The sequence below is a fragment of the Rahnella sp. PD12R genome, from assembly GCF_019200965.1.
Taxonomy (GTDB): Bacteria; Pseudomonadota; Gammaproteobacteria; order Enterobacterales; family Enterobacteriaceae; genus Rahnella; species Rahnella laticis.
In genome coordinates, this window is sequence record NZ_JAHTMS010000002.1 from 570,182 (window position 1) to 627,852 (window position 57,671).

At 51.8% G+C, this 57,671-nt stretch carries 47 protein-coding genes (2 of these 47 running past the window's edge); 14 read left to right on the forward strand and 33 right to left on the reverse strand.

What is annotated here, in order from left to right; genetic code table 11:
* The 4 genes in view from mukB to cmoM are tightly spaced (each overlapping or abutting the next) and all read right to left on the reverse strand, a layout consistent with a single transcriptional unit that may run on beyond the window.
* On the reverse strand, positions 1-2,812 hold the 5' portion of the coding sequence (mukB, locus tag KWG64_RS06710) for a chromosome partition protein MukB (protein ID WP_218521336.1). The gene continues 1,637 nt to the left of window position 1, outside the view; 2,812 of the gene's 4,449 nt are visible here — the first part of the coding sequence; the start codon lies at positions 2,810-2,812; its stop codon lies beyond the left edge, outside the window.
* Positions 2,809-3,540 carry a chromosome partition protein MukE gene (gene mukE, locus KWG64_RS06715; protein WP_195812788.1) on the reverse strand — a complete coding sequence of 244 codons (732 nt, stop codon included), beginning with the start codon at positions 3,538-3,540 and terminating at the stop codon, positions 2,809-2,811. The genes mukB and mukE overlap by 4 nt, the downstream gene beginning before the upstream one ends.
* Entirely contained in the window at positions 3,521-4,843 is a 1,323-nt protein-coding gene (mukF, locus tag KWG64_RS06720) for a chromosome partition protein MukF (RefSeq protein ID WP_218521337.1), read from the reverse strand. The genes mukE and mukF overlap by 20 nt, the downstream gene beginning before the upstream one ends.
* Positions 4,840-5,625, reverse strand: a complete 786-nt coding sequence (gene cmoM, locus KWG64_RS06725) for a tRNA uridine 5-oxyacetic acid(34) methyltransferase CmoM (RefSeq protein WP_152324156.1) — start codon at positions 5,623-5,625, stop codon at positions 4,840-4,842. The genes mukF and cmoM overlap by 4 nt, the downstream gene beginning before the upstream one ends.
* A 156-nt stretch (positions 5,626-5,781) precedes the next feature.
* On the opposite strand from cmoM, the gene elyC reads away from it, so the two are divergent.
* Positions 5,782-6,570, forward strand: a complete 789-nt coding sequence (gene elyC / locus KWG64_RS06730; protein WP_218521338.1) for an envelope biogenesis factor ElyC — start codon at positions 5,782-5,784, stop codon at positions 6,568-6,570.
* On the opposite strand, the gene KWG64_RS06735 is transcribed toward elyC, so the two are convergent.
* The 14 genes from KWG64_RS06735 to serC all read right to left on the reverse strand — a co-directional run bounded on the left by KWG64_RS06735 (position 6,563) and on the right by serC (position 22,143).
* Positions 6,563-7,456: a YcbJ family phosphotransferase gene (locus KWG64_RS06735; protein WP_195824986.1), complete on the reverse strand. Its 894-nt coding sequence runs from the start codon at positions 7,454-7,456 to the stop codon at positions 6,563-6,565. The two genes, elyC and KWG64_RS06735, sit on opposite strands and share 8 nt — an antisense overlap.
* A gap of 182 nt (positions 7,457-7,638) precedes the next feature.
* Complete coding sequence (gene kdsB, locus KWG64_RS06740) at positions 7,639-8,397, reverse strand: 3-deoxy-manno-octulosonate cytidylyltransferase (RefSeq protein ID WP_152324159.1); 759 nt, start codon at positions 8,395-8,397, stop codon at positions 7,639-7,641.
* On the reverse strand, positions 8,394-8,576 hold the full coding sequence (locus KWG64_RS06745; RefSeq protein ID WP_104921460.1) for a Trm112 family protein: 183 nt from the start codon (positions 8,574-8,576) through the stop codon (positions 8,394-8,396). Before KWG64_RS06745 ends, kdsB begins: the two co-directional genes overlap by 4 nt.
* A 378-nt stretch (positions 8,577-8,954) precedes the next feature.
* A complete protein-coding gene (locus tag KWG64_RS06750; RefSeq protein WP_218521339.1) occupies positions 8,955-10,178 on the reverse strand; it encodes a winged helix-turn-helix domain-containing protein in 1,224 nt (407 codons plus the stop codon).
* A 95-nt stretch (positions 10,179-10,273) separates the two neighbouring features.
* Complete coding sequence (locus KWG64_RS06755; protein WP_104921458.1) at positions 10,274-10,486, reverse strand: cold-shock protein; 213 nt, start codon at positions 10,484-10,486, stop codon at positions 10,274-10,276.
* A gap of 250 nt (positions 10,487-10,736) precedes the next feature.
* Positions 10,737-10,946 (reverse strand): cold shock domain-containing protein, encoded by a 210-nt coding sequence (locus KWG64_RS06760; protein WP_218521340.1) that lies wholly within the window; start codon positions 10,944-10,946, stop codon positions 10,737-10,739.
* Between the two features lie 354 nt (positions 10,947-11,300).
* Entirely contained in the window at positions 11,301-12,290 is a 990-nt protein-coding gene (gene lpxK, locus KWG64_RS06765; RefSeq protein ID WP_218521341.1) for a tetraacyldisaccharide 4'-kinase, read from the reverse strand.
* A complete protein-coding gene (msbA, locus tag KWG64_RS06770; RefSeq protein WP_218521342.1) occupies positions 12,287-14,035 on the reverse strand; it encodes a lipid A ABC transporter ATP-binding protein/permease MsbA in 1,749 nt (582 codons plus the stop codon). The genes lpxK and msbA overlap by 4 nt, the downstream gene beginning before the upstream one ends.
* Before the next feature lie 38 nt (positions 14,036-14,073).
* Entirely contained in the window at positions 14,074-16,347 is a 2,274-nt protein-coding gene (locus KWG64_RS06775; protein ID WP_255562105.1) for a DNA internalization-related competence protein ComEC/Rec2, read from the reverse strand.
* Between the two features lie 250 nt (positions 16,348-16,597).
* Positions 16,598-16,882 carry an integration host factor subunit beta gene (gene ihfB, locus KWG64_RS06780; protein ID WP_013574835.1) on the reverse strand — a complete coding sequence of 95 codons (285 nt, stop codon included), beginning with the start codon at positions 16,880-16,882 and terminating at the stop codon, positions 16,598-16,600.
* A gap of 60 nt (positions 16,883-16,942) precedes the next feature.
* Positions 16,943-18,619, reverse strand: coding sequence for a 30S ribosomal protein S1 (gene rpsA / locus KWG64_RS06785; RefSeq protein WP_101076455.1), 1,677 nt, complete (start codon positions 18,617-18,619; stop codon positions 16,943-16,945).
* 156 nt (positions 18,620-18,775) lie between these two features.
* On the reverse strand, positions 18,776-19,474 hold the full coding sequence (cmk, locus tag KWG64_RS06790) for a (d)CMP kinase (RefSeq protein WP_195812796.1): 699 nt from the start codon (positions 19,472-19,474) through the stop codon (positions 18,776-18,778).
* 195 nt (positions 19,475-19,669) lie between these two features.
* Complete coding sequence (gene aroA, locus KWG64_RS06795) at positions 19,670-20,953, reverse strand: 3-phosphoshikimate 1-carboxyvinyltransferase (RefSeq protein ID WP_218521343.1); 1,284 nt, start codon at positions 20,951-20,953, stop codon at positions 19,670-19,672.
* A gap of 104 nt (positions 20,954-21,057) precedes the next feature.
* Positions 21,058-22,143 carry a 3-phosphoserine/phosphohydroxythreonine transaminase gene (gene serC / locus KWG64_RS06800; RefSeq protein WP_218521344.1) on the reverse strand — a complete coding sequence of 362 codons (1,086 nt, stop codon included), beginning with the start codon at positions 22,141-22,143 and terminating at the stop codon, positions 21,058-21,060.
* Positions 22,144-22,495: 352 nt separating this feature from the next.
* On the opposite strand from serC, the gene ycaO reads away from it, so the two are divergent.
* The 4 genes from ycaO (at position 22,496) to pflA (ending at position 28,960) form a co-directional block, all read left to right on the forward strand.
* Positions 22,496-24,259, forward strand: a complete 1,764-nt coding sequence (ycaO, locus tag KWG64_RS06805; protein ID WP_218521345.1) for a 30S ribosomal protein S12 methylthiotransferase accessory factor YcaO — start codon at positions 22,496-22,498, stop codon at positions 24,257-24,259.
* 476 nt (positions 24,260-24,735) lie between these two features.
* A complete protein-coding gene (gene focA, locus KWG64_RS06810; protein WP_095922616.1) occupies positions 24,736-25,593 on the forward strand; it encodes a formate transporter FocA in 858 nt (285 codons plus the stop codon).
* Positions 25,594-25,667: 74 nt separating this feature from the next.
* Positions 25,668-27,950 (forward strand): formate C-acetyltransferase, encoded by a 2,283-nt coding sequence (gene pflB / locus KWG64_RS06815; protein ID WP_195812800.1) that lies wholly within the window; start codon positions 25,668-25,670, stop codon positions 27,948-27,950.
* Positions 27,951-28,219: 269 nt separating this feature from the next.
* A complete protein-coding gene (gene pflA, locus KWG64_RS06820; RefSeq protein ID WP_015689580.1) occupies positions 28,220-28,960 on the forward strand; it encodes a pyruvate formate lyase 1-activating protein in 741 nt (246 codons plus the stop codon).
* A 94-nt stretch (positions 28,961-29,054) separates the two neighbouring features.
* Here the strand turns inward: pflA and KWG64_RS06825 are convergent, their stop codons facing one another.
* From KWG64_RS06825 to lrp, 12 genes are all read right to left on the reverse strand, one after another.
* Positions 29,055-30,200: an MFS transporter gene (locus KWG64_RS06825; protein WP_218521346.1), complete on the reverse strand. Its 1,146-nt coding sequence runs from the start codon at positions 30,198-30,200 to the stop codon at positions 29,055-29,057.
* A 133-nt stretch (positions 30,201-30,333) separates the two neighbouring features.
* Complete coding sequence (gene napF / locus KWG64_RS06830; protein WP_218521347.1) at positions 30,334-30,903, reverse strand: ferredoxin-type protein NapF; 570 nt, start codon at positions 30,901-30,903, stop codon at positions 30,334-30,336.
* Positions 30,903-31,514, reverse strand: coding sequence for a Tat proofreading chaperone DmsD (gene dmsD, locus KWG64_RS06835; protein ID WP_218521348.1), 612 nt, complete (start codon positions 31,512-31,514; stop codon positions 30,903-30,905). Before dmsD ends, napF begins: the two co-directional genes overlap by 1 nt.
* A gap of 61 nt (positions 31,515-31,575) precedes the next feature.
* Complete coding sequence (locus tag KWG64_RS06840) at positions 31,576-32,433, reverse strand: dimethyl sulfoxide reductase anchor subunit family protein (protein WP_218521349.1); 858 nt, start codon at positions 32,431-32,433, stop codon at positions 31,576-31,578.
* A gap of 1 nt (position 32,434) precedes the next feature.
* Entirely contained in the window at positions 32,435-33,052 is a 618-nt protein-coding gene (locus KWG64_RS06845; protein ID WP_104921445.1) for a DMSO/selenate family reductase complex B subunit, read from the reverse strand.
* A gap of 11 nt (positions 33,053-33,063) precedes the next feature.
* Positions 33,064-35,511 carry a dimethylsulfoxide reductase subunit A gene (gene dmsA / locus KWG64_RS06850; RefSeq protein ID WP_218521350.1) on the reverse strand — a complete coding sequence of 816 codons (2,448 nt, stop codon included), beginning with the start codon at positions 35,509-35,511 and terminating at the stop codon, positions 33,064-33,066.
* Positions 35,512-35,594: 83 nt separating this feature from the next.
* Entirely contained in the window at positions 35,595-38,051 is a 2,457-nt protein-coding gene (gene ynfE / locus KWG64_RS06855) for a selenate/tellurate reductase subunit YnfE (protein WP_218521351.1), read from the reverse strand.
* A 290-nt stretch (positions 38,052-38,341) separates the two neighbouring features.
* A complete protein-coding gene (gene serS, locus KWG64_RS06860; RefSeq protein WP_218521352.1) occupies positions 38,342-39,634 on the reverse strand; it encodes a serine--tRNA ligase in 1,293 nt (430 codons plus the stop codon).
* Positions 39,635-39,741: 107 nt separating this feature from the next.
* The gene (locus tag KWG64_RS06865; RefSeq protein WP_195812808.1) at positions 39,742-41,085 is read right to left on the reverse strand and encodes a replication-associated recombination protein A; all 1,344 of its coding nucleotides are present in this window, start codon (positions 41,083-41,085) and stop codon (positions 39,742-39,744) included.
* Between the two features lie 7 nt (positions 41,086-41,092).
* Positions 41,093-41,704, reverse strand: a complete 612-nt coding sequence (gene lolA, locus KWG64_RS06870; RefSeq protein ID WP_195812809.1) for an outer membrane lipoprotein chaperone LolA — start codon at positions 41,702-41,704, stop codon at positions 41,093-41,095.
* A gap of 194 nt (positions 41,705-41,898) precedes the next feature.
* Positions 41,899-45,393, reverse strand: a complete 3,495-nt coding sequence (locus KWG64_RS06875) for a DNA translocase FtsK 4TM domain-containing protein (protein ID WP_218521353.1) — start codon at positions 45,391-45,393, stop codon at positions 41,899-41,901.
* Between the two features lie 122 nt (positions 45,394-45,515).
* A complete protein-coding gene (gene lrp, locus KWG64_RS06880; protein ID WP_013574775.1) occupies positions 45,516-46,010 on the reverse strand; it encodes a leucine-responsive transcriptional regulator Lrp in 495 nt (164 codons plus the stop codon).
* A 721-nt stretch (positions 46,011-46,731) separates the two neighbouring features.
* On the opposite strand from lrp, the gene trxB reads away from it, so the two are divergent.
* The 5 genes from trxB to infA all read left to right on the forward strand — a co-directional run bounded on the left by trxB (position 46,732) and on the right by infA (position 52,437).
* Complete coding sequence (trxB, locus tag KWG64_RS06885; RefSeq protein WP_120161190.1) at positions 46,732-47,700, forward strand: thioredoxin-disulfide reductase; 969 nt, start codon at positions 46,732-46,734, stop codon at positions 47,698-47,700.
* Between the two features lie 148 nt (positions 47,701-47,848).
* Entirely contained in the window at positions 47,849-49,615 is a 1,767-nt protein-coding gene (gene cydD / locus KWG64_RS06890) for a cysteine/glutathione ABC transporter permease/ATP-binding protein CydD (RefSeq protein ID WP_218521354.1), read from the forward strand.
* Between the two features lie 2 nt (positions 49,616-49,617).
* Complete coding sequence (gene cydC / locus KWG64_RS06895) at positions 49,618-51,339, forward strand: cysteine/glutathione ABC transporter ATP-binding protein/permease CydC (RefSeq protein WP_218521355.1); 1,722 nt, start codon at positions 49,618-49,620, stop codon at positions 51,337-51,339.
* 51 nt (positions 51,340-51,390) lie between these two features.
* Entirely contained in the window at positions 51,391-52,125 is a 735-nt protein-coding gene (gene aat, locus KWG64_RS06900; protein WP_218521356.1) for a leucyl/phenylalanyl-tRNA--protein transferase, read from the forward strand.
* A 93-nt stretch (positions 52,126-52,218) separates the two neighbouring features.
* On the forward strand, positions 52,219-52,437 hold the full coding sequence (gene infA / locus KWG64_RS06905) for a translation initiation factor IF-1 (protein ID WP_002211347.1): 219 nt from the start codon (positions 52,219-52,221) through the stop codon (positions 52,435-52,437).
* 275 nt (positions 52,438-52,712) lie between these two features.
* On the opposite strand, the gene tnpA is transcribed toward infA, so the two are convergent.
* Both tnpA and KWG64_RS06915 read right to left on the reverse strand, forming a co-directional pair.
* Complete coding sequence (gene tnpA / locus KWG64_RS06910) at positions 52,713-53,171, reverse strand: IS200/IS605-like element IS1541C family transposase (protein WP_024531425.1); 459 nt, start codon at positions 53,169-53,171, stop codon at positions 52,713-52,715.
* Between the two features lie 314 nt (positions 53,172-53,485).
* Positions 53,486-53,977 carry a YajQ family cyclic di-GMP-binding protein gene (locus KWG64_RS06915; RefSeq protein WP_101075481.1) on the reverse strand — a complete coding sequence of 164 codons (492 nt, stop codon included), beginning with the start codon at positions 53,975-53,977 and terminating at the stop codon, positions 53,486-53,488.
* A 48-nt stretch (positions 53,978-54,025) separates the two neighbouring features.
* On the opposite strand from KWG64_RS06915, the gene KWG64_RS06920 reads away from it, so the two are divergent.
* Genes KWG64_RS06920 through yajL form a run of 3 tightly spaced genes read left to right on the forward strand, consistent with a single transcriptional unit; the run spans position 54,026 to position 55,720 of the window.
* Entirely contained in the window at positions 54,026-54,241 is a 216-nt protein-coding gene (locus KWG64_RS06920; protein ID WP_157825346.1) for a hypothetical protein, read from the forward strand.
* Positions 54,238-55,149 (forward strand): 2-dehydropantoate 2-reductase, encoded by a 912-nt coding sequence (panE, locus tag KWG64_RS06925; protein WP_218521357.1) that lies wholly within the window; start codon positions 54,238-54,240, stop codon positions 55,147-55,149. Before KWG64_RS06920 ends, panE begins: the two co-directional genes overlap by 4 nt.
* Entirely contained in the window at positions 55,112-55,720 is a 609-nt protein-coding gene (gene yajL / locus KWG64_RS06930) for a protein deglycase YajL (RefSeq protein ID WP_101075479.1), read from the forward strand. The genes panE and yajL overlap by 38 nt, the downstream gene beginning before the upstream one ends.
* Positions 55,721-55,787: 67 nt before the next feature.
* On the opposite strand, the gene thiI is transcribed toward yajL, so the two are convergent.
* Positions 55,788-57,236, reverse strand: a complete 1,449-nt coding sequence (gene thiI / locus KWG64_RS06935) for a tRNA uracil 4-sulfurtransferase ThiI (RefSeq protein ID WP_195814319.1) — start codon at positions 57,234-57,236, stop codon at positions 55,788-55,790.
* 275 nt (positions 57,237-57,511) lie between these two features.
* Between thiI and xseB the strand changes: the two genes are divergently transcribed.
* On the forward strand, positions 57,512-57,671 hold the 5' portion of the coding sequence (xseB, locus tag KWG64_RS06940; RefSeq protein ID WP_013576657.1) for an exodeoxyribonuclease VII small subunit. 83 nt of this gene lie beyond the right edge of the window; only the first 160 of its 243 coding nucleotides appear in the window; its start codon is at positions 57,512-57,514; its stop codon lies off the right edge, out of view.

Consider the following 57,671-nt stretch of genomic DNA (forward strand, 5'->3'; position numbering starts at 1 on the left):
GCTCGTGCTGTTCCGGGTCGCTTTGTAACACCGAGACCAGCGGTTCGAGTTTGCCCAGAGAAATTCCATGCTGCTGGATGAAACGGGCAGAATCCTGCGCTTCATCCATTTCTTCACGGATTTCTTCCACACGGTCGATCAGCGTTTCATCGCATAACAAACCAACACGCGGCTGCAATTTGTTCAGCATCGCGACGGCTTCTTTAGCCTGTTCGTATTGCTGACGTTGCTGCTGATTCTGGCTTTCGTGCGCATTCAGGGCACGCTCGAGCTCACCACGACGCCCGCTCAGTGTGCGGATTTCTGCTTCAGGATCGGCATCAAAAGCAACGGCCAGATGGCTGCCGATGAAACGGCTGAACGCCTGATGCGCGCGCTGGATTTTCTGGACGTCAAACGACAGTGTCGCGTAACGCTCGGATAATGTTTCACGTTCTTTATGCAGGGTTTCCAGGCGATTTTCACGCGCGGCACGACCAAACAGCGGCACCTGCGGGAAGTGGGAATAACGCCACTGGCGGTCGCCGGTTTTGACCAGCACCGCGCCCTGCATTTCTTCCACTTCAAAGACGTTATCGTCAAATGACTGCGGATCCCCTTCGATCAGATAGAGGTCTTCCGGACAATCGTCCAGCCCGTCGAGCTGATCGCGGATCAACGACAGATCAGGCACGACGATCGCGTGACGTGACGGGCCATACAGCGCGGAGAAATACGGCGCGTCGTCGATGGTGACGTCGTCATAAATCTCGGAGAGCAGTACGCCACCGAAACGTTCGGCCAGCGCAATCATGCGGGAATCTTCCGCACCGCTTGGCTGGCTCAGACGGGTGATCTGGCCTTCGATGCGGCGCTTACGTGCAGCGACTTCATCGCGTTCAACCGTCGTTTCACGTTCGGTTTCCAGCAACTGCTGCATGTATTCCGTCACCTGCTGGCTGTTTTCCAGCGGTTCCTTACTTTGCTCACTCAGCTGGCTCAGTGCTTCCTGAGCGGCCAGCCAGACCGGCGCACGGGCAGTCAGTTCACGGATACGCGACTGAACCTGCTCGAGTTCCTGACGCATTGCCATGCGGCGTTCACCGGCCTGTGAAACCACACCCTGCAACTCTTCAATCTGCACTTCCAGCTCGCGCTGCATTTCGTCCAGATCTTCCGGTTGCACATCCTGGCCGGTGCGTTTACAGAATTCCTGCAACTGACGCTCAGCGTCCTGCTGCTCACGAAGACGGCCTTCAAGCTCGGACAAACGCATGCGCAGCGGTTCGACGCGCTCCGCCTGATGCTGCTGAGAAGACCAGTCGCGTAATAATTCACGCGCGGTTTGCCAGGCCTGACTGCGGCTGACTTCACCGGCGATTTTCACCACCAGCTGATACGCAGTTTCAAACTGATTGTGCGCCGCTGATGCCACGCTCATTTTTTGTTCCAGCTGGAGCAGGATTTCTGTGGCTTCCTGCTCTTTGCTCTGGAATGTTTCCAGCCATTCTTCGCTGTTTTGGGTGCTCAGGTCAGGGATCTGGCACAGGTCGCGCGCACGTTCAATGGCCTGCAACGCCTGCTGGTATTGAATCGCACGGGTTTGCTGAACGTCCAGCGCCTGCTGGTAATCGGCAAGCTGGCTTTTCAGCTCATCGACTTCAAGCTCGGCGGCCTCGGCTCGCGCTTCATGTTCAGCATGCAGTTCGCTGGCTTCCGCCACGACTTCATTCTGTTCTTCCAGACGGTACGTCAGCTCTTCGAGATCACCTTCATAACGCTCGATTTTTTCCTGCTGACGCATCGCGGTCTGCACAAGACTGAGATGATCGCTGGCGGCCTGATAATCGGTTTCCAGATCACTTTGCGAACCGCTCTGCTCGGCCAGTTCACGCGCCATTTCGACATGACGGTATTGCTCGCCGGACAGCTGTTTCCGGCTGGTAAGCAAATCGTTACGCAAGACCAGCGCGCCATCGAGGTGAATACGACGTTCATTGGCGTGGCGCATATAGTCAGCCGCCACGTAAGATGTCGCTTCAGAAATCAGATGCTTGAACAGGTCACGGTCGGATTGCGTTACGCGAATAGCTTCAAGCGTCATGCGGTTTTCACGCAGCGCGGCTTCCATATCCTGGAAAGCCTTACGCACACCGCTGTTTTCCGGCAACAAGTAGTCGCGCAGGGAACGTGTGATGGCGCTGGAAATCCCCCCGTACAGCGAGGCTTCAATCAGACGATAGAACTTGCTCCGGTCAGATGCCGAACGTAAACGACGCGGGATGACACCCAGGTCGAACATCAGCGCATGGTAATCGGTGATCGAGTTGAACTGCTTAAACTGGACACCTTCCATGGCTTCGACGCGGTCTTTCAGCTCCTGCAAAGACAGCACACGAGCCTGGCGCTCTCCCACCGTTTCCGTCAGCATTTCCGTCGGATTAACCGCAACCGGCAAGCCCTGAATAGTAAACGGTTTAATGTCAACTTTGCGGTCACGGCCTGCAACCTGTTGCAAACGTACGCCAACCACAATGCGCTGGTGGCGCGAGTTAACGACATCCAGCACCGAGTAACACACGCCCGCACGCAATTTGCCGTGCAGACCTTTATCGCGGGAACCTGAGGTTGCGCCGGCTTCCGTAGTATTACGGAAGTGCAGCAGTGTCAGATCGGGGATCAGCGCCGTAACAAACGCGGCCATGGTAGTGGATTTACCCGCACCGTTACCGCCGGAAAGCGTGGTGACCAGTGAATCGAGGTCAAAAGTCCGGGCAAAGAACCCGTTCCAGTTAACCAGCGTCAGTGAGCGAAATTTACCGCGTTCAATCATTCCTGTTCATCCTCTGCGCTATCAGGTCCCTGATGCCCTGCCTGCAATTCGCCCTCTTCGCTTTCGTCATTCAGTGACAACGCACTGTCGACGGGCATCGCTTCGCCGTCACGGATCATCCGTAACTGTGCTTCACGGGCATCATCGCCGCTGCGAACATCCGCGCCAAAACGGAATACCGCTTCGGTGATACGGAATTTGCTGCTGTCGACACCCATGAAATACACCATGCCCAGACGGCGCAGACGGTTCAAAGAGGTACGGACTTTATCCTGTAATTTCTGGCGGTCTAAATCCGATCCGGTTGAGCGCTGATTGACATATTTCAGCAGCTTGTTTTCATCGGCCAGACTCAGCAGTTCATCATAGAGTTCCTGCTGGGTAAAAATCCCTTCGTGCGCAAGGCGTTCCGGGCTGAGATACAGATAGCAGAGAATTTTCCCGACCATCATGTCCAGCTCGGAAAGCACCGAACGGGGGATCAGCGTCGTCGAGCGCGGACGCAAATAGAAGAAACCTTCCGGTGCCCGGATTAGCTCTACGCTGTAGCGGCTGTAAAACAACTCCATTTCTTCCTGATAATCCATCAGGAAAGCGTGGTTATCGAGTTCATCGATGCCGATATGGCGGCCAGAACGCAGCTGGCTGTCGAGAGCAGGAAACACTGAATTTGCCAGTGCCTGCGCCAGCTTAGCTGGCATTATGTGTTCAATATTTGTCGATGACATGGGCCTGCACCTTGGCTCCGTAATCATTGATTGCCTGCCATTCGGCATGCAACCCTGAAAAATCTGCTTCAGCCACACCAAGGCGAACTGCCTGGTCGACCACAATTCGCGCGACATCAAAGTGTCGGGCACGCGGATACTGTTTGAGATATTCGCGCATTACCATGCCCAGATTGAGCGGCGTTTTCTGTTGTTGATAGACCTGTAATGCCTGTTCAATCAATGCCGCAAGCTGTTCGCGGATTTCGTTAAATTCTTCAAATTCCAGATCCGGCGGTAATTCACCAGTGACTTCCTCGCTGCGTAAGGCCAGTTCTTCATCACGCATATCCAGCAAGCGATCCGCATTGGCAAACGTCAGCGTCCAGGGCTGGTCAAAATAGTTCTGAACCGACTGGCGCAGACGCTGCGCAAATACGCGGTTTTTATCCATGTCGATAGCCGTACGGATAAATTTATGCACGTGGCGGTCGTAGCCAATCCACAGGTCAATCGCCTGCTGGCCCCAGCTGGTGATGCGGTCGAGTTTGTTCTGTAAATCGAAGACCAGTTTGTCGACGAAGCTCAGATCCATTTCCACCATCGTGGCATCCTGAATACGCAACAGGTGCGCCTGCAACAGGTCGCCCGCGGCTTCCAGCGTATCCTGCAATTCACGCAGCGTGCCCGAGGTTTCTGACAGGAGGATTTCACAGCTGGAAATGGCCGCACGCCAGTCTTTGTTGAGCAGCCCGGCGATATCATCTTTCACGCCCTGTTGCTGCTCATCCATAATCCGCTGGGTCATGTCGATGCTGTCAAAAATTTCAGCGACGGAATATTTCAGCGGTGCATAAACGTTGCGGTGCCAGTGGAAATCATCGCCACCCTCTTCGGCGGCATCGGCCGCACGTTTAAGCTCCTGCGCAACAATCGACAATTGCATAGACAATCGCAGGGTAGAAAATTCGCGCTGACGGATATAATAATCTGAAATACCGATGGCCAGCGGCGTCAGGCGATAAATGGCATTGCCATCCGCCAGTTCGCTGACAAAACGGTTGAGCAGACGCTGACGCACCATATCATTGATGGCGTTATTGGCACGCGCGGTGACCGTTTCGTTTGTCTGCTCGAAACCTTTACTGACGTGACGAAATGCGTCGACCAGCTCACCTTCACTCATTTCCCCATCAAGGCGCTCGCTGTTTAACGTGGCAATTGCTAGAAGAAAAGCCAGCCGCTCCGTTGGCAGCGAAATTGAGAAATCATTTTTCCGTGCCCAGGCGACCAGTTCGGGTACAGTCTGGGAAAATTCACTCATAATTCGTCCTTCAGAATGGGTTTGTGCGCCATCACATGGATGTAACGTCCCAAACTAACAAAAGGTTCCTGGCGGCAATAACGCTGTTCCAGCGCCAGAAGCTCGTCAAAATCCTGCTTATGTTGTTGTCTGTTTCGCAAATAATCGTGGAATACTCTAACACCGGTTTTGCCGCTTATCTGCATCCCAAGCTCTTCCAGCCACTGATAGACCTGCGCAGGTTCCAGCGGATGATCGGGCAACAGGGAGCTCTTTTTGATTTTTGGCACGCCGGCTTCAACATGACCGAAATTTCCCAGAATCATGTGCCGCATGACCAGACCGTGGATATTGTAAAACATCAGCGAGATTGCGCCACCCGGCACCAGGCAATCGGTCAGTGCAGCCAGCGCCTGCTGGGGTTCCGCAAGCCATTCAATGACCGCGTGAAACAATATCAGATCAACCGGCGCTTCCAAATGTTCAGCGATGTGCTGAGCGGGACAATGTACAAATTGCATGTTGTCGCTCACACCTTTTTCAATCGCCGCAGCCTGCGCGCGACGGATCATCTCACCGGAGAGATCGCACAACAAGACCTGATGTCCTAAAGCGGCCAGTTCGCAGGCCATTTGCCCTTCGCCACCGCCTGCATCAAGAATACGTAACGGCCGCTGCGGCAAAGTCTTCATCAACTCCTGCAGATCCTGACCCAGCACGGCCTGACGGATACGTCCTTTCGTTGTGCCGTAGATATTGCGCGAAAACTTTTCGGCCATATCGTCAAAATTACGATCCTGCATGAATTGAACCTTGTTCCTGAAAACGTTTTGCCGGGTTATCTCTGTGCGGTATCGCCGCGTGAGGTGCTATTTTGGCACAGGCTGGCATAGAATAAATCATCCTGACGCTGATTCACGCCCGGATGTCGTTTTTTCACCCAAAAGGACCGGTTTCTGATGCTATTTATCCTAAAAAAAACTGTCGGCGGCCTGTTATTGCCACTGCCTTTTATCCTGCTGATGATGGCGATCGCGCTGGTGTTGTTGTGGATGACCCGCTGGCAAAAAACCGGAAAAGTGTTTTTTTCACTGAGTTGGCTGCTGTTGCTCCTGCTGAGCCTCCAGCCGGTGGCTGACAATTTACTTCGCCCGGTGGAATCTGGCTATCCGACCTATCAGCCTAAGGCGCATCCGCCGGTACAATACGTTGTCGTTCTCGGTGGCGGCTATACCTATAACCCGGACTGGGCACCCAGCTCCAACTTGATCAGCAACAGCCTGCCCCGCGTCGCTGAAGGGATCCGAATTTATCGTGCAAATCCGGGATCGAAAATCGTGTTTACCGGCGCGCAGGCCATGACGAATCCGGTGAGCAGTGCGGCGGTTGCGGGGAAAGTCGCCGAGAGTTTAGGTGTGCCGGGGAGCGATATCATTTTGCTCGATAAGCCACGGGATACGCATCAGGAAGCACAGCAGGTCAAAATTCTGGCCGGTGATCAGCCTTTCGTGCTGGTAACTTCCGCCAATCATCTGCCCCGCGCACTGGTTTTCTTCAGGCAGGCAGGACTGAACCCAATCCCGGCTCCGGCCAATCAGCTGGCAATTGATTCCCCGCTTAACCCGTGGGAAAGAGCCCTTCCGCAGGCACTTTTTTTATCTCACAGTGAACGGGCGTGGTACGAAACGCTGGGGCGTATCTGGCAATGGATGACGTTGCCGTCATCCGAAACAAAGCCCGTCAGTTAAGCCACGGCAACAGTTGCTGTCGCGCATAGTCAAACTGGCGGCGATCGAGCTTACCGGTATGGATAAGGTGCGCGACGGATTCCCACAGTAAATAGAACCAACGACGCTCAAGGAAGGTGTCTGAGACGGGTGCTTTTTGCAAATAGCTGAACAGCAGTTGCTCGCTCATGCCCCTTTCCCAAAGACGGAATAAATCAAATTCACGCGGCGCCCATAAAACGGTGCCCGGATTAATCATCGCCAGAAGCTGATCGCTGCGCGGGTCTTTCAGCATACTGCGCAGGGAAAGATTGCCGTGAACCAGAACCGGCGTGTCATCGAATTCCCGGAACAAGGTCGGAATGCTGGATCGGGAACGGAAAAGCACCGTGCGATCTTCCGGCGTGAGTTCCGGAGCCTGTAAATTTGATAAGGTTGACCACAGCACTTCAACCCGTTGCGGATACCAGTTTTCCCAGCGGTTTTCCTGGGTGCTGTCGACTGAACCGACGCAACCGTGGCTGTCAATACGGTGCCATGCCAGCATCGCTTCAACAATTTGCTCCTGCAATATTTTCCAGCGTTCCGGCGTGCGGGTGGGTGCTTCTGCTGAGACGCCGCGCAGACGTTCAATCAGTAAAATTTCCTGATAGGGTTTTTGATGCGTCGTGACCATGCCGTAAACCGTCGGCACGCGCACTACGCCTTCTCTGGCCAGCATCGAGAGTTTGTAAGCTTCCTGCCCCGCGATGCCTTCGCAGACAAAACTTTTCGCCATCAGCGGCATTGCATAGCCCTGCTCATCATAAAGAGAGAAAAGATGGGCATAAGGTTGTTCACTGACGCATTCAAGGCGGGATAACCGCTCGCCCAAAACAATACTTAACTCGGCTTTTAGCTGTTCCATAACGTATTCGCAGTGACGAAAAGATTAACGTTTATGATGAAAGCTTCGACAGATGAATACCCCGTTTCAGATCAAACAAAAACCGGATAATTGCTTCAGGAGAGAGAGGATATTTCGGAAACTGGAAGGAACGTCAGATAAGAATGGACGGAATATGGCGCATTCCGTCCGCTAACCGTGGCTCAGGAATGCGAGTGGCCCAGAATCTTACGTACGCGTTCCAGATCTTCCGGAGTATCAACCCCTACTGAAGGAATGGCTTTCGCGACATCAACGTGGATTTTTTCACCATACCACAGCACCCGGAGTTGTTCGAGCAACTCAATGTGCTCCAGTTTGCTCGGTTCCCACTGTACGTACTGACGGATAAAACCGGCACGATAGGCATAGATACCGATATGGCGCAGGAAGACGTCGCCAATTGTGTCTTTAGAAACAGCGAAACGCTCACGTTCCCACGGTATGGCCGCGCGGGAGAAATACATGGCGTAACCATTGGCATCGCGAACCACTTTTACCGCATTCGGGTTGAAGGCTTCTTCGGCAGATTCAATCGGTACCGCCAGCGTTGCCATACCCGCAACGCTGTTGGCCAGATTTTCAGCGACCTGACGGACAATCACCGGCGGGATCAGCGGCTCATCACCCTGCACATTAACGATGATTTCATCATCTGCAAACTGACAAATTTGGATAACTTCCGCCAGACGTTCGGTACCAGACTGATGATCAGGGCTGGTCAGGCAAACTTCACCACCGGCGGCTTTCACTGCGGCCACAACTTCCGGATGGTCGGTCGCTACAATCACGCGTTTCGCACCGGATTCCAGCGCACGTTCCATGACGTGCACAACCATCGGTTTACCGTTAATGTCGGCCAAAGGCTTACCGGGCAGGCGGCTGGACCCAAAACGGGCCGGGATAATTGCAATAAAACTCATGGATGTGTCTCATCAACAGAAAGCGGGCGGGCTTCGTTTTCTAATAATACTGGGATGCCGTCCCGAACCGGATAAGCCAGACTGTCGGCTTTACACACTAATTCCTGCGCTTCTTTATTGAAGTACAGTTTCCCGTTACACACAGGGCACGCAACGATTTCAAGTAAACGATGGTCCATTAATTCCTCCCGGAGGCGAATACACCGCTTTTCAGCAGGGTGTCACGCAAAAATGCATTGGAAAACACAATACAACGGCTCCAGAGAATAGCATAACGCCCCCTCTCCGTTAATCCTCACGTCACCTTCTGTTACGGCCCAGAAAGTTAAATTAATGTGATAGAAAAATATCACTCATGAAGGATTGCGTTGCAGATTCCGTGGGAGTACAATTTTTTTTGTGATGCACATCACATTATAAACTTCAGATATGAGCACAAAATGAAAACCATTAACAAAATCATCGCAATGTTCGCTAACTTCAGCAACTAATGCTGAGTAACACCTGCAATCATCGTGAATAAACGGCTGCCTGATGCAGCCGTTTTACTTTCTAAATCAGACCCGCCAGCCCGAATTCCATAACATCGTTAACGCTTCTGGCCCTTTCGAAAACAATACGTCTTCTGCTCCCTGCCATGAAGCAAAGCGCGTAATTGCTCCGTGAATGTCCTGCGCACGCCGGGATGTCATCTTGACTTCAGGCTCGAGGTGCAGACTTTTCACCTCCAGAACCTTTTCCTTGCGGTGCATTTTGGCATCTATGCGCCCGACTAACTCGCCGCGCTGAAGGATCGGTAACGTGAAATACCCGTACTGACGCTTTGCTTCCGGCGTGTAGCATTCAATCCGGTAATCAAAATTAAAAAGAGTCGAGGCGCGCTTGCGATCCCACACAACCGGATCGAACGGTGAAAGCAGTGTCGTCACCGTTGAGCTGATTCGTGACTCACGCGCTTTTTGCAACAGGGGAAATTGTTGCTGGTGGACATAATAATTTCCCTCCAGCCCGCTGACTTCAACAGGCGTGATTTCTCCATTTTCCAGGAGTGTTTTAATCACTTTCCGGGTATCAACACGTTTAAGGCGATAATAATCTGTCAGCCATTCCGCTTTGAATATGCCCAGATACTGCGCCGAACGACACATCATTTGATATTCCGCCGCTTCCTGGCTAAGTGCCTGCGTCGCATCATCCCAGCCGGGCATGACGCGCTCTGCAAGATCGTACACGCGGTGAAAATTGCGCCGCTCGGACACCATCAGCTTTCCGGAAGTAAACAGCGTTTCCAGATGTTTTTTGTGCGGTTTCCAGTCCCACCAGCCGCTGTTTGGTTTTTTCTCCGCACTGAAATCCGCAGAACGCACCGGACCTTTTTCTGCAATATGACTCAGCAGTTCATGAATATCAGCGCGATGTTCATCAAACCAGTCCTGAGAAAATTTCCATCCCATGCCCTGCGGGTTCAGCATCTTGTGCCGCAATAACCCATAATCCTCGCGAGGGATAAAACAGGCTTCGTGCGCCCAGTATTCAAAAATTTTCCCCTCAGATAACGCATCTTCCAGCCATTGTGGGGAATAATTTCCGAGGCGGCTGAACAATACGAGGTAAGGGCTTCTGGCAACCACGCTGATCGTATCGATTTGCAGCAATCCCATATTCTGAATGGAATCGACAACATCACCGGCAGACGGTTTTCGGGTCAAAGGTTTAAGAAGATTTTGTGCAGATAAATGCAGGATGCGGGCCGAACTGAGAGATATAACCGGGTGAGACATATCGGTATCCGTGGCAGCGATAAACTGTGGATACCGATAACATATTTTTACCGGAGCGTAAAATTCAGCTCAACGGCGCATTACAAAAACCAGACTTAGAACGCGATAACATCAGCCGCTGAAGGACCATGTGCTACGCTGCGGTAAGTGGTGAACTCTACGCGCTGACCGGCACTCAGTGATTTATTACCGGTATTGGCAATTGAGGTACGCTGAACATAAATCTCAGAAGAACCATCCAGAGGGCAAATAAAACCGTAGCCTTTAGCCTGGTTGTACCATTTAACTAAACCCATTTTTAACATCATAATTTCTATCCTTTCTTTTGGGCATCCATGAACACACTTTTTTATTATTGTTCGGATGCGTTTGCCCATATCTAAGTTATTTTTTTATAAAAAACCTCTAATGAGCGAATTTGTTTAACGATTATTTTTACTGCGAACTTCTTTAAAGCTAATTTCATTTCGGGCACTAAAAACCCGCCGTTGGGCGGGTTTTACTCTGCTGATATGAAAGACAATTCGAGTTGTTTCATATCATCACGTTATTCTCTGATTACAGAGCGATAACGTTAGCAGCAGCCGGACCACGCGGGCTGTCCTGAATGGTGTATTCTACACGCTGGCCTTCAGCCAGAGTTTTGAAACCATCCGTTGCGATTGCGGAGAAATGTACAAAGACATCTTTGCCGCCATCAGTTTGCTCAATAAAACCAAAACCTTTGCTTTCATTGAACCACTTAACCTGACCCATTTTCTTAGACATATTTAAAACCTTTTAACTTTTACTCAATAAGATCCTGCCATTCGGCAATGTTGGCCAATAGTTCAGACAATTACTTATGGGAGGGACTTAGAAGGTTCGTCTTGGAAGCGGAATCATCGGGAAAGAGATAACGTCTGGGAGGAACTGCTTTACTCTACACTCATACATAAATAGCGCTGTAACACAGGCTGCACGCATTTACTCATAACCTGCAAACAATAGCAAGTCACCGTACACAATAATTTTAAGGGGAAATAATATTTACGCAAATAAGCCTTTAAAATCAGTCGTATTGAAATTATAAATTTACGTAAATTTCGAATATTTGAAGTGGATTTCGAAGATTCAGCCAGCTTAAAGATGGGTTTTCAAAATAAGATCAGCTATTTTTTGCAATAATTTCTCAGCCTGTAAACCCTGAATTTTTGCTTCGACGGGCAAATACCACCAGTCCGGCTGAGCAAAAGATCGGCACTTTACGGCATCTTTTTCCGTCATCAGAAGCTGCTGACCGGGATGTACCGTAGCGGAAATCTGTTCAGGGGAGTACGCCTGATGATCGGCGAAAGCAATTTCCTTTTGCAAATCGACACCCAGTTGTTTGAGTGTCGCAAAAAAGCGCGGCGGATGACCGATTCCGGCCATCGCCACCACATTCTTCAGCATCGCTGCATCGCGCTGTTCACCCGTCACCAGATTCACAGCTTTGCCCGGCTGTAAAACCATAGCCAGCTCACCGGCAAGCGCGGTGCCACCGTTGGTAATCACCGCATCAACAGAACGCAGACGCGCCTGACGTTCGCGCATCGGTCCGGCAGGCAACCAGTGGCCGTTGCCAAAGCGCCTTACACCATCAACTACCACAATTTCAACATCACGCTGAAGCGCGTAATGTTGAAGGCCATCATCCGTGATAATGACGTCCAGCTCATGCGCGGCCAGCAATGCTTTAACGGCATCAGAACGAACCGGGGACACCGCAACGGGCGCTCCGGTTCTCTGGAAGATCAATACGGGCTCATCACCCGCCTGAGCCGCCTTTGTATCTGCTGTTAATACCAGCGGATAGCTTTCGGCCTTACCGCCGTAACCGCGAGAAACTACGCCCACGCGCAAACCATGCTGCTGTAGCGTTTCGACCAGCCAGATAACCACCGGCGTTTTACCATTGCCCCCGGCAGTGAGGTTCCCCACTACCACGACGGGCACTGGCGCCCGCCAGCTTTTTTTAAGCCCTGATTTATAGCTGTAACGGATTAAATTCGAGATTAACCCGTACAGCCAGGACAAAGGCAACAGCAACAGATAGAGCGGTGATTTACCTGACCAGATACGCTCAATCATTGGCCAAACTGCATCCGGTAGAGCTGCGAATAAACACCACGTTCTTCCAGCAATGCGGTGTGGGAGCCACGTTCCACAATGCAACCATCTTCAATCACCAGAATCTCATCGGCTTTTTCGATGGTCGACAGACGGTGTGCAATCACCAGAGAAGTACGGTTTTTCTGCAGTTCATCCAGAGCGGCCTGAATTGCACGTTCTGATTCGGTATCCAGTGCAGAAGTCGCTTCATCGAGGATCAGGATCGGCGAATCACGTAACAAAGCACGCGCAATCGCGATGCGCTGGCGCTGGCCACCAGAAAGCAGGACACCATTCTCGCCAATCACCGTGTCCAGACCTTTATCCATCTTACCGATGAAATCCATCGCATAAGCCATTGTTGCGGCTTTCTCGATTTCCTTACGGGAATACAGATCGGTGCGGGCATACGCGATGTTGTTGGCAATCGTGTCGTTAAACAAATGAACATTCTGCGATACGAGTGCAACCTGATCGCGCAATGATGACAGGGTATACTCACGCAGGTCATGACCATCCATCAGGATTTTACCTTCCTGGATGTCATAGAAACGTGTCAGCAGGTTGGCAATAGTCGATTTACCGGATCCGGAACGCCCCACCAGCGCAACAGTTTTCCCTTCTGGCAGAGCGAAAGAAATATCGCGCAGCGCAGGGACATCGCGGCCAGGGTATGTGAAGGTGACATTCTTGAATTCAACTTCGCCTTTAACGCGCTTAACTTCCAGTTTACCTTCGTCTTTTTCTTGCTCCATATCCAGAATAGAGAACAGCGTCTGGCAAGCTGCCATACCGCGCTGGAACTGGGAGTTGACGTTCGTCAGGGACTTCAGCGGGCGCATCAGCGCAATCATCGAGGAGAAGACCACGGTGATCGTACCGGCGCTGAGTGTTTCCATCACAGACGGGAAGCTTGCCGCATACAGCACGAAAGCCAGTGCCAGAGAGGCGATCAGCTGAATAATCGGGTCAGAAATCGATGAAGCAGAAACCATACGCATACCTTGCTGACGCATACGGTTACTGACTTTATCAAAACGCTCAGTTTCAACTTTCTGGCCACCAAAGATCAGAACTTCTTTGTGCCCTTTCAGCATCTGCTCTGCGCTGGTCGTCACTTGTCCCATCGTATTTTGCATCGATTTACTGATGTTACGGAAACGTTTAGACACTACGCGGATAACAACTGAAACGATCGGAGCTATGACCAGCAAGATCACCGAAAGCTGCCAGCTGTAGTAAAACATCATGATAAACAGGCCAATGATTGAGGCCCCTTCGCGCACCACGGTGACCAGAGCGCTGGAAGACGATGAAGCCACCTGCTCAGAGTCATAGGTAATACGGGAAAGCAAGGTGCCAGTGGATTGCTGGTCAAAGAATGCGACCGGCATTCTCATCATGTGACCAAACAGGCGGCGGCGCATATGCATAACCACTTTGCCCGATACCCAGGAAATGCAGTAGCTCGAAATGTACCCGCTCACGCCGCGAACAATCATCAGACCGATAACGACCAGTGGCATCCAGAGTAAAATTGAGCGGTCTGCTTTTCCGAATCCGTCATCTAAAAGCGGTTTCAGCAAAGACAGCATGAAGGTATCACTGGCGGCGTTGGCTACCAGCGCAATAGCCGCAGCAATCAGCCCGGCTTTAAAAGGTGTGATCATCGGCCATAGGCGACGGAATGTCTGCCACGTGGAGAGATCTTTATCGTTCATCATGCAATATCAACCAGCATCGAAAGAAATAGCGGCCTATTCTACTCATTATCTACTGATACTCCAAACCGCCGGTGGTACCAACGTGGGTTTAATTGCTCACGTAAGCCTTTAATTGCCCAATAATCACCATAAATGAACAGGCTCAGTTGACCGGAATCCGAAGTGGAGTGCCAGTCATAGCGGGCTTTGTTGTATCTGCTAACAACTTTATGCGCAGGCAGATGCCATTTATTGAAACGTGCGGCCGATGCCAGCGCCGATTCCGGCGAAACAGCGCGCAAAAAAGGCGGTGAAGACGACGTATTACTGCCGTGATGAGGAACCTGAAGTACGGTAGAGTGCAATTCACCCCGCCATTTCCTGATCAAGGCCTTTTCCGTACTGGCTTCAATATCACCGGTCAGCAGAAGGCTGAATGAGCCATCATCAATGCGGATGACGCAACTGTCATCATTTCGGGCATCCGCAACTTTTGCCTCCGGCCATAAGACGTTGAATTTCAGCCCGTGCCATTGCCAGTGTTCACCGGCCACACACGCCAGATGCCCCTCTGACATGGAACTCTCCCGTAAACTTGCCTGAGGATATCGCGATTGCAGTAATGGCAGGCCACCACGATGATCCATGTCGTTGTGGCTGATAATTATCTGTTCTAATTCGATATTGCGCCAATTTAAAAACGGTAAAATATTCTGTTCAGCCGCTGACCCACCTTCCCATTTATTCCCCGTATCATAGAGAATGCCTTTCCCATTCCGGCTGATGAGTACCGATAAACCATGCCCGACATCCAGCATATCAACACGCCAGCGCTCAGCAGGGATCCGCGCGTACCATACTACTGATAGCGTGCAAAACGAGACCAGTATTGAAAGCCATTGTTTCACGTGCCCGATACGGCAAAAAATAATAGCCAGCCAGCCCAACAGACTAATAAAAAGACAGTTTTCCCCGAGCGCAAACCAGCTGCCAGTGAAAGGTCTTACGCCCCACATTGCCAGACTCAATGTGTAATCTGCGCCTTGCCAGAGTAAAGTCTGGACCTCCGTCAGCAAGCCGGCCGGGAATACGTTCAGAAGAAGGACGACCAGAATACAGGGAACCGTGAGTAGTGATACCACCGGTACAGCCCACATATTTGCCAGGAATGAGGCGACATTGATCCCATGGAAAATGCCTGTTTGCAGGGGCAACAAAAGCAGGGTCACTCCGGCCTGTAAATGCCCCCAACGAATGACACACCAGTACCAGTGCTTCTGAAACTTCGCTGGTAATGGCATCCATTGATACCAGAAAACCAGAGAAGCGACGGCAAAACACGATAACCAAAAACTGTCTGACAATAAATTCATCGGATCAGTTATCAGCAAAAGCGCCACGCCCCATAACCAGACCTGCCAGGGATGACAGCGAACCCGAAAGTAACGCAGCAGGATCCATAATGAAAATGCTATCGCTGTCCGCAGAGCAGGCGCATTACAACCCGCAAGCCACGTGTAAATCAGCAGGAAAATCTCACTGACTACCAGCGGAAAACGATAATCGATTAATCTGACAGGCATAAACCACTGACACATCCTCGCCAGCCACCCACCAAACAATGCGGCAATCCCGATGTGCAGGCCGGAAATGGCAACCAGATGCGCAATCCCGGTACGCTGTAACACCAACATTTCTGGTTTTTGAATCAGCCCTTTCTCACCAAATGCCAATGCAATCAGCACCGGCGCATTCGTAAGTTCTGGCATCTTCTGCATGACACGTTGGATAAATTGCTGACGCCAGCCAGCCTCCGTATCCAGAGGCTCTCCGCTGTAGATTGTGCCGGTCAGCGGCGCATGTTGCGACAACGCCCAGCGCTGTGCATCAAAGCCACCTTCATTGAGCAGGCTATGAACCGGACGCAGGCTGACAAGCATTTTCCATCGTTGCCCGGCCAACAGAGTCACGCGCCCCCCTTCCCATTTAGCCCGGAATAAGACGGGAGGAAAAACGCGTTTACCATCCTCTCTTTCTATCTTAAAGAAGACGGAAGCCCCTTCCGTTCCGAGATTCACCGTTTGCACCTCGGTAATCACTTCACGCTTAACGCCCTGAAGGGATGAAATCTGTTGCAGCTGAATTTGCCCCTGATACGCAGCCCAACAGAAACTCAGTAATGTGATGGCAATCAGTCTGAACAGTTTTCGTTCACTCACGAACAGCAGACAAACTATCAGAAATAAGGAAAAAAGCTGGGCAGCCGTGGGAATTATAGCGAGAAAAATCAACGGCACCATGCCGGTGATAATGGCAACTGCGACCTCATCCATTGAGATTTTGATGTTTTTACCCTCAGCGTTAAACGGCCTTAAAGTGAGATCAACGTCCGGGGTGGAGTATGGTTTTTGAGCGGAAAAGGGACAAGTATCAGAAGAAATCGATGCGAGGCATTACGCAAATAATCAGCAGAATTGAGAAAACGAAAACAGTCTTCAGGTCGAAAATTGCAAAAAAAACGGCACCTTAAAGGTACCGTTTTGCATTCGCTATAGGCAGTCATTTATGTTTCAGGAATAAACCTTAGCCATAAATGTTCGCGCGATCACGCAACTCTTTACCTGGCTTAAAGTGAGGAACGTACTTGCCGTCCAGCTCAACTTTATCGCCCGTTTTAGGGTTACGCCCCACACGCGGAGCACGGTAGTGAAGAGAAAAACTGCCAAACCCACGGATTTCGATGCGTTCACCATCAGCCAAGGTTGCAGCCATATGCTCAAGCATCTCTTTCACTGCATCCTCAACAGCTTTCGCCGGGATATGAGAGTGCTGGCCAGCAAGTCTTTCAATAAGTTCAGACTTGGTCATAGTACCTCCAAGCTTTGCAGCTAAACTACCGTTTCGGGGCGACAGAGCCGCCCCCCGTCATTACTCGCCTTTTGCCGCTTTGAATGCTTCAGCCATAGCGTTAGAGAAGTTGCTTTCTTCTGCTGGTTTGTTGTTAACAACAGCGATTGCATCTTTCTCGTCTGCTTCGTCCTTAGCACGGACGGACAGGCTTACTACACGGTTCTTACGGTCAACACCGGTGAATTTAGCTTCAACTTCATCACCAACGCTCAGAACCAGAGTTGCATCTTCAATACGGTCGCGAGAAGCTTCTGAAGCGCGCAGGTAACCTTCTACGCCGCCAGCTAATTCAACTGTAGCACCTTTGGCGTCAACTGCTGTGACTTTACCAGTAACAATAGTACCTTTCTTGTTAACAGACAGGTAGTTATTGAATGGATCTTCAGCCAGTTGTTTCACGCCCAGGGAGATGCGTTCACGTTCTGCGTCAACTTGCAGGACCACAGCTGCGATTTCGTCGCCTTTCTTATATTCACGAACTGCTTCTTCGCCTGCAACGTTCCAGGAGATGTCAGACAGGTGAACCAGGCCGTCGATGCCGCCGTCCAGACCGATGAAGATACCGAAGTCAGTGATTGACTTGATTTTACCTTCAACACGGTCGTTCTTGTTGTGGGTTTCTGCAAATTGCTGCCATGGGTTGTTTTTGCATTGTTTCAGGCCCAGGGAGATACGACGACGTTCTTCGTCGATATCCAGAACCATAACTTCAACAACATCACCCACGTTAACAACTTTAGATGGGTGGATGTTTTTGTTAGTCCAATCCATTTCAGAAACGTGAACCAGACCTTCAACGCCTTCTTCGATTTCTACGAAGCAGCCGTAATCAGTCAGGTTGGTAACGCGACCAGTCAGTTTAGTACCTTCTGGGTAACGTTTAGCGATAGCGACCCAAGGATCTTCGCCCAGTTGTTTCAGACCCAGTGACACACGGGTACGTTCACGGTCAAATTTAAGAACTTTAACAGTGATTTCATCGCCAACATTGACGATTTCGCTTGGGTGTTTAACACGTTTCCAAGCCATGTCAGTGATGTGCAGCAGGCCGTCAACGCCGCCCAGATCAACGAATGCACCGTAGTCAGTGAGGTTCTTAACGATACCTTTAACTTCCATGCCTTCCTGCAGGTTTTCCAGCAGCTGATCGCGCTCTGCGCTGTTCTCAGACTCAATTACTGCACGACGGGAAACAACAACGTTGTTGCGTTTCTGGTCCAGTTTGATGACTTTGAACTCAAGATCTTTGCCTTCGAGATGCAGCGTGTCGCGAACAGGACGAACGTCTACCAGTGAACCTGGCAGGAACGCACGAATACCGTTCAGCTCAACGGTGAAGCCGCCTTTAACTTTACCGTTGATAACACCGGTAACAGTTGCAGATTCTTCGTAAGCTTTTTCCAGCGTGATCCAAGCTTCATGACGTTTAGCTTTTTCACGGGACAGCAGAGTTTCACCGAAGCCGTCTTCAACAGCGTCCAGCGCAACATCAACTTCGTCGCCAACCTGGATTTCCAGTTCGCCCTGTGCGTTTTTGAATTGTTCTGCCGGGATTGCAGACTCAGATTTCAGACCGGCGTCAACCAGTACGATATCTTTGTCGATAGACACAACAACACCACGAACGATGGAACCAGGACGGGTTTCGATTGTTTTTAAGGATTCTTCAAAGAGTTGAGCAAAAGATTCAGTCATGTTGATAATCTTTAGGTTCTTAAGTTTAACGTCCATCTGGCTTCCTGCTGGATGGGGTTGTTTCAAATGCCCCGCTACAGATCCTTGCGGCGAGGTTAAAAAAAACTATAGCCAAAACTGGCACTGAATATTCTTCAGCACCAGATTACGGCTCGATTACCGGGTTTGTTTTTGCGGCAATCCTAGAATTTCTGTGGCATAAGCCAGTGCTTTTTCGATGACTTCCTCGATGGACATGCTGGTTGAATCCAGCAATAACGCATCGGGAGCAGCCACTAAGGGCGCGATAGGCCTGTTACGATCACGGTCATCACGTTCTTTGATCTCGGCTAAAAGCCGTTCAAAGTTAACACTAAAGCCTTTTTCCTGCAACTGTAGCATTCTTCTGTTTGCACGTTCCTCTGAACTCGCGTCCAGAAAGATCTTCACAGGCGCGTCAGGGAAAACCACGGTGCCCATATCACGACCGTCGGCAATCAGGCCCGGCGTTTCACGGAATGCACGCTGACGACGCAACAATGCTTCACGAACACGGGGGAAAGCCGCAGCCTGTGAGGCCGTATTCCCAACCGTCTCGGTGCGGATTTCATTGCTGACATCCTCACCTTCTAAAATCACTTGTAACTGCCCATCCTGAGCGACAAAACGAACGTCGAGATGTGCGGCCAGCGGAACTAACGCCTCTTCTGAGACAATATCAACCTGGTGATGTAAAGCCGCCAGCGCTAAAACGCGGTAAATGGCGCCGGAATCCAGTAAGTGCCAGTTAAAGGCTTCGGCCAAAGCTTTACACAAAGTACCTTTACCTGCACCACTTGGCCCATCAACGGTGATTACCGGGGCTAAAGCCGTCATTTTTGTCTCCTTTCGGTGGGGAATACCCGCTTCATTAGCCTCAGACGACTAATTCAGGAGCGACATTATACGCTGCCTTTGTGGCAACTGTTACCCCGCATTTTTCAGTTGCCTAAAAAGCGGACGTTTCTGACACCTTTAAAGCAAAAAGCGGACATCAAAGATGTCCGCCGTCTTCACACATACCGGAAGAGTTTAAGCCAGAGTGCTGATCGCAGCCAGTTGATCAAAATAGTCCGGGAAGGTTTTCGCCGTACATTTTGGATCAAGGATGGTCACCGGCGTATCCGACAGCGCCACCAGCGAGAAACACATCGCCATACGGTGGTCGTTATACGTACCGATTTCTGCAAATTTAAGTGCTTTTGGCGGCTCAACGCGGATGTAGTCCTCGCCCTCTTCAACTGTCGCGCCGACTTTACGCAACTCGGTGGCCATTGCTGCCAGACGGTCGGTTTCTTTAACGCGCCAGTTATAAATGTTACGCAGCGTGGTCGGGCCTTCTGCAAACAGTGCCGCCGTGGCGATCGTCATAGCCGCATCCGGGATATGGTTCATGTCCATATCGATGCCTTTCAGCTCACCGCGAGTACATTCAATATAATCGTCAGCCCAGTGAATGGTTGCACCCATTTTTTCCAGCACATCAGCAAAACGAATATCGCCCTGCATGCTGTTTTTACCGATGCCGGTCACACGCACAGTGCCGCCTTTGATGGCTGCCGCCGCGAGGAAATAGGATGCGGATGACGCATCACCTTCCACCAGATAAGCGCCCGGTGAAACGTATTGCTGTTTCCCTTTGATATGGAACTGTTGATATTGCTTATTCTCAACTTCAATACCAAAGGTTTTCATCAGGTTAAGGGTGATGTCGATATACGGCTTAGACACCAGATCACCTTTAATCTGAATCGTGGTGTCGTTTTCAGCCAGCGGTGCGGTCATTAACAACGCCGTCAGGAACTGGCTCGAGACGCTGCCATCCACGCTGACATCACCGCCGCGGAAACCACCGCGCAGGCGCAGAGGCGGATAATTTTCCTGCTCAAGATAATCAATCTGTGCGCCGCCCTGACGCAGGGCATCAACCAGATGGCCAATCGGACGCTCTTTCATCCGAGGTTCACCCGTCAGCACAACATTCTGTTCACCCAGACACAGTGCCGCCGCCAGCGGGCGCATGGCCGTTCCGGCATTACCAAGAAACAGTTCAGTCCCTTTAGCATTGGAAAAAGCGTGGCCCAGCCCGTCAATTTCGCACTCTGTGCGGGACGCCGATAAACGATGCGTAACACCGAGTTCAGTCAGCGCATTCAGCATGTGACGCACATCGTCACTGTCTAGCAGGTTAGTCAGGCGGGTAGTGCCCTGTGCAAAAGCAGCCAGTAGAAGTGCACGGTTAGAAACACTCTTTGAGCCGGGTAAGTTGATGCTGCCGTTAACCAATGCAACGGGTTGTAATGTCAGGGATTCCACTCTTTCTCCAATTCTTCATTTCATAAAATGACCCCGGACAGTGAGCCGGGGTCATTTTTAAGGCTTCTTACTAAAGCATTGTACCGGCCCGAAAGCCAGCGCGCTTAGCCATGGCGTTTTTCGAATTCCGCCATAAAGTCGGTCAGCGCTTTGACACCTTCAATCGGCATTGCATTATAAATGGATGCACGCATCCCACCAGCTACGCGGTGGCCTTTCAGCGCATGCAGACCGGCTTCCTGCGCCTGATCCAGGAACAATTTATCCAGTGACGCATCGGCCATCTGGAACGGAACGTTCATCCACGAACGGTTCGCGGCCGCAACCGGGTTACGGTAGAAACCGGTGCGATCGATGGAACCGTACAGCAGTTCAGCTTTGGCCTGATTGCGTTTTTCCATTTCGCGCAGACCGCCCTGTTCTTTCAGCCATTTGAAGACCATACCTGACAAATACCAGGCGAAGGTTGGCGGGGTATTGAACATGGAATCGTTCTCAGCCAGCACGGTGTAATCAAGGATAGATGGCAACTCAGTGCGTGCTTTACCTAATAAATCTTCGCGTACGATGACCAGCGTCAGGCCAGCCGGGCCGATATTTTTCTGCGCACCGGCATAAATTACGCCAAAGCGGCTGACATCAATAGGACGCGAAAGGATGCAGGATGAGTAGTCAGCAACAACGACTTTATCGCCGAAATCAGGCATTTCATCGATAGCAATACCGTCAATGGTTTCGTTCGGGCAGTAATGAACGTAAGCAGAATCCGCATTCAGCTTCCACTCGCTCATTGGCAGAATGCCGCGTTTGCCATCAAAGGTCGTGGTGACGTCAATGACGTTAGGTGTGCAGTATTTTTGCGCTTCTTTAACGGCGCTGTGTGCCCAGTAGCCACCATCGATATAATCAGCAGACGCTTTATCGTCCAGCAGATTCATCGGCACTGCGGCGAATTGCGCACGCGCGCCACCGTGGCAGAACAGCACTTTGTAGTTCGGGGGAATATTCAGCAGGTCACGAATATCCTTTTCGGATTCTTCAGCTACCTGGATAAACTCCTTACTACGGTGACTTATTTCCATCACCGAGGTACCCAGTCCGTGCCAGTTGCACAATTCCTGTTCTGCACGACGCAATACTTCAGCCGGGATCATTGCCGGACCTGCACTAAAATTATAAACCTGAGTCATTTCCCCTCACCACTTCTCTTGAGACAGCCACAAAGTAACAACTAATTTACCGGTTTTATCATCCCAGACAAGCAGTCTGCAACGGTTATTCATCACGACCTGATAAACAGCGATGAGAGGCTGAACGCAAGGTTCTTTCTTCCTTTTAATACTGATTTTGCGGGATTATGTTTGCATGAACAGAGAATGCACAAATCGTGATTTTTCCCTGGCATCGCGGCGGCGCTTACACCCGTTTTACCTACAAGCCTTTGAGTTCACAACACGATTACATTGTTAACACGAATACATGGAGGTAATGCGCAAAACCCCGTATCATTGCGCGTTTTTAGCACGCTCAAAAGTGAACTCAATGACGCAAACTTTTATTCCTGGTAAAGACGCGGCGCTGGAAGATTCCATTTCCCGCTTCCAACAAAAACTCACCGATCTCGGCTTTAATATCGAAGAAGCTTCCTGGCTGAATCCGGTTCCCCACGTCTGGTCAGTGCACATTCGCGACCGCGACTGCCCGCTGTGCTTCACCAACGGTAAAGGCGCCAGCAAAAAAGCCGCTCTGGCTTCTGCTTTAGGTGAGTATTTTGAGCGTCTGTCGACCAACTATTTCTTCGCCGACTTCTATCTGGGCAAAGAAATTGCCAACAGCGACTTCGTGCATTATCCGAACGAGAAATGGTTCCCGCTGCCGGAAGATAACCTTCTGCCTGAAGGTATTCTGGATGAGCGTCTGCACGCATTTTACGATGCAGATAAAGAACTGGTCGCCAGCGATCTGATTGATCTGCAATCCGGCAACCCGGATCGCGGGATTTGCGCATTGCCGTTCACCCGTCAGTCTGACCTGGAAACCGTATATATTCCGATGAACATCATCGGTAACCTATATGTGTCTAACGGCATGTCTGCCGGGAATACCGCGAACGAAGCCCGCGTTCAGGGTCTGTCTGAAGTCTTCGAGCGCTATGTCAAAAACCGTATCATCGCGGAATCTATCAGCCTGCCAGAGATCCCTGCTGACGTGCTGGCACGCTATCCGGGTGTGGTTGAAGCCATCGCCAAACTCGAAGAAGAAGGTTTCCCTATCCTGTCTTACGATGCCTCGCTGGGCGGCAACTATCCGGTCATTTGCGTGGTGTTGTTCAACCCGGCAAACGGGACTTGTTTCGCTTCCTTCGGCGCACACCCAGACTTCGGAGTTGCACTGGAGCGTACGGTCACTGAATTACTGCAGGGCCGCAGCCTGAAAGATCTGGACGTCTTCACCGCCCCGACCTTCGATGACGAAGAAGTGGCTGAACATGCCAATCTGGAAACTCACTTCATCGATTCCAGCGGTCTGATTTCGTGGGATATGTTTAAACAGGATGCCGACTATACGTTCGCAGACTGGAGTTTCAGCGGCACGACGGAAGAAGAGTTCGCCACGTTGAAGGCAATCTTTGATAAAGAAGACGCTGAAGTTTACATTGCGGATTACGAGCATCTTGACGTGTACGCCTGCCGCATCATCGTTCCGGGTATGTCTGACATTTATCCGGCTGAAGATTTGCTGCTGGCCAACAACAGCATGGGCGCTCATTTGCGCGATCAGTTGCTGGCTCTGCCCGACAGCGATCTGCCAAAAGAAGCTTATCTGGAAATGATCACACAACTGGATGATGAAGGTCTGGATGACTTTACCCGCGTTCGTGAACTTCTGGGCATCGCCAGCGGCAAAGACAACGGCTGGTACACCCTGCGCGTTGGCGAGCTGAAATCTATGCTGGCACTGGCGGGCGGCGATTTGGATCAGGCGCTGACCTGGGCTGAATGGGCGCATGAATTCAACGCGTCGGTTTACAGCGATGAGCGCAACAACTATTACCGTTGTCTGCAAACACTTCTTCAGCTGTCCCTGGAAGAAGATCGTGATCCGGCTCAGTACTACACGGCATTCGTGAAAATGTACGGTCAGAAAGCGGTTGATGATGCTTCAGCAGCCATCAGCGGCGAAGAACGTTTCCACGGTCTGTTTGCCGTAGACGCTGACCTCAAAGCATTGCCTGCTCATCAGGCTCTGCTGGGCGCTTACGAAAAACTCCAGGTTGCAAAACGCCGTTACTGGTCAAAAGCCTGATTTTCCGGCGTTTAAAAAATCGACGAACCGGTGGAATTTTCTGCCGGTTTTTTATTTCCCTTCGTAATGGCTTTGGGAGTTTATTTGCCGCCAAATGTTTGACTCAGCCGAAAAAATGACGTGTAATTCGCCGCGAAATAAAGGACGGATGTCATTTTTCTGACATAAGTCCCACGAACTTTTTAATAAGTTACTCATCTGTAAAAAGCACAAAGTAAAATTGACAACAGCCATTAACAATGGCTTATTTTCATTTACGCATAAATAAAAATAAATTGAGCATCCATCAACTTTATTTGTAAAAATTAAAATGTTTTTATTCTTTTATTATCATTGAGTTAATCAAAAAACCACCCCTTCAGTAGTACATCAGAAAGCACCAAAAACCGCCTCGTATGATCCACGTCAATTTTTACGTTATACTGCTTTGCTAGTATCTCGTTGCGCAGTGCATAGCCCTGAATAAGAGAGTTAATGTGAAAGCTGACAACCCCTTCGATCTAATATTACCCGCCGCTACAGCGAAAGTTGCTGAAGATGCCGGCGTTTATAAAGCCACCAAACAGCCGTTAAAAACATTCTTTTTAGCCATTACTGCTGGCGTCTTTATTTCTATCGCCTTTGCTTTTTATATCACTGCCACCACAGGCACCGGCACCGTTCCTTACGGCCTCGCAAAACTCGTTGGGGGCATCTGCTTCTCACTGGGTTTGATGCTGGTCGTTGTTTGCGGCGCTGACCTGTTTACTTCCACTGTGCTTATCGTGATTGCGAAAGCCAGCGGGCGTATCACCTGGGGGCAATTGGCACGTAACTGGGTCAATGTCTATATTGGTAACCTTATCGGCTGTCTGTTCTTTGTCGCACTGATTTGGTTCTCAGGTGAGTATATGGTCGATAATGGTTTGTGGGGACTGAACGTTCTGCAAACTGCTGACCATAAAATGCATCACACGTTTATTGAAGCCGTTTGTCTGGGGATTCTGGCTAACCTGATGGTTTGCCTGGCGGTATGGATGAGTTACTCCGGCCGCAGTCTGATGGACAAAATGTTCGCAATGATCCTCCCCGTCGGCATGTTCGTCGCCAGCGGTTTCGAGCACAGCATTGCCAACATGTTCATGATCCCTTTAGGCATCGTAGTGAAGAACTTTGCGACACCAGAATTCTGGCAGGCTGTCGGCGCAACTCCGGCACAATTCGCAGAACTGAACATCACTAACTTTATCATCGACAACCTCATTCCTGTGACCATCGGTAACATCATCGGGGGCGGTTTGCTGGTAGGGTTAACGTATTGGGTCATATATCTTCGCGATGAGAAGCACCACTGATACAACGTGGCACTCTTGTTACGACAGTTTTACACGCGATTTTTAAGAAATCCAAATTAGAAGGTAGGTGCAAAATGTCCAAGCTCAATGAAAAATTGACCAACGCATGGGAAGGTTTTAGTGCTGGTGAATGGCAGAACGGCGTAAACGTCCGCGACTTCATTCAGAAAAACTACACACCGTATGAAGGTGATGAATCCTTCCTGGCTGGCGCGACTCAGGCGACAACCACCCTGTGGGATAAAGTAATGGAAGGTATCAAACTGGAGAACCGCACTAAGGCTCCTGTTGATTTTGATACTGACGTTGCGGCTACCATCACGTCTCATGACGCTGGCTACATCAATAAATCTCTGGAAACTATCGTTGGTCTGCAAACTGACGCGCCATTGAAACGTGCTCTGATCCCATTCGGCGGCATTAAAATGGTTGAAGGTTCATGTAAGGTTTATGGCCGTGAACTGGATCCAGCGCTGAAAAAAGTTTTCACCGACTACCGTAAAACCCATAACCAGGGTGTTTTCGACGTTTACACCAAAGACATTCTGAACTGCCGTAAATCTGGCGTTCTGACCGGTCTGCCAGATGCGTATGGCCGTGGCCGTATCATCGGTGACTACCGTCGCGTTGCGCTGTACGGTATTGATTTCCTGATGGCTGATAAATACGCACAATTCCAGTCTCTGCAAAATGATCTGGAAAACGGCGTGAATCTGGAAATGACCATCCAGCTGCGTGAAGAAATTTCTGAACAACACCGTGCTCTGGGTCAGATTAAAGAAATGGCTGCCAAATACGGTTGCGACATTTCTGGTCCTGCTACCAACGCACAAGAAGCTGTTCAATGGACTTACTTCGGCTACCTGGCTGCGGTGAAATCTCAGAACGGTGCTGCAATGTCCTTCGGCCGCGTATCTACCTTCCTTGACGTGTTCATCGATCGTGATATCAAAGCAGGCAAACTGAACGAAGAACAAGCTCAGGAACTGATTGACCACCTGGTTATGAAACTGCGTATGGTTCGTTTCCTGCGTACGCCTGAGTATGATGAACTGTTCTCCGGTGACCCAATCTGGGCGACTGAATCCCTGGCAGGTATGGGTGTTGATGGTCGTACTCTGGTAACCAAAAACAGCTTCCGCTTCCTGAATACCCTGTACACCATGGGGCCTTCACCAGAGCCGAACATGACCATCCTGTGGTCTGAAAAGCTGCCAATGAACTTCAAAAAGTACGCAGCAAAAGTGTCTATCGATACCTCATCTGTACAGTATGAGAACGATGATCTGATGCGTCCTGACTTCAACAACGATGACTACGCTATCGCTTGTTGTGTGAGCCCAATGGTTGTGGGTAAACAAATGCAGTTCTTCGGTGCTCGTGCAAACCTGGCGAAAACCATGCTGTATGCAATCAACGGCGGCGTTGATGAAAAAATGAAAATCCAGGTTGGCCCTAAAGAAGCGCCAATGATGGATGAAGTGCTGGACTATGACAAAGTTATGGACCGCATGGATCACTTCATGGACTGGCTGGCTAAACAATACGTCACAGCACTTAACATCATTCATTACATGCACGACAAATACAGCTACGAAGCTGCGCTGATGGCGCTGCATGACCGTGATGTTTATCGCACAATGGCATGTGGTATCGCAGGTCTGTCAGTGGCTGCTGACTCCCTGTCTGCTATCAAATATGCAAAAGTTAGCACCATCCGTGACGAAGACGGCCTGGCTGTAGACTTCAAAATTGAAGGCGAATATCCACAGTTCGGTAACAACGATTCTCGCGTAGATGACATCGCTTGTGACCTGGTAGAACGTTTCATGAAGAAAATTCAGAAACTGCGTACCTACCGTGGCGCTGTAGCAACTCAGTCTGTTCTGACCATCACCTCTAACGTGGTTTATGGTAAGAAAACAGGTAACACCCCAGACGGTCGTCGTGCTGGTGCTCCATTCGGTCCAGGCGCTAACCCAATGCACGGTCGTGACCAGAAAGGTGCTGTTGCCTCTCTGACTTCTGTTGCTAAACTGCCGTTTGCTTACGCAAAAGATGGTATTTCTTATACCTTCTCTATCGTTCCAAATGCGCTGGGTAAAGATGATGATGTTCGTAAAGCGAACCTCGCGGGCCTGATGGATGGTTACTTCCACCACGAAGCGTCCATCGAAGGTGGTCAACACCTGAACGTGAACGTCATGAACCGCGAAATGCTGTTAGACGCGATGGAACATCCTGAAAACTATCCTCAGTTGACCATCCGTGTATCTGGTTATGCAGTACGTTTCAACTCACTGACTAAAGAACAGCAACAAGACGTTATTACCCGTACTTTCACCAAGTCCCTGTAATAATCTGCTGATACTTTAGCGTGATATAAAAAGGCTCCACAACGTGGAGCCTTTGTTTCATCCTCCCTGCCTGCACTGTCTTCGAGACAGTCTGTTTTGCCAGAGCGCTATACGTTGTGGACCTCTGGCAAAGCAGTACCGCCATTGCTGACAATCAACCTTATTGATTGTCTGGTATCATAAACATGTGGTTTCCAGTTTATCTCTGCCAGGCCAGCATCCGCACATTTAGACTGCTATTCATTGGTCAATATGGAGAATAACCCGCAATGTCAGTTCAAGGTCGCATCCACTCATATGAATCCTGTGGCACCGTTGACGGCCCAGGTATCCGTTTCATTGTATTTTTCCAGGGTTGCCTGATGCGTTGCATGTATTGCCACAATCGCGATACCTGGGACACACATGGCGGGAAAGAGATCAATGTCGATGACTTAATGAAAGAAGTGGTGACCTATCGCCACTTTATGAATGCTTCTGGCGGCGGCGTAACGGCTTCTGGTGGCGAAGCAATCCTTCAGGCTGAATTCGTGCGTGACTGGTTCCGCGCGTGTCAGAAAGAAGGCATTAACACCTGTCTGGACACCAACGGTTTTGTCCGCCGTTATGATCCGGTGATCGACGAATTACTGGATGTCTCAGATCTGGTAATGCTCGATCTGAAACAGATGAACGACGATATCCACCAGAATCTGGTCGGCGTCTCTAACCACCGTACCCTGGATTTTGCCCGCTATCTGGCTAAACGTAATCAGCGTACCTGGATCCGTTATGTTGTTGTGCCGGGCTGGTCGGATGATGATGATTCCGCGCACAAACTCGGGGAGTTCACCAAAGATATGACGAACATCGAGAAGATTGAACTGTTGCCATATCATGAACTGGGCAAACACAAATGGACTGCGATGGGTGAGAAATATGGTCTGGATGGCGTGAACCCACCGACCAAAGAAATCATGGAACGCGTGAAAAATATTCTTGCCAGCTACGGACACAAAGTCATTTATTAATGAGCTGCTTGTTTCCTGTAAAATTGTTTCCCACAAAAAAGACGCCTTGAGGCGTCTTTTTTGTGTTGAAGGCATTCATTCTGAATGGCTCAGGTCAGGCCGTTGCCACCGGATTATGATGATGGTCGGCTTTGCGCATCAGCATCACCAGATAAACCAGTGAAACTACAGCAATCATAACAAACAACAACCGGTCAGAATAACTCTGCATTAGTATCGCGGTCATCGTCGGGCCAGCCAGGCTGCCGATGGTGTAACTCATCAGTAACACCTGATTCATCGCGACCAGCTCTTCAGAACTGACTTTCTCGCAAGCCCATGACATCGCAACCGGATACAACGTGAAACCCGCGCATCCGAGAATGAACAACGTCGGCGCCATCGCATAACCGCTCAGCATGGCGATACTACCGAGGATCACGGCGAAAATCTGGATACGCAGTACCATCAGACGCCCGTAACGATCGGCCAGACGCCCTACCGGCCATTGCCCGATAATCCCTGCGCTGACCAGAAGCGCCATCCAGTATCCGACATCCGCATCGCTCATCCCCTGATGCGCAAGGAATAGCGGCATCAGGCCATACAAGGAACCCAGCACAATGCCGGAAATGATACAGCCGTTGATCCCGAGACGGGCGTTGCGGCGTCTGAACATCGGCATCACCGCATGCCGAGGTTGGTCGCTGTCCTGATTCTCAATATGTGTCATCAAGATCGGCAGAATGGCAATAACGATCAGCGCGGTGACCCACGGCAACACGCTCAGCAACGCCGTTGGAACCGTGCCGACCAGCAGCTGCCCGACCACGGTACCGATGTAATACATGATCATATAGGCCGCCAGCAGCTGACCACGGTTCTTCACTGTACCGCTGCGCAGCAAGGCACTTTCCACTACAACCCAGATCAGCGCGCAGCCAACACCGGCAACAAAGCGTGCAGTAACCCAGCTCCAGAAGTCCATGGAAAGCGCCAGACCCGCGGTTGCGACAGCAAACATGATGCAGGAAAGATAATAGCTGCGGTTAAAACCAATACGTTTGATCAGGCTGCCTGCAATCAGCGTACCCAGCAAATTGCCGGTGAAATACGATGAACTGACAAGCCCGACCTGCCAGGTTGGCAGTTGTTCGTGACTGAGCCACAACGGCACCAGCGTGTTTAAAGCGGCGATAGAAATCGTCAGCAGGAGAAGTCCGCACAACAGCAGAGAGACGGGACGGGAATAGGCGGACATAGGTTGTTGACGACCACAAAATCGGGGAAATTGCGCGCATCATGCCACTGGCCAACAAAATGTCAATCTGGCAAAAAGAGGCCTGCGCACAAACTGCGGGGTGATGATTGAAATCGCTAATCAAGCAAAGAGATCAGGAATCATGACGCTTCAATGACAACTGAATATCACCATGATAACAAACAAGTTTGCATTTCCCGCAGCCGTCACACTTCTGATTATCTACGGAAGGTTGATTCTGTTGATTAAAAAATATTGCCGTGCGCGGACACGCAATTTCGCACATCCTGCACAAATCATCCATGCGCCCCAAACACTGCGGCAGAATCGCCGGACGCAGGCCAGTATCCGGCGCAATGCTCAGGTCCAGCGCACTGCTGTCACAGGCCTTTGTACAGGCACCACAAAAATCACATTCCGCGTAATCAATACTGAGCACGGCTTTACCGGACTCAATACTGAGTAATCCCACCGGACAGGCATCCGTGCAATGCCCGCAGCCGTTGCATTGTTTGAGGAAAAGCGGTTCTGCCAGCGCCTGCGGTGGACGCGGTGCAGCACGCTGGAGCAAATCTCCGGCGACCGTATTTTCTTCTGCGGGCGGTTTTGCGGATGAAAGTAATCCACGAAATAACCCCCGGCGGCTGACAACGCGGCTGCTCATCCAGGCGTGATAATAGCGGCTATCCCGTGGGTCACTCATCAGAAATACAATTCCTTCGCCGGAATGTCTCTCAGCACCAAAGCCTCTCGCCATCCGTTAAGCGTTGATTTCGCCAGAACGGCCACGCCCTCATACCACGGATGTTCTGCTTTCATTCCCAGCAATTCGAAATAACGCCCTGCCCATGGCATCAAATGTACAGTCAGGAATTCACCAAGCAGTTGCGGCGAATTTTCGGCCAGCCAGGCAGACATCATCAGCATCAAACCGATGTGATCTTCCGGTTCAGCCTGCGTCAGATGCGGTTCAATGTGGTTCACACGCATCCACTGGCGTAGTGCCAGAGTGGAATCACCAAAAATGACGGACTCTTTATCGAGATAGACCGAGCCCCACGGCGGGGCCGGTAAGGCGTAAGGCCCGACAAACAGGCGCTGCCATGCATCAATTAACTCTTCTGCTGAAGCATCGGCCCCGGCAAACAATTCAGCGGCACGGGCTTTCGCCTCAGACGTTGCGCAGGGCCACATCGCCGCCCAGTCACTGTCTTTCAGCAATACAATCAGAGGCTGAACTTGTTCTGAATCCGGGGGATAAAACAGCATCGCGCCCAATACCTTCGCGGTTAAACTTATTGATTCTGCGGACATAGTTAACTCTTTCTTTCGGGGCACACCGCTTCCGGCGGCGTGTCCCCTTGATGAACTGAAATCAGCCGCTGACGGCCATACCCACCGTCATATGCAAACCATAGAAAATCGCACGTCCAATCAGCTCACCGGCAAAGACCAGCACGAAAGCTAAAACCATTGAAGCGATCGCAGGACGCTTGCGCAGTATCAGCGGGCAAATCCAGCAGCCCAGCCCTAAAGCAATCAGCACCAGCCGTGAAACTGACAACATGCCGTATTGCGGGATCAGTGCAGAAGCCGCCTGAACGGCGCTGTTGATCGAGGCAAGGCTGGCACTTTGCATTACCACCACACACATACTGACGACCAGCGCAGTGACACTGATAAGCGGTAGCAGGCGAAGCGCGCAGCCGTTAATATCAGCGCCGCGCAGCAGCAGATACCCCAGAACCGGGCCGCCAATCAGCACCGTCAGCCCGAAGTGGAACGCGGTATAAGCATTATCCCAGGTTGGCACAGTATTGATTTCGTAAACACGGCACATGGCATAAACGAAACCCACACCGGCCACCATGGTCACGATCAGCCAGACTTTTCCCAATGCGCGGGGCATTTTGTTGAGAACAGCCAGCAACCAGTAAATCCCGCCTAAGGCAAAGAAAAGTGAGCCACTGCCGATCTCATTACTGAGCGGCGAAGCGCCCAGACGATTGAGAGAATTGAAAGCTCGCAGCGGTGAGCCAAGGTGCAGAACCGAGGCGATAAAAGCCACCGCCATCAGCACCCAGAGGAAAAACATCGACAGGTGGATCCGGCGATATTCTTCTTCGCTACGCCGGGTCAGCAATGCAACCGCCAGCACAATAAATGCGCCAACTACGCATTGCCCGAGAACCGTAAAGACCATTAAAGGCCATTCATGCCATCCGTTTCCCATCTCAAACCTCCTTCGGGTTAGCCAGATAACCCGTGGTATCGCCTACAGGACGGCAATTCGCATTGGGTTTGATGACGATATTAGGGTGAGTAAAATGTGCAGCGGGCAAAGGCGCGACTTCAGCCAGTTCGCCGTATTTGGCACGCAGCTCTTCGATCGGTGCCATATCCAGCGCGCGCAGCGGGCAGGATTCAACGCAAATAGGCTTCTTGCCTTCCGCGATCCGCTCGTAGCAGCCGTCGCATTTCGTCATATGACCTTTGGCTTCGTTGTACTGCGGCGCACCGTACGGACACGCCATATGGCAGTAACGGCAACCGATGCACACGTCTTCATTGACCACGACGAAACCGTCTTCCCGTTTATGCATGGCGCCGCTCGGGCAAACTTTCGTGCAGGCCGGGTCCGCGCAGTGGTTGCAGGAAATCGACAGATAATAGGCGAAGACGTTCTGATGCCAGCCATCGCCGTCCTGCTGCCAGTCGCCACCGGCATATTCGTATACCCGGCGGAAACTGACGTCAGGCGTCAGATTTTTGAAATCCTTACAGGCCAGCTCGCAGGTTTTGCATCCTGTGCAGCGGCTTGAATCAATATAAAATCCATATTGAGTTGTCATGTTTTGCTCCATTAAACCTTAGCCACTTGCACAAGGTTGGTGTGAGAGGGGTTACCTTTCGCCAGCGGTGAAGGCCTTTGAGACGTCAGTACGTTGATGCTGCCCGCGCGGTCGATCTTTTTACTGTCGGGGGAATACCAGGCACCTTCGCTGAGCGCGACAACGCCCGGCATCATGCGTGGCGTCACTTTGGCGGCAATGCGGACTTCACCGCGATCGTTGTAAATGCGGATCATGTCGCCGTTCGCGATACCCCGCAGTGAAGCATCCATCGGGTTGATCCACATTTCCTGACGACAGGCAGCTTTGAGTACGTCGACGTTGCCGTAGGTTGAATGGGTACGTGCTTTGTAATGGAAACCGGTCAGTTGCAGGGGATATTTGCTGGCCAGCGGGTCGTCATAGTTCTCAAAACCGGCGGCATAAACCGGCAGCGGGTCAATCACATCTTCTTTGGCGAGTTCCCATTCGGCGGCAATTTTTGCCAGCTCTGCCGAGTAGATTTCGATTTTGCCGGAAGGCGTATCCAGCGGATTGGCAACAGGATCTTCACGGAACGCTTTATACGCCACGTGATGCTGTTCAGGATCGCGTTTCTTGAACATGCCCTGTTTACGGAATGTGTCGAAATCCGGCAGTTCCGGCAGTGCTTCGCGGGATTGCTGATACAGATGACGCATCCACTCTTCCTGCGTGCGCCCTTCCGTAAACTTCTGCTCAACGCCCATACGGCGCGCCAGTTCAGAGGTCATTTCATAAATATTTTTGCACTGGAAACGTGGCTTGATCGCCTGGTCGGCAAAAATGATGTAGTCCATGTTGCCGCAGGAAGCATCCAGGCAAAAATCCATCTGCTCCGACGCCGTACAGTCCGGCAAAATAATGTCGGCATATTTCGCTGACGACGTCATGTGGTTATCAATCACCACGATCATTTCGCACTGCGTATCGTCCTGCAGAATGTCATGCGTACGGTTGATATCAGAATGCTGATTGATCAGACAGTTACCGGCATAGTTCCAGATAAACTTGATCGGCATATCCAGTTTGGCCTTACCACGAACACCGTCTTTGGTGGCCGTCATTTCCGGGCCGCGGACGATAGCGTCGGTCCAGAGGAACATGGAAATGCTGGTCTGAATTGGATTTTCAAACGTCGGCATACGTACAAACGGGATTTCGTACGAACCTTCGCGCGCACCGGAATTACCGCCGTGAACGCCCACGTTGCCGGTCAGAATCGCCAGCATCGCAATGGCACGGGTAGCAATTTCGCCGTTTGCATGGCGCTGCGGCCCCCATCCCTGAGTGATAAAGGCCGGTTTTGCCTGACCAATTTCACGTCCCAGCTTCACGATTTTATCGACAGAAATGCCGGCAATTTTTGCTGCCCACGCAGGCGTTTTCGCAATACCATCCGGACCATCGCCGAGAATATAGGCTTTATAATGCGCATTCTGCGGGACACCGGCCGGTAAGGTTTTCTCATCGTAACCGACGCAATATTTATCGAGGAACGGCTGATCGACCAGATTTTCGGTAATCATCACGTGAGCCAGCGCAGCCGCCAGCGCCCCGTCGGTACCCGGGCGAATTGGCACCCATTCATCTTCACGACCCGCACCGGTATCGGTATAACGTGGATCGACAATAATCATGCGGGCGTTGGACTTCTGGCGGGCCTGCTCAAGGTAATACGTCACGCCACCGCCGCTCATGCGGGTTTCGCCCGGATTATTCCCGAACAGCACCACCAGCTTACTGTTTTCAATATCTGAAGGGCTGTTGCCGTCCGCCCAGCCGCCGTAGGTATAATTCAGACCCGCGGCAATCTGTGCAGAGCTGTAATCGCCGTAATGATTGAGATAACCGCCGCAGCAGTTCATCAGGCGCGCAATCAGGGTTTTACCCGGCGGCCATGAACGCGTCATAGTGCCGCCCAGCGTGCCGGTGCCGTAGTTCAGATAAATCGCTTCATTGCCAAAACGCTGAATAATGTCTTTCAGGCTGCCGGCCAGCGTGTCGAACGCTTCATCCCAGCTGATTGGCTTAAATTTGCCTTCACCGCGTTTGCCGACGCGCTTCATCGGGTATTTCAGGCGGTCAGGATTGTAAACACGACGGCGCATTGAACGCCCGCGTAAACAGGCCCGTACCTGATGCAGCGTCTCATAATCATCGTCGCCGGTATTGTCAGTTTCGATGTAACGTATTTCGTCATCCACCACGTGCATTCTGAGCGGACAACGGCTGCCGCAGTTGACCGTGCACGCACTCCAGACGATTTTCTCTTCGGCCGTTTTTGTCGTCGCGGGGGCTGAATCTGCCCGCACAGATTTGAACGGCAGCGATATTCCCCCTACTGCGGCGGCCATCCCGGCCAGCGTAGTTCCTTTGACCAGTTCGCGGCGGCTGATCCCGCTACCTGAACCGGATTTAGTTGTGTTTTGTTCCGACATTACTTACTCCGCTTACGCACCGTTTTAAGGGGCGAAAATTTAACAACCGTGTCACTGAGCCAGGCTCTTTGTCCGTCGCTTCTTTAGACTTTTTCTATTTGAATCAGATTGGTATGTTGAGGATTCCCCTTCGCGAGAGGCGAAGGCCGCTGAGTTGTCAGCGTGTTCATGCAGGCACCATGGTCAATACGATCACCACTCATATTGGCCTGATGCCATGCGCCCTGTCCCATAGCAACAACGCCGGGCATGATGCGGGGCGTGACTTTTGCGGCCACCCGGACTTCGCCACGGTCATTGAAAACTTTCACTTTGTCGCCGTTTTGGATGCCACGGGTTTGCGCATCCATCGGATTGATCCAGACTTCCTGGCGGCACGCGGCCTGCAAGACATCAATATTGCCGTACGTTGAATGGGTACGCGCTTTGTAATGGAAACCGAACATCTGTAGCGGAAACTGGCTGCGCTTCGGGTCATCCCAGCCTTCGAAAGTTGAGGCATAAACCGGTAACGGGCTGATGGTTTCGTCTTTTTGCAGCTCCCATTCACCGGCAATTTTTGCCAGCGCAGAAGAGTAAATTTCGATTTTTCCGGAGGGGGTTTTCAGCGGATTAGCCTGAGGATCCTGACGGAATTTTTTGTAGGCAACGAAATGCCCAGCCGGATCCTTACGTTTATAAATTCCCATTTCACGCAGTTCTTCATAGGCCGGTAATGCCGGATCTTTTGCCAGCATTTTCGCGTAGAGCGCCTGCAACCACTGCCGTTGTGTACGGCCTTCCGTGAATTTCTGATAAACATCCGGGCCAAGCCGCCGCGCGACTTCGCTCATCATTTCGTAGATACCTTTTCGTTCAAACTTAGCGGATGTCGCAGGTTGAATGAAAATCAGATACCCCATATTCCCCGCATAATCGTTAGGAATGATGTCTTCCTGCTCTACGGTCATTAAATCCGGAAGCAGGATATCGGCGTATCTGGCCGAGGAGGTCATGAAGTTTTCGAGCACGACGATCATTTCGCACTGCGAATCATCCTGCAAAATATCGTGGGTTTTATTGATGTCTGAATGCTGATTGGTAATGGTATTACCGGCATAGTTCCAGATGAACTTGATCGGCACGTCCAGCTTATCTTTACCGCGAACGCCGTCTGCTTTCGCCGTCATTTCCGGGCCACGCGCAATCGCATCGGTCCAGCTGAAACAGGAAATTTGCGTCTGAACCGGATTGTCCAGCACCGGCATACGTTCAATGGTGATGGTATACGTGGATTCCCGCGCCCCGCTGTTACCGCCGTTAATCCCAACGTTACCGGTCAGAATCGGCAGCATGGCGATCGCGCGTGACGTCAGTTCACCGTTGGCCTGACGTTGTGGCCCCCAGCCCTGAGAAATATAGGCCGGTTTAGCCTGACCAATTTCCCTCGCCAGTTTCACGATTTTGTCTGCCGGTATGCCAGTGATGCGTGAAGCCCATTCCGGCGTTTTAGCCGTGCCGTCCGCGCCCTGCCCGAGAATATAAGCTTTGTAATGGCTGTTGGCGGGGGCGTCTGCCGGTAAGGTTTTTTCGTCGTAACCTACGCAATACGAATCAAGGAAAGCCTGATCGACCCTATTTTCGGTGATCAGCACATACGCAAGACCGGCGACCAGAGCAGCGTCGGTTCCGGGACGGATCGGGATCCATTCATCTTCACGCCCTGCTGCGGTGTCGGTATAACGCGGGTCGATCACAATCATTCTGGCGTTTGAGCGCTGACGCGCCTGCTCGAGATAGTAGGTAATCCCGCCGCCGCTCATGCGTGTTTCTGCCGGATTATTGCCGAACAGTACCACCAGTTTGCTGTTTTCGATGTCGGACGTGCTGTTACCGTCGTTACTGCCATAGGTGTAAGGCATGGCGCAGGCAATTTGCGCGGTGCTGTAAGTCCCGTAATGGCTGAGGAAACCGCCGTAGCAGTTCATCAGACGAGCGACCAGCGAGGCGTAAGGTGATGAGCGGGTAATATTGCCGCCCACAACGCCGGAAGTGTAATTGATATACACCGCTTCATTGCCGTATTTGGCGACAATTCGCTTCAGGTTATTGGCAATTTCGTCGAAGGCTTCTTCCCAGCTGATGCGTTTGAATTTCCCTTCACCGCGCTTACCGACGCGTTTCATCGGATAATTCAGGCGTTCAGGATGATTCATACGGCGGCGGATCGAACGCCCGCGCAGACAGGCCCGAACCTGATGGTCACCGTAAATATCGTTGCCGGTATTGTCAGTTTCGACCCAGTAAACTTCGTCATCACGGACATGAAGACGCAGCGCACACCGGCTGCCGCAGTTAACTGAGCACGCGCCCCATACCACTTTATCTTCGGGTGTTGAAACAGCTTTACCACCGGTCACGTCGGCTAAGACCTTGCGGCTGAAAGGAAGTGAAACGCCCCCCGCCGCGATGGCTAATCCGGCCAGCGTAGATGTTTTCATCAGCGTACGGCGGCTGATACCGTTCTTTTCCGTGATCTTATCTGATTTGATTACCGACATTTTCGCGCTCCGCTAAGTTGCCTCGCCATAGCGCACCGGTTATAAAATCCGGCGTCTAAAATCCTGGCAAGAAAATGAGCGGGTCGTGAAGTTTATATTCTCAGATTAGAAAAGTACCCACTCAGATAGCGGGGATATTACTTATTAAGGGTTAATAAACTTTGTCTGCTATCAAAAAACGTCGGGTTGGCTCAGGCAAATTGCCGGATATTTAACGTAACGCACTATTTTCGGCATAAAAAAAGCGCCCGAAGGCGCTTTATCGCTATATTATTCAGAACATAACGGGGTTAGCCGATATATTCTAAACCGCCCATGTAAGGACGTAATACTTCCGGTACTTCAATGCGGCCATCGGCTTGCTGATAGTTTTCCAGCACAGCCACCAGCGTACGACCGACTGCCAGACCCGAGCCGTTCAGGGTATGAACGAGACGTGGTTTTTTGTCGGTTTTATTGCGGAAGCGAGCCTGCATACGACGCGCCTGGAAATCCCACATGTTTGAACATGATGAGATTTCGCGGTAAGTGTCCTGCGCTGGCAGCCACACTTCCAGATCGTAAGTTTTGCTTGAACCGAAGCCCATGTCGCCGGTACACAGCAACATTTTACGGTATGGCAGATTCAGTAACTGAAGCACTTTTTCCGCATGACCGGTCAGTTCTTCCAGCGCCTGCATGGAATCTTCCGGACGAACAATCTGAACCATTTCGACTTTATCGAACTGGTGCATACGAATCAGGCCACGGGTATCACGACCATAAGAACCGGCTTCTGAACGGAAGCAAGGTGTATGTGCGGTCATTTTCAGTGGCAGAGAATCTTCTTCCAGAATTTCGTCACGAACCAGATTCGTCAGCGGCACTTCTGCGGTTGGGATCAGCGCATAGTTGCTGCTGCCGGCTTCTTCATCCAAAGGCTTAGTATGGAACAGGTCTTCGCCAAACTTCGGCAACTGGCCTGTACCGTACAGCGTCTCGTGGTTAACAAGATACGGCACGTAGGCTTCCAGATAACCGTGTTGCTCGGTGTGCAGGTCCAGCATGAACTGGGACAGCGCGCGGTGCAGGCGGGCGATTTGCCCTTTCATGACCACAAAACGAGCGCCAGTCAGTTTCACTGCGGCAGCGAAATCCAGACCGCCTGCCATTTCACCCAGCGATACGTGATCGCGGACGGCGAAATCGTACTGGCGCGGTGTGCCCCAGCGGCTGACTTCCTGATTATCGTTCTCGTCTTTACCGGCAGGTACGGAATCATCTGGCAGGTTTGGAATAGCGGAAGCGATATCGCGGATATCGTTCTGCAATGCTTCCAGCTCAGCTTTCGCAGCGTCCAGCTTCTCACCCAGCGTATTCACTTCCAGACGCAGGGGTTCGATGTCTTCGCCACGGGCTTTTGCCTGACCGATAGATTTCGATCGTGCGTTACGTTCAGCCTGGAGAGTTTCCGTTTCTACCTGCAAGACTTTGCGGCGTTCTTCCTGAGAACGCAGCTTTTCCACATCGAGTTTAAAACCTCTGCGAGCGAGTTTTTCTGCAACTGCGTCTAGCTCATTACGCAGCAGATTGGGATCCAGCATGCTAATCCTGTACGTGTCGTTATTGAATGTTAATTTGACGATGCACGCTGCCTGAAATAGCAGCGTGTCAAAGAGTTATCACTGGTAACCTTACCGCAACGATAAAATTAGCGGTAGCGTTTTGTCGGGCTATTTTGATCTTGTTCAGCGAGCCATGCCAGCTTTTCGCCGATCTTGCCTTCGAGCCCCCGTGAAGTCGGGTAATAATACTGCGTGCGGGCCATTTCTGGCGGGAAATAATCTTCACCGGCGGCGTAAGCATTAGGCTCATCATGCGCGTAACGGTATTCCGCGCCCAACCCCATTTCTTTCATCAGTTTGGTCGGTGCATTACGCAGATGTTCCGGTACATCGTAATCAGCCATTTCGCGCGCATCGCGCATTGCCGATTTAAAAGCGGTATAGACCGCGTTACTTTTCGGCGCACACGCCAGATAGACAATGGCCTGCGCAATGGCACGCTCGCCTTCCGCCGGGCCAACGCGCGTAAAGCAGTCCCAGGCCGAAATCGCCACCTGCATACCACGCGGATCTGCGTTGCCGACATCTTCAGACGCAATCGCCAGTAAACGCCGTGCGACATAAAGCGGATCGCCACCAGCGGTGATAATGCGTGCGTACCAGTACAGCGCCGCATCCGGCGAGGAGCCGCGCACGGATTTATGCAACGCAGAAATCAGATCGTAGAAACGGTCACCCTTGTTATCGAAACGCGCGCTGCGCTCACCGGCAATCTCGGTCAGCAGTTCCGGCGTCAGCGTGCGATAGCCTTTGGCGTCAATCTCCGCCATATCAGCCATCATTTCGATACTGTTCAGCGCACGACGTGCATCGCCATTGACCAGTTCGGATAACATGCGCCGCGTTTCCGGCGGGACACGAATTTTTTCGTTGGCGTAGCCACGCTCAGAGTTTGTCAGCGCCTGATCGATGACTTTTTCGATATCTTCAGCTGTCAGCGATTTGAGGAGATAAACTCGGGCGCGGGATAACAAGGCGGAATTGAGTTCGAATGACGGGTTTTCTGTTGTAGCACCAATAAACGTAATCGTACCGTCTTCGATATGCGGCAGAAATGCATCCTGCTGACTTTTGTTGAAGCGGTGGACTTCATCAACAAACAGAATGGTACGACGCCCGGCATCACGATTTTGCCGGGCGCGCTCGATAGCCTCGCGGATATCTTTCACCCCTGAGGTGACCGCTGAAATGCGCTCAACATCGGCATTTGCATAGCGGCCAATGAGTTCTGCCAGCGTGGTTTTTCCGGTTCCCGGCGGCCCCCACAAAATCATCGAGTGCAGCTGACCCGCCTCGATAGCACGCGGCAAAGGCTTGCCCGGCGCGAGAAGATGCTGCTGACCAATGTATTCTGCAAGTGTTACTGGCCGCATTCTGGCGGCCAGTGGCTGGAATTCATTCTGGGAAAAATCGAGTGACAGATTACTCAAGCTTACCTCACTGACGCTGGTCGTCCACCGTCACACCTTTCGGCGGAGTAAATTTAAACTTCGCGTCATCAACCGACGCATTTTGCTCACCCTTCAGGGTATAAGCGCTCTTTTGACCATCCTGCTCAACCGCAGTAAAGCTTTTGATGGTGCCTGTTGGCGTAACGGTGATAGCAAATTCTTTCAGATTTCCGGTGGACGTTTTCGGCGTCAGTTGGAAGTCATCACCCTGCTGTTTCACGTTATATTTCGACCAGTCGCTGCTGTCGTTGCGGGTAATCAGCATGAACGGCGTGTTGCCGGTAGCATTTTTCAGCCAGGTTGCAGTGACTTGCTCAACAAACGGGTTGTAGAACCACAGTGTTTTGCCATCAGAAACCAGAATGCTTTCGTCCGGTGTCGTCATATGCCAGTTAAACAGGTTTGGACGTTTGACCCACAGTTCGCCTTCACCCTGCTGAACGGCAGAACCGTCATCACTGGTGACAGTCTGGGTGAAGCTGGCGTGGAAAGTATTCAGTTTACCCAGGCGGGATTTGAGATCACTACTGGCATCCGCCAAAACGGAAGCGGAGGTAAATGCAGTCAGTAAACACCCTACCAATAACAATTTTTTCATTCTTATAATTACCTCAAAAATCCTTAAACTTCAGACGATGCCTTTCACAAAGACAAAAGACGTATGGTGCGAACTCTATCCGAGGCAACGCCCCGGTGGTAGCTCAATCATCTGAAAAGCAGTCATTTTACGCATCTTTGCATAAGGGCCGCATTCGCGACCCTTCTTAACAAAACCCGGCAAAACCCAATGATTTATTCGTGTGATGGCGGAGCCAGCACTTCGCGGTTACCGTTATGGCCCGGCGCACTGACAATACCCTGCGCTTCCATCTGTTCTACGATTCGCGCCGCACGGTTATACCCAATACGGAACTGACGCTGAACCCCTGAAATAGAAGCACGACGCTTGTCGACGACGAACGCAACGGCCTGATCAAACAGGGCATCGAGTTCTTCATCACCGTCCAGCCCCAGACCACCGCCTTCGCCATCGTCGCCACCGGAAACGATGCTTTCGATGTACTTAGGACGACCGCGGGCTTTCCAGTCCTGAACCACCGCGTGCACTTCCTGATCACGAACAAACGCGCCGTGAACACGAACCGGAATCGACGAGTTTGGTGCCATATACAACATGTCCCCCATACCCAGTAACGATTCTGCGCCGCCCTGATCGAGGATGGTGCGGGAGTCAATTTTGCTCGAAACCGTGAAGGCAATACGCGTCGGGATGTTTGCCTTAATCAGACCGGTAATGACGTCGACGGAAGGACGCTGCGTTGCCAGCACCAGGTGGATACCGGCCGCACGGGCTTTCTGTGCCAGACGCGCAATCAGCTCTTCGACTTTTTTACCGACGGTCATCATCAGGTCAGCAAATTCGTCGACCATCACCACAATAAACGGCTCTTTTTGCAGATATGGCGGTTCTGCAGCCATACCGTCGCCCGGTTTCCAGAATGGATCCGGAATCGGTCTGCCCATGGCTTCGGCTTCAAGAATACGTTCGTTATAACCCGCCAGATTACGTACACCCAGCGCGGACATCAGCTTATAGCGACGTTCCATTTCACCGACACACCAGCGCAGTGCATTGGCCGCATCTTTCATGTCGGTAACCACTTCGGTCAGCAGGTGCGGGATCCCTTCATACACTGATAACTCGAGCATTTTCGGGTCAATCATGATGAAGCGCACATCTTCCGGCTTGGATTTATACAACATGCTGAGGATCATGGCGTTAACGCCCACAGATTTACCGGAACCGGTTGTACCGGCCACCAGCAAGTGCGGCATTTTCGCCAGATCGGCAATAACAGGCTCGCCTGAAATGTCTTTACCCAGCACGATCGTCAGCGGAGACGTACTTTCTTTGAATTTCGCGCAGTCCAGCACTTCTCGCAGATACACTGTCTGGCGCTTTTTATTCGGCAATTCCAGACCAACGTACGGCTTGCCGGGGATCACTTCCACGACACGCACGGCAACGGCAGATAATGAACGGGCAAGGTCACGCGACAGGTTAGAAATTCGCGCGGCTTTCACGCCCGGTGCAAGATCCAGCTCAAAACGGGTAATGACCGGTCCCGGCAACTTCCCGACGACATCCGCTTTAATGCGGTAATCGTTCAGGCGCGCTTCAATCAGATTGCCCATCTGCTCAAGAGCGAACTCGTCAACAGGTTCTGCTTCCGCCGGTGGCGAGGTCAGCAGATCCAGAGATGGCAGCGGCGTTGTCGGTTTGACCAGCGGCTGCTCATTACGCATCAGGAACGGGTGGATCAGGCTGTCCATATCAGGCTGTGCCGACGGCGATGACTGACGTGGCGCTTCGTATTCCTGCGCATGCTGCACCGGTTCTGAAGTGGTCTGACGCTGATAAGGCGGTTGTTGTGCAAACGTCGCAGGCTGTGGTTCTTCTTCTGCCTGAGCTGGCAACGTGAATAACGGTTCTGACGGTGTATCATCAACCAGATCGGCCATTGGCGAGAAGCTGAACGCATCGTGCTGGCTCAGTTTCATCGCAGCCGCAGCGAAATCATCCGCAGCAGTGTTTGTCACTTCCTGAGGCAGACTCTGCGAGTGATGATGCTGAACCAGACCACTTTGAGGTTCGACGTCCTGCTGATAACGGGCATTTTCACGCGCCGCAAACGCGTTGCGTAATTCCGCTTCCTGCAACGCTGCTTCTTCATCAGGCTCATCTTCGGTGACAGATTCACCGTAGCGTTCCTGCTGCTGAGCCGCAAAAGCTTCCTGTAACGCCGCCTCCTGTCGGGCCTCCTCATCAGCCTGCGCCAGAGGATCGTTATGCCAGTCAGCGTGTTCTGCCTCTTTTTGTGCGGCAGCCTGTGCATTTTCCTGCTGTTCGGCGATGCGCTGTGACGGCAATTTAATCCCGTACGAAGCCAGTTCGCGACGCGTTGGAATACGCACCGGATTCGGACGCGGCAATTCCGGCCCGAAGCCTTTCTTCACCTGAGGATTTTCATCACTCACGGCGCTGAACGCTGGCATAAATGTATTGCCGGCAGAAGTTGCCGCCGACTGCCCTGCCTGCGCAAGGCCGGTTGCCAGTGCTGCGGTGGCCGCGACGCTCGCAATTTGCGCCGCATCAGGTGCCGCAGAGCTGAAATCAAACGGAGAACGTGAATGCTCAACCGCCGTCTGCCAGTTACCCATACTCGGGCCATCGTCATCGCTGCGCTGAACCGGTGCCGGAGAAGGTGATTGTTGTACCGGCTGCGGGTGACGCGGCACAGGTGTCTCTTCCGGAATTTCGAAGTTGTATAACGGCGGAGCAGCAGGTTGCGGTGCTTGCGGAGACGGAGCAATTTCTGCCACCGGTGGTTCAGCCGCATACGGATTCACTGTTTCTGCCGCCATAGCCGGAGCCGGTTCGGCCGCAATTACTGGCGCAACCGGGGGCGTTTGTACGGCGGGTTCTGTTACGGAAGGCGCAGAGAAAAGAACGTCGTCTTCGTCAGCGTCTGAAGCCGCGACAGCCTCTGGCACAGCGGCGGCCGCAGTAGCAGCAACCGCGGCAGGAGCCACTTTCGTTGCCGGTTTTTCGTCATCTTCTTCCAGTAACGGATCGTCCTGCTCGTCGTATTCGTAATCGTCATCCCGACGCGAACGGTTGGTCACGATATTAGTGACGCCAAGCACTGCACCGCCGATTTTTTCAGCGATCGTCAGCCATGACCAGCCGGTGAACAGCGTCAGCCCGGCCGCCCAGACGCACAGCAGAACCAGTGTTGCCCCGACGTTGTTGAAGTACGGCGTCATCGCTGTGCTCAGCAAACTGCCGATCACACCACCCGACGCGAAGTAGTAAAGGTCATCGACGTTGACGGATGCCAGACCGCAGGACGTGACAATAAGCGCCAGCGTCCCGATGAGGCGCAGCGACAGTGCAAAATAATCGACAAAATCCTGGTTATCCCGCTGACGGAAAGCCGCCCAGCAAAGACACAGGATAATAGGGGGAATAGCGTAACCAAATACGCCAAAAATGAAGAACAGCGTGTCGGCCATCCAGGCACCCACACCACCGCCCCAGTTATGAATAGGCCCATGCCACGCGGTCTGCGACCAGCTTGGATCAGAGGGGTTAAAACTCACCAGTGCTGCCATTAAATAAGCAGCAAAAATCGCTACCACGACCAGCAAAGCCTCCAGAATACGGCGACCATTGCTCAGCCTTTTCAGGGTAACTTCTTTATCTTCTGTGTATTCCTGGCTCAAGAAAGGCTCTCCAGGTTCCTGTGAACTGAGAAAAAGCAACAGCGCCGAGAGTTGACCCCGGCGCCATAACTGTATAGATACACAGGAGTGTAGCTAAAAATGCAAGGTTTTGCACCTGACAATTACCGGGTCTTAATGACCAGGCGATTCGTCTGTTTCACTTCTTCCATTACCACATAGGTACGGGTGTCGTTAACGCCCGGCAGACGAAGCAAAGTCTCACCTAACAACTTACGGTAAGCCGACATATCAGGTACGCGGGTTTTCAACAGGTAGTCGAAATCCCCAGAAACCAAATGACACTCCTGAATATCTTCGAGTTTTTGTACTGCCGCATTGAACTGCTCAAACACATCTGGCGCGCCACGGTTGAGAGTGATCTCAACAAATACCAGCAACGAAGCATCCAGATAATGCGGGTTGAGCAATGCGGTATAACCATTGATGAAGCCCTGACGTTCCAGACGACGAACGCGCTCCAGACATGGAGTTGGAGATAATCCCACACGTTTGGAAAGCTCGACGTTTGAAATCCGGCCATCCTTTTGCAATTCGTTGAGGATGTTACGGTCAATACGGTCGAGATCTTTTCCCGGACGTTTTTTGTTGTCTACCATTATTATTGTCTCTCTGCTGTCCTTCCCTGCACCTGCCATACCCCAGCCAACTTCAATGTCTAAGGGTTGTCCCAAGCGAAGACCCGATTATTAAGGTTTACGCATCCAAAAGCCGTGTTGATCCCCTGTCAAAAGGAACACGGCCGTATAAGCGGATACTCAAAAGAAATAACCTTGCGAAATTAATAGGTTGTAAACAGCCAACCTGATTCACTAAACCCTGCTGTAACTAAAAAGCCAAAAAGCAAGACCAGAACGGGTCCGGTAGCAGCCAATTGCATAAATTCAAGTCACAGACAGGCAGTTAATTTCTTCTTCCCCTGATGTTTTCGCAAATGCACAGCGGATTGTCAAAGTAAAAGAAGCAAAATCAGAAGAACGTGCCAGATTGAAAAGCCAGCGCCCCCTTTTTAGCTATCTTTTATCTTTGAACAATAACAATTCCGTTCACGCCTTATTTCAGCCAAATCCACACAAACTGCCGTGATTTGTCATCAAAAGTCCGCATACGGGCAAACAACCTGCCAGCGCATTCATGTCTTTGCGCTGTTTTTTTACCCTAACCTTCAAACAGTTACCTGCGGCGAAATCCTTTCTACGCGGGTTCGGCAGTAAAAACTATCAGACAAATCGTTAACAACATCTGAGTTTGCTTTTTTTAACGCGCTATTTTCCCTACAATCGGTCTATCGCTAGTCGCCATCGCGGAGATGAATTACGCATGAGTACGGTTAAACACAGTAAATTATTGATTCTGGGCTCAGGCCCGGCGGGTTATACCGCAGCAGTTTATGCAGCACGCGCTAACCTCAACCCGGTTTTAATCACCGGTGTGGAAAAAGGCGGTCAGCTGACCACCACGACGGAAGTGGAAAACTGGCCGGGCGATCCGGAAGGTCTGACCGGTCCGGGCTTAATGGAACGCATGCACGAGCACGCGACCAAATTTAATACCGAAATCATTTTCGACCATATTAACAAAGTTGATTTGCAGAACCGTCCGTTCCGCCTGACCGGTGACAGCGGCGAATATACCTGTGACGCGCTGATTATCGCCACCGGTGCTTCGGCACGTTATATCGGTCTGCCTTCTGAAGAAGCGTTTAAAGGCCGTGGTGTTTCTGCCTGTGCTACCTGTGACGGCTTCTTCTACCGCAATCAGAAAGTTGCGGTAGTCGGCGGCGGCAACACAGCTGTAGAAGAGGCGCTTTATCTGGCGAACATCGCCTCTGAGGTTCACCTCATTCACCGTCGTGACAGTTTTCGTGCGGAAAAAATCCTGGTTGACCGCCTGAACGATAAAGTCGCCAGCGGCAACATCGTTCTGCACACGCACAAAACGCTGAACGAAGTGGTCGGCGATCAGATGGGCGTTACCGGCGCAAGCCTGCTTGATGTCCGTACTGACGAAAAATCGCAGGTTGATGTGGCTGGCGTGTTCATCGCTATCGGCCACAGCCCGAACACCGGCATTTTCGAAGGTCAGCTGGAACTGAAAGATGGCTACATCAAAGTGCAGTCCGGCTCGCATGGCAACGCAACACAGACCAGCATTCCAGGCGTTTTCGCCGCAGGCGACGTGATGGACCACATCTATCGTCAGGCAATTACCTCTGCGGGAACCGGCTGTATGGCGGCACTCGACGCCGAGCGTTATCTGGACGGTTTATCGCAAGCGCCGGATTTATAATTACTCTCCAGGGTAATTACCGGACCCAGAGTCCACATAAAGAGTAACGAATTGGGCGGCTTAATTGCCGCCTTCTTGTTTTCAGTGCTAACTCAAGCATGTAACATGAGCGGCCTCCCACCCGGATTGCTGCGCAGACTGATGCCTGATGAATAAAACACGACAACAAGAACTTATCCGCTGGTTAAAACAACAAAGCTCACGCGCCAAAGGCTGGATCCGTCTGTCCATGATGCTGGGTTTGCTCTCTGGTTTACTGATCCTCGCACAGGCCTGGCTGATGGCCGGACTGTTACACGGTCTGATCATCGAACATGCGCCGCGTGAAACCCTCTTACAAAGCTTCCTGCTGATGGCCCTGACGTTTATTCTGCGCGCCGTCGTGACCTGGTTACGCGAACAGGTTGGCTTTATCTGCGGGCGGGTTATTCGTCAGGAAATGCGTAAACTGGTTCTGGACCGCCTCGAAAAACTGGGTCCCGCGTGGATTCAGGGTAAACCGGCCGGTAGCTGGGCCAGCATCATTCTTGAACAAATCGAAGATATGCAGGATTACTATGCCCGCTACCTTCCGCAAATTGCCTTGGCCGGGATTATTCCCCTGCTGATTCTGGTCAGCGTATTCCCGATTAACTGGGCTGCCGGATTAATTCTGCTCGTGACTGCCCCGCTAATCCCGCTGTTTATGGCGCTGGTTGGTATGGGCGCGGCGGATGCAAACCGTCGTAACTTTGTAGCACTCGCACGTCTGAGCGGTAATTTCCTCGACAGCCTGCGCGGTCTGGACACCTTACGCCTCTTCAACCGCGGCACCGCCGAAGTGGAGAAAATTAAACGCTCCACCGAAAACTTCCGTGCGCGCACCATGGACGTCTTACGTCTGGCATTTTTGTCCTCTGCAGTTCTGGAGTTTTTCGCTTCGATTTCCATCGCCGTCGTCGCCGTTTATTTTGGTTTCTCCTATCTGGGTGAGCTTAATTTTGGCAGCTACGGCACGCCGGTTACGCTCTTTGCCGGTTTCCTGGTGCTCATCCTCGCACCTGAGTTCTTCCAGCCGCTGCGCGATTTAGGTGCGTTTTATCACGCTAAAGCACAGGCGGTCGGCGCGGCTGAAAGCCTGCTGACCTTCCTGAGCGCCGAAGAAGCCGAAATGGGTGACGGTGATAAAAGCTGGCCGCAAGATCAGGACGTTACACTTGAGGCGCGTGACCTGTTTGTTCGATCGCCGCAGGGGAAAACGCTGGCAGGCCCGCTGACCTTTACCGTTCCGACAGGACAGCGTATTGCGATTGTCGGGCTGAGCGGTGCGGGCAAAAGCTCCCTGCTCAATGCGCTCCTCGGTTTTCTGCCGTATCAGGGTTCTCTGAGCGCCAGCGGCATTGAGCTGAAATCGTTGCACAATGATGAATGGCGTAAACAACTTAGCTGGGTCGGCCAGAATCCACATCTGCCGGAACAGACGCTGCGATCGAATATTCTGCTGAATCAGCCGGATATAAGCGAAGCACAACTCCAAAGTGCTATTGACCGTGCGTATGTGAATGAATTCCTGCCGCTGCTGCCTGAGGGGCTGGAAACTGAACTGGGCGACAGCGCGGCGCGATTGTCGGTGGGTCAGGCACAACGTGTTGCTGTCGCGCGCGCCCTGCTTTCTCCCTGCCGGTTATTGCTGCTCGATGAACCCACTGCCAGCCTTGACGCACACAGCGAAAAACGCGTGATGAGTGCTTTAAACGAGGCGTCCCGATCGCAGACCACGCTGCTGGTAACGCATCAGCTGGAAGATACTCGCGACTACGACGAAATCTGGGTCATGGATAAAGGGCAAATCGCTGAACGCGGCACTTTCGCGCAGCTGGTTGCTCAGGGTGGATTGTTCGCCAGTCTGTTATCGCAGCGCAGTAAGGAGCTGTAATCATGAGAATTCTTCTGCCTTATCTCGCGTTATATCGCCGTCACTGGTTCCGCCTGTCGCTGGGCGTCATTCTGGCTATCGTCACGCTGATGGCCAGCATCGGGCTGCTCACGCTTTCCGGCTGGTTCCTGGCGGCCTCTGCCGTTGCCGGGCTGGCGGGGCTCTATACGTTTAACTACATGTTGCCTGCGGCAGGCGTGCGCGGCGGGGCGATTACCCGAACCGCAGGACGTTACGCCGAGCGGCTGGTCAGCCATGATGCGACTTTCCGCGTCCTGGCTCATCTTCGCGTGTTCACATTCACCAAAATCATGCCACTGACGCCGGGGGTTATTGCGCGTTTTCGTCAGGCTGATTTGCTCAACCGCCTCGTCGCCGACGTTGATACGCTGGATCACCTTTATCTGCGCGTAATATCGCCACTTATCAGTGCGCTGGTGGTGATTATTCTGGTGACCTTCGGCCTGAGTTTTATCGATGTCACGCTGGCCCTGACGCTGGGTGCCATCATGCTGGCGCTGATGGTGCTTCTGCCGGTGATTTTCTACCGCGCAGGAAAACCTGCGGGCCGCGAACTCACGGCGCTGCGCAGCGATTACCGTACGCAGCTAACTGCATGGTTGCAGGGGCAAGGCGAGCTGGTGGTTTTTGGCGCTCAGCCGCAATTTCGTCAGCAACTGGATGATATTGAGCGCCGCTGGATGTTGCGCCAGCAACAGCAGGCAAAACTCACCGGTCTGTCGCAGGCAATGATTATTGCCGCTGCCGGGCTGACAGTAACGCTGATGTTGTGGCTGGCAGCCGGTGGTCTGAGTGCCTTCCCGCAACCCGGCGCGCTGATTGCGTTGTTTGTCTTCACACCGTTAGCGGCGTTTGAAGCGCTCGGGCCGGTTGCTGCGGCCTTCCAGCATCTCGGGCAGGTTATCGCCTCGGCGCAGCGCGTAAGCCAGATCATCAGCCAGCCTGCCGGCGTGGCGTTTCCACCACAAGGTCCGGCAGCCGGTGAACAGGTCAGCCTTACGCTAAAAGACGTTAATTTCACTTATCCGGGCCAGCCGATGCCGGTGCTGAAAAATATCACGCTGGATGTCCGCGCGGGTGAACATATCGCCCTGCTCGGCCAGACCGGTTGTGGCAAATCTACGCTGTTGCAGTTGCTGACGCGCGGCTGGAACATCAGCAGTGGTTCGCTGATGCTCAACGGCCATGACATCACGGAATACGATGAAGCGACGCTGCGCCGGACGATCACCGTCGTCAGCCAGCGCGTACACGTTTTCAACACCACGCTGCGTGAAAACCTGCGGATGGCATCGCCAAAATGTTCCGATGAACAGATTACTGACGTTCTGAAACAGGTTGATTTGCACGTTCTTCTGGAAAACGAAGGGCTGAACGCGTGGCTGGGCGAAGGTGGCCGTCAGCTTTCCGGCGGCGAACAGCGTCGTTTAGGCCTTGCCCGTGCCCTTCTGCACGATGCGCCGCTGTGGTTGCTCGATGAACCCACTGAAGGGCTGGACGCCGAAACGGAACAACATATTTTGGCACTGCTGCACAAGCATTGTCAGAATAAGACGCTACTCTTAGTGACGCACCGCCTTCACGGTCTGGAAGCTCTCGACAGAATTTGTGTCATGGAAGAGGGTCAGATTGTGGAACAAGGTGATCACCAGACACTGGCCGCCGCGCAGGGGCGTTACGCACGCTTTCTGTCACGAGGTTGATGTTGTCCCCGTTTTTAGCGGCGGCCTTCAGGTCGCCGGATAAGGAGATCTATGCGGTTAGTTAAGCTTGAGGCCAATTCAGTTCTTTTTCCGGATCCGGACACTGCATTACTGGAGCCGAATGGCCTGCTGGCCATGGGCGGGGATCTTACCGCGCCGCGCCTGCTTTCAGCTTATCAAAACGGGATTTTCCCCTGGTTTGAACCCGGCGAGATGATCCTCTGGTGGACGCCCGATCCGCGCGCCATTCTGGTTCCAGAAGAACGTCACGTCAGCCGCAGCCTGCAACGTTTCATGCGTAAAAAACCTTACCGTTACACAATCAACCAGCGTTTTGAGCAGGTCATCCGCGCGTGTGCTATGCAGCGTGAAGACGGTACGTGGATTGGCCCTCTGGTGCAGCGCGGCTATCAGGAATTGCATGAAGTAGGCCGCGCGCATTCCGTTGAGGTTTGGGAAGATGATGAGCTGGTCGGCGGTTTATACGGCGTATCCGTCGGCGGATTATTTTGCGGTGAGTCGATGTTTAGCCGCCGGGAAAATGCCTCCAAGTGTGCGCTGATGGTATTTTGCCAACATTTTTCCCGCAATGGAGGAGAACTGATTGACTGTCAGGTGCTCAACCCTCACACTGCGTCGCTGGGTGCGAGAGAGATCCCCCGCCGCCAATTTTTGCAGCAGTTATCCGAACTTTCGCAACGCGCGTTAGCACCGGATTGCTGGTTGCCACAAGACTTATCCCCACATGACGAAGACCTGCCGGTGTTCCCGAAGGATAGGGAATAGGTGCGGTCATGGACCATACTTCTTTACATAATGTGGGTTTTTCGGCATTATCTTGCCGGTTAAAAACTATGGTAGTTAGACCTAGAGGATTCGATGGCCAAAGAAGACAACATTGAAATGCAAGGCACCGTACTTGATACGCTGCCAAACACTATGTTCCGCGTAGAATTAGAAAACGGACACGTAGTTACCGCTCACATCTCCGGTAAAATGCGTAAGAACTACATCCGCATCCTGACGGGCGACAAAGTCACTGTAGAGCTGACCCCGTACGACCTGAGCAAAGGCCGCATTGTCTTCCGTAGCCGTTAATAAGCGGCTCACTCATCGCTGATTTTCCGGCGATCCCTGAGGATACCCTCTTCGCCCTTCCTGCTTTTGCAAGGGCGTTTTGTGGTATCCGCAATTCGGCATTTGTTTCATTACCCTTTCTGAAATCCCTCACTAATTCCTGTAATTAAATAAAGAATCTCAGAAAGAATAAATATCCTCCGGCATAGCCGGAGGTTTTTCATATGCGCCTATAAGGCTCTGTTACCAGCCGCGCCCTAACAGGCGCATCGCGATCTGACATTTGCATCTATGGATTACTTACTGCCCGTAAACGGGCTGCCCGGATATGGGATCGAGAGCTGCTCACCCATTTTATCCTCTTCCAGTTGGTGCTTTATGTATTCCTGTATCCTGGCCGTGTTTTTCCCAACCGTATCAACGTAATACCCTCGGCACCAAAACTCCCTGTTGCGGTATTTAAACTTCAAATCCCCAAACTGCTCATAAAGCATTAGGCTGCTCTTTCCCTTCAGGTACCCCATAAACCCCGATACACTCATCTTGGGCGGAATTTCCAGAAGCATATGGATGTGATCCACACAACATTCCGCTTCGAGAATATTCACGTTTTTCCACTCGCACAGCTTTCTTAAAATACTTCCAATCGCTTTGCGCTTCTCTCCGTAGAACACCTTTCTTCGGTACTTCGGCGCAAAAACTATGTGATATTTACAGTTCCATCGCGTGTGCGCTAAGCTCTTTTCGTCCCTCATTGGGACCCCCTTTTGATTTCTTGTTGAACCTTTGCAGTTGCCAGACCGCAAACTGTTTTAACAAATCAAAAGGGGTTTTTATAACTGGCTCAAAGCTGAAAGCTTTACTGAACCCCCAGCCTAGCTGGGGGTTTTCTGTGCACAAAAAAAGGGACGCAATAAGCGTCCCTGTCGTATTACCAGACTCAGTGATAACCCAGTAATTTGAGTTGCGGGAAGGCGGCAAACGAAGGAACCCGATGAGCTTACATAAGTAAGTGATTCGGGTGACTAAGCGCAGCCAACGCACCAGCGGCTCAAAGAACGCAGGTTATTTAGTCGCGAAAGTTTTTGAACTGGAACGGCTGGCCTAAATCCCCGTTGCGAATCAGCGCCATGACGGCCTGCAAGTCATCGCGGGCTTTACCGGTGACACGGACTTCATCGCCCTGAACCTGAGCCTGCACTTTAATCTTACTGTCTTTGATCAGCTTGACGATTTTCTTCGCCAGCGCTGATTCAATTCCGGAATGCAGTTTGGCTTCGAGGCTGTAGGTTTTGCCGCTGTGCTCCATCTGCTCAGGAATTTCCAGTGCGCCGCCTTCAATGCCACGCTTGGCCAGCTTTTCACGCAGAATGTCCACCAGCTGATTCACCTGAAAATCAGATTCGCTGGCGACTTTAACGCTTTCATTCTTTTCGTTGAGATCGAAGCTGGCAGGAATGTTACGGAAATCCCAGCGGGTTTGCAGTTCACGGCTGGCATTTTCCACGGCATTGCGCACTTCCTGCATGTCGATTTCGGAAACAATGTCAAAAGACGGCATAATCGCTTCTCCCTGTAGTTTTGTATTGCACGTTTTATGGCGAGCATAATGTCGATGATGGCGTGCATAATACCGCCTTCAACCGTCGATGCCAAACGGCAACAAAAAACCAGCCACACAATGTCGCGATGGTCAAAAAGTGCAGGTGAAAATGTGATGTGCAGCACAAATGTCTATACTAATAAGATAACCGGACAGCAGAATATTCTTTCTACAACCGGCTTTAACGGCGGTTTTCGCCGCATTCCCCGGGAGGCACAATGAAAATAACAGTTCTTGGTTGTGGTGCGCTGGGGCAACTTTGGCTTTCAGCACTTTATCAGCAAGGCCACGACGTTCAGGGCTGGATACGTATTCCGCAGCCATTTTGTGCCGTCAACGTGATTTCCCCCGAAGGCATCGCCTTTAACCGTAACCTGCCCACCAACGATCCTGAGCATCTGACGCAAAGCGCATTACTGCTCGTGACCCTGAAAGCCTGGCAGGTTTCCGGGGCCGTCAGCGCGCTGATGCCGATGCTTAACGATAATTGCGCGATATTATTGCTGCACAACGGCATGGGAACCGTCGATGAATTGCCGCCTAACCGGCTGGCGATTTTGCAGGGCGCAACCACACACGCAGCACGTCACGAAGGCAATGCCATTCTCCACGTAGCCACCGGTGCCACGCATATCGGGCCCGTTTCGCCACGCGCTGCGGCGCTGAGTTCACTGGCTGATGTGCTGCACCACGCGTTACCGGACGTCGCGTGGCACGACAACATCAAACCGTCGTTGTGGAATAAACTGGCGGTGAACTGCGTGATTAATCCCCTGACCGCCACCTACGATTGTACCAACGGAGATTTGCTGGCGTATGCCGACCAGATTGAACAAATCTGTCAGGAAGTCGCGCAGGTCATGGCGATTGAAGGCGTGGAAATTCACAGCGAATCGCTGCTGAGTTTTGTTTATCAGGTGATTGATTCTACCGCCGCCAATCACTCTTCCATGTTGCAGGACATCCGCAATCAGCGTCACACTGAGATTGATTATATCACCGGCTACCTGCTGCGTCGGGGACGCAAATACGGACTCAACTTGCCGGTAAACACCCGATTATTTGAACAAATTAAAAGAAAGGAAAACGACTATGAGCGCATCGGTTCTGGTCTGCCTGGCACCTGGTAGCGAGGAAATTGAAGCCGTCACCGTGATTGATTTACTGGTTCGCGCCGGTATCCAGGTCACGACCGCCAGCGTTGCGGGGGATGGCAATCTGGAAATCCGCTGTTCACGCGGTGTGCGTATTCTGGCAGACGCCGCGCTGGTGGATGTTGCCGATGATGACCACGACGTCGTTGTTTTGCCCGGTGGCCTTGGCGGCGCGACCTGTTTTAGTGAAAGCCCGTTGCTGGTGGAGAAAGTCCGTCAGATGCACGTCAGCGGTAAAATCGTGGCGGCAATCTGCGCCGCACCCGCGCTGGTGCTGGAATATCACGATTTATTCCCTGTCGGTAACATGACCGGTTTTCCGGGGCTGAAAGATAAAATCGATCCGAACAAATGGTCCGATCGCCGGGTGATTTTCGATCCGCGCGTAAATTTGCTCACCAGCCAGGGACCGGGAACATCCATGGAGTTTGCACTTAAAATTATCGACCTGCTTCTGGGCAAAACCAAAGCCGCAGAAATTGCCGCACAGCTTGTCCTCGCGCCGGGTATTTACAACTACACCGACGAAGGCGCGCGCGAATCCTAGTCAGGATGCCGCAAAGCAAAAGGGGCTCAGCATAGCTGAACCCCTTTTTTTACATCAGGAACACGCGTTAAGGTCTGTAGACTTTGACGTTGTTAAAGCCCTGCTCTTTCAGATACAGCGCCTGCAAACGGCTCATTACGCCACGGTCGCAATACAACAGATAGGTTTTAGTCTGGTCGAGATCGCCAAACTGGGTCGCCAGTTTGTAGAACGCCAGAGGTTTAACCTCAACGTTTTCCAGTGTCAGCGGCTGCGCATCGACTTCATCCGGGGCACGGACATCCAGCACGATATCAGTTGACGTAAATTCAGCGACCGTTTCAACTTCCGGCACGACTTCTGCGGCTTGCGCTGCAATTTCGCGGATATCGACATTTCGCGCTTCGCTGACGACTTTATCCAGCACGCTGAAATCGAACATCGCTTCTTCGGCTTCGATTTTCGCTTTCACGGCTTTCACGGTCGGGCTTTTGGAAATCACGCCACAATATTCCGGCATAGTTTTCGCAAAGTCTTCCGTGCCGATTTCACGGGCAATCTTGATGATGTGCTCTTTATCGTGGGAAATCAGAGGACGCAGGATCAGCGTGTCAGACACGTTGTCGATCAGGCGTAAGTTGGTCAGCGTCTGGCTGGACACCTGGCCCAGCGCTTCGCCGGTCACCAGCGCCTGCACGCCATAACGTTCAGCAATAGAAGACGCGGCGCGCACCATCATACGTTTGAGCACCACGCCCATCTGGCCGTCTTCCACTTTCTCGAGGATCTCACCGACGACTGGTTCGAAATCGACAGAGATGAAACGCACGCGGTGTGAGCTACCAAAACGGTTCCACAGATAATGTGCTACCTGTTTCACGCCAATTTCATGCGCCGCGCCGCCCAGATTGAAGAAGCAATAATGCACACGACAGCCGCGACGCATCAGCATATAACTGGACACGCCGGAGTCGAAACCGCCGGAAATCAGCGAAAGCACATCTTCCTGCGTGCCAATCGGGTAACCGCCCTGACCTTCGAGCCGGCTTTTTACCAGCACCAGTTTGTCATCGTTGATTTCCAGTTTCACCGTCACCTGCGGCGCGGTCAGGCTGACCTTCGCAGATTCGATGTGCTGGTTCAGACCGCCACCGATGTAGCGTTCCGCTTCGGTCGAAGAAAAATCATGTTTACCGCGACGCTTGACGCGCACGCAGAACGTTTTTCCTTCCACTTCAGCACGGTAGGCTTCCAGCGTTTGTTCGAAAATATGGTGAAGATCCGTGTAAGGACGGTCTTCCACTTCTTCGACATAACGGATACCCGGAATACGGCAGAGTAATTCCTGAATCAGGTCGTGTTTGCTTTCGTCTTTGCTGCGAACTTCGATATGATCCCAATGGCGCACTACTGCCAGCGTCTCATCATGCGGTCGCACCACGTTGCGAATGCTGCTTGAGAGGATCTTAATGAAGCGCAAACGCACAGATTGGCTCTTGATGGTGATTTCAGGGAACAATTTAATGATAAACTTCATGGCAGTCTTTTGTTAGCGGGTGAAAAAACGGGGTAGTAAGTCGCTGAATAAGGATCTAGGATCCTATTATTGCTAAGCCAGATGTATGTTATGTGTCACATTGGGCTTAGCAATAATATCTGCGGCGCAGAGTATATCACTTAAAATGCGTACTCTGTGCACAAAACCCGACAGCAGATGTCATGCTGAACAGGAATGTCTCTAGAGGCTGAAAACCGGCTCTGCGGCTCAGACCTCTGATCATCAATTCTGATCAACGATATCAAAAGAGAATTATGCCAAAAAAATCTGCACCACCTGCCAATTTTGAAACGGCCCTGGCCGAACTGGAACAGATCGTTTCCCGCCTTGAATCTGGCGAGCTGCCTCTGGAAGATGCGCTGAACGAATTTGAACAAGGCGTCCAGCTGGCACGTCAGGGACAGCAAAAACTTC

Coding starts and splice junctions, on each gene's coding strand:
- rpsA (WP_101076455.1), bottom strand. CDS start 18,619: ATGACTGAATCTTTTGCTCAACTCTTTGAAGAATCCTTAAAAACAATC.
- KWG64_RS06775 (WP_255562105.1), bottom strand. CDS start 16,347: ATGGATGAGGTCGCAGTTGCCATTATCACCGGCATGGTGCCGTTGATT.
- cydC (WP_218521355.1), top strand. CDS start 49,618: ATGAGAATTCTTCTGCCTTATCTCGCGTTATATCGCCGTCACTGGTTC.
- ycaO (WP_218521345.1), top strand. CDS start 22,496: ATGACGCAAACTTTTATTCCTGGTAAAGACGCGGCGCTGGAAGATTCC.
- dmsD (WP_218521348.1), bottom strand. CDS start 31,514: ATGTCCGCAGAATCAATAAGTTTAACCGCGAAGGTATTGGGCGCGATG.
- tnpA (WP_024531425.1), bottom strand. CDS start 53,171: ATGAGGGACGAAAAGAGCTTAGCGCACACGCGATGGAACTGTAAATAT.
- lolA (WP_195812809.1), bottom strand. CDS start 41,704: ATGAAAAAATTGTTATTGGTAGGGTGTTTACTGACTGCATTTACCTCC.
- pflA (WP_015689580.1), top strand. CDS start 28,220: ATGTCAGTTCAAGGTCGCATCCACTCATATGAATCCTGTGGCACCGTT.
- thiI (WP_195814319.1), bottom strand. CDS start 57,236: ATGAAGTTTATCATTAAATTGTTCCCTGAAATCACCATCAAGAGCCAA.
- yajL (WP_101075479.1), top strand. CDS start 55,112: ATGAGCGCATCGGTTCTGGTCTGCCTGGCACCTGGTAGCGAGGAAATT.
- lpxK (WP_218521341.1), bottom strand. CDS start 12,290: ATGATTGAGCGTATCTGGTCAGGTAAATCACCGCTCTATCTGTTGCTG.
- KWG64_RS06745 (WP_104921460.1), bottom strand. CDS start 8,576: ATGGACCATCGTTTACTTGAAATCGTTGCGTGCCCTGTGTGTAACGGG.
- lrp (WP_013574775.1), bottom strand. CDS start 46,010: ATGGTAGACAACAAAAAACGTCCGGGAAAAGATCTCGACCGTATTGAC.
- ynfE (WP_218521351.1), bottom strand. CDS start 38,051: ATGTCGGTAATCAAATCAGATAAGATCACGGAAAAGAACGGTATCAGC.
- serS (WP_218521352.1), bottom strand. CDS start 39,634: ATGCTGGATCCCAATCTGCTGCGTAATGAGCTAGACGCAGTTGCAGAA.
- KWG64_RS06840 (WP_218521349.1), bottom strand. CDS start 32,433: ATGGGAAACGGATGGCATGAATGGCCTTTAATGGTCTTTACGGTTCTC.
- KWG64_RS06915 (WP_101075481.1), bottom strand. CDS start 53,977: ATGCCGTCTTTTGACATTGTTTCCGAAATCGACATGCAGGAAGTGCGC.
- KWG64_RS06755 (WP_104921458.1), bottom strand. CDS start 10,486: ATGATGTTAAAAATGGGTTTAGTTAAATGGTACAACCAGGCTAAAGGC.
- msbA (WP_218521342.1), bottom strand. CDS start 14,035: ATGATGAACGATAAAGATCTCTCCACGTGGCAGACATTCCGTCGCCTA.
- infA (WP_002211347.1), top strand. CDS start 52,219: ATGGCCAAAGAAGACAACATTGAAATGCAAGGCACCGTACTTGATACG.
- panE (WP_218521357.1), top strand. CDS start 54,238: ATGAAAATAACAGTTCTTGGTTGTGGTGCGCTGGGGCAACTTTGGCTT.
- ihfB (WP_013574835.1), bottom strand. CDS start 16,882: ATGACCAAGTCTGAACTTATTGAAAGACTTGCTGGCCAGCACTCTCAT.
- mukF (WP_218521337.1), bottom strand. CDS start 4,843: ATGAGTGAATTTTCCCAGACTGTACCCGAACTGGTCGCCTGGGCACGG.
- mukE (WP_195812788.1), bottom strand. CDS start 3,540: ATGTCATCGACAAATATTGAACACATAATGCCAGCTAAGCTGGCGCAG.
- pflB (WP_195812800.1), top strand. CDS start 25,668: ATGTCCAAGCTCAATGAAAAATTGACCAACGCATGGGAAGGTTTTAGT.
- kdsB (WP_152324159.1), bottom strand. CDS start 8,397: ATGAGTTTTATTGCAATTATCCCGGCCCGTTTTGGGTCCAGCCGCCTG.
- trxB (WP_120161190.1), top strand. CDS start 46,732: ATGAGTACGGTTAAACACAGTAAATTATTGATTCTGGGCTCAGGCCCG.
- serC (WP_218521344.1), bottom strand. CDS start 22,143: ATGACTCAGGTTTATAATTTTAGTGCAGGTCCGGCAATGATCCCGGCT.
- KWG64_RS06750 (WP_218521339.1), bottom strand. CDS start 10,178: ATGTCTCACCCGGTTATATCTCTCAGTTCGGCCCGCATCCTGCATTTA.
- KWG64_RS06920 (WP_157825346.1), top strand. CDS start 54,026: ATGTCGATGATGGCGTGCATAATACCGCCTTCAACCGTCGATGCCAAA.
- dmsA (WP_218521350.1), bottom strand. CDS start 35,511: ATGTCGGAACAAAACACAACTAAATCCGGTTCAGGTAGCGGGATCAGC.
- KWG64_RS06735 (WP_195824986.1), bottom strand. CDS start 7,456: ATGGAACAGCTAAAAGCCGAGTTAAGTATTGTTTTGGGCGAGCGGTTA.
- KWG64_RS06760 (WP_218521340.1), bottom strand. CDS start 10,946: ATGTCTAAGAAAATGGGTCAGGTTAAGTGGTTCAATGAAAGCAAAGGT.
- napF (WP_218521347.1), bottom strand. CDS start 30,903: ATGAGTGACCCACGGGATAGCCGCTATTATCACGCCTGGATGAGCAGC.
- KWG64_RS06825 (WP_218521346.1), bottom strand. CDS start 30,200: ATGTCCGCCTATTCCCGTCCCGTCTCTCTGCTGTTGTGCGGACTTCTC.
- cydD (WP_218521354.1), top strand. CDS start 47,849: ATGAATAAAACACGACAACAAGAACTTATCCGCTGGTTAAAACAACAA.
- cmoM (WP_152324156.1), bottom strand. CDS start 5,625: ATGCAGGATCGTAATTTTGACGATATGGCCGAAAAGTTTTCGCGCAAT.
- aat (WP_218521356.1), top strand. CDS start 51,391: ATGCGGTTAGTTAAGCTTGAGGCCAATTCAGTTCTTTTTCCGGATCCG.
- elyC (WP_218521338.1), top strand. CDS start 5,782: ATGCTATTTATCCTAAAAAAAACTGTCGGCGGCCTGTTATTGCCACTG.
- KWG64_RS06845 (WP_104921445.1), bottom strand. CDS start 33,052: ATGACAACTCAATATGGATTTTATATTGATTCAAGCCGCTGCACAGGA.
- cmk (WP_195812796.1), bottom strand. CDS start 19,474: ATGACGGCTTTAGCCCCGGTAATCACCGTTGATGGGCCAAGTGGTGCA.